General features: G+C 63.6%; 56 protein-coding genes (2 of these 56 cut by a window edge). 21 read left to right on the forward strand and 35 right to left on the reverse strand.

The genetic code is table 11. From position 1 onward, the window contains the following. Positions 1-1500, forward strand: the 3' portion of a protein-coding gene (locus IVB45_RS25925) for a molybdopterin cofactor-binding domain-containing protein (RefSeq protein ID WP_247356563.1). Its footprint begins 636 nt before the window's first position; the window shows 1500 of its 2136 coding nt (coding positions 637-2136); its start codon lies beyond the left edge, outside the window; the stop codon is at positions 1498-1500. Further along, complete coding sequence (locus tag IVB45_RS25930) at positions 1497-2195, forward strand: substrate-binding domain-containing protein (RefSeq protein ID WP_247356561.1); 699 nt, start codon at positions 1497-1499, stop codon at positions 2193-2195. The genes IVB45_RS25925 and IVB45_RS25930 overlap by 4 nt, the downstream gene beginning before the upstream one ends. Before the next feature lie 9 nt (positions 2196-2204). Here the strand turns inward: IVB45_RS25930 and IVB45_RS25935 are convergent, their stop codons facing one another. The 4 genes from IVB45_RS25935 to IVB45_RS25950 form a co-directional block, all read right to left on the reverse strand. Beyond that, entirely contained in the window at positions 2205-3011 is an 807-nt protein-coding gene (locus IVB45_RS25935) for an SDR family oxidoreductase (RefSeq protein ID WP_247356560.1), read from the reverse strand. A gap of 24 nt (positions 3012-3035) precedes the next feature. Then, positions 3036-4328 carry a TRAP transporter large permease gene (locus IVB45_RS25940; protein WP_247356559.1) on the reverse strand — a complete coding sequence of 431 codons (1293 nt, stop codon included), beginning with the start codon at positions 4326-4328 and terminating at the stop codon, positions 3036-3038. Further along, positions 4319-4867 carry a TRAP transporter small permease gene (locus IVB45_RS25945; RefSeq protein ID WP_027566714.1) on the reverse strand — a complete coding sequence of 183 codons (549 nt, stop codon included), beginning with the start codon at positions 4865-4867 and terminating at the stop codon, positions 4319-4321. The genes IVB45_RS25940 and IVB45_RS25945 overlap by 10 nt, the downstream gene beginning before the upstream one ends. Positions 4868-4952: 85 nt before the next feature. Then, complete coding sequence (locus tag IVB45_RS25950) at positions 4953-5924, reverse strand: TRAP transporter substrate-binding protein (RefSeq protein WP_247356558.1); 972 nt, start codon at positions 5922-5924, stop codon at positions 4953-4955. Between the two features lie 322 nt (positions 5925-6246). On the opposite strand from IVB45_RS25950, the gene IVB45_RS25955 reads away from it, so the two are divergent. After that, positions 6247-7023 (forward strand): cyclase family protein, encoded by a 777-nt coding sequence (locus tag IVB45_RS25955; protein WP_247290372.1) that lies wholly within the window; start codon positions 6247-6249, stop codon positions 7021-7023. Here IVB45_RS25955 and IVB45_RS25960 read toward each other — a convergent pair. Together IVB45_RS25960 and IVB45_RS25965 are read right to left on the reverse strand one after the other, a co-directional pair. Then, positions 7020-7748 (reverse strand): Crp/Fnr family transcriptional regulator, encoded by a 729-nt coding sequence (locus IVB45_RS25960; RefSeq protein ID WP_027566711.1) that lies wholly within the window; start codon positions 7746-7748, stop codon positions 7020-7022. The two genes, IVB45_RS25955 and IVB45_RS25960, sit on opposite strands and share 4 nt — an antisense overlap. Before the next feature lie 495 nt (positions 7749-8243). Beyond that, positions 8244-8954 carry a helix-turn-helix domain-containing protein gene (locus IVB45_RS25965; protein ID WP_247356557.1) on the reverse strand — a complete coding sequence of 237 codons (711 nt, stop codon included), beginning with the start codon at positions 8952-8954 and terminating at the stop codon, positions 8244-8246. A gap of 148 nt (positions 8955-9102) precedes the next feature. Between IVB45_RS25965 and IVB45_RS25970 the strand changes: the two genes are divergently transcribed. Continuing rightward, entirely contained in the window at positions 9103-9420 is a 318-nt protein-coding gene (locus tag IVB45_RS25970) for a cytochrome c (protein ID WP_247356556.1), read from the forward strand. A 6-nt stretch (positions 9421-9426) separates the two neighbouring features. Here IVB45_RS25970 and IVB45_RS25975 read toward each other — a convergent pair whose 3' ends face one another. From IVB45_RS25975 to IVB45_RS25985, 3 genes are read right to left on the reverse strand one after another with little or no spacing between them, the layout of a single operon-like run. After that, on the reverse strand, positions 9427-10530 hold the full coding sequence (locus IVB45_RS25975; RefSeq protein WP_247356555.1) for an MlaD family protein: 1104 nt from the start codon (positions 10528-10530) through the stop codon (positions 9427-9429). A 3-nt stretch (positions 10531-10533) separates the two neighbouring features. Next, complete coding sequence (locus tag IVB45_RS25980; protein ID WP_027519252.1) at positions 10534-11301, reverse strand: ABC transporter ATP-binding protein; 768 nt, start codon at positions 11299-11301, stop codon at positions 10534-10536. Positions 11302-11303: 2 nt separating this feature from the next. Continuing rightward, a complete protein-coding gene (locus IVB45_RS25985) occupies positions 11304-12440 on the reverse strand; it encodes an ABC transporter permease (protein WP_247356554.1) in 1137 nt (378 codons plus the stop codon). Positions 12441-12615: 175 nt separating this feature from the next. Here IVB45_RS25985 and IVB45_RS25990 point away from each other — a divergent pair, with 175 nt between their 5' ends. Both IVB45_RS25990 and IVB45_RS25995 read left to right on the forward strand, forming a co-directional pair. Next, positions 12616-12891, forward strand: coding sequence for a hypothetical protein (locus tag IVB45_RS25990; protein ID WP_247356552.1), 276 nt, complete (start codon positions 12616-12618; stop codon positions 12889-12891). Then, positions 12892-13380, forward strand: a complete 489-nt coding sequence (locus IVB45_RS25995) for a phage holin family protein (protein ID WP_247356550.1) — start codon at positions 12892-12894, stop codon at positions 13378-13380. A 7-nt stretch (positions 13381-13387) separates the two neighbouring features. Here the strand turns inward: IVB45_RS25995 and IVB45_RS26000 are convergent, their stop codons facing one another. Then, entirely contained in the window at positions 13388-16081 is a 2694-nt protein-coding gene (locus IVB45_RS26000; protein WP_247356671.1) for a bifunctional acetate--CoA ligase family protein/GNAT family N-acetyltransferase, read from the reverse strand. 70 nt (positions 16082-16151) lie between these two features. Further along, positions 16152-16982 carry a universal stress protein gene (locus IVB45_RS26005; protein WP_247356548.1) on the reverse strand — a complete coding sequence of 277 codons (831 nt, stop codon included), beginning with the start codon at positions 16980-16982 and terminating at the stop codon, positions 16152-16154. A gap of 192 nt (positions 16983-17174) precedes the next feature. On the opposite strand from IVB45_RS26005, the gene IVB45_RS26010 reads away from it, so the two are divergent. Both IVB45_RS26010 and IVB45_RS26015 read left to right on the forward strand, forming a co-directional pair. Beyond that, positions 17175-18707, forward strand: coding sequence for a bifunctional aminoglycoside phosphotransferase/ATP-binding protein (locus IVB45_RS26010; protein ID WP_247356545.1), 1533 nt, complete (start codon positions 17175-17177; stop codon positions 18705-18707). Positions 18708-18719: 12 nt separating this feature from the next. Beyond that, positions 18720-19691, forward strand: coding sequence for a CHAD domain-containing protein (locus IVB45_RS26015; protein ID WP_247356543.1), 972 nt, complete (start codon positions 18720-18722; stop codon positions 19689-19691). Here the strand turns inward: IVB45_RS26015 and IVB45_RS26020 are convergent. Continuing rightward, on the reverse strand, positions 19688-21535 hold the full coding sequence (locus IVB45_RS26020; protein WP_247356540.1) for an alpha/beta fold hydrolase: 1848 nt from the start codon (positions 21533-21535) through the stop codon (positions 19688-19690). The genes IVB45_RS26015 and IVB45_RS26020 overlap by 4 nt on opposite strands. Before the next feature lie 190 nt (positions 21536-21725). On the opposite strand from IVB45_RS26020, the gene IVB45_RS26025 reads away from it, so the two are divergent. After that, positions 21726-22454, forward strand: a complete 729-nt coding sequence (locus IVB45_RS26025) for a CBS domain-containing protein (RefSeq protein WP_247356538.1) — start codon at positions 21726-21728, stop codon at positions 22452-22454. 32 nt (positions 22455-22486) lie between these two features. Here IVB45_RS26025 and IVB45_RS26030 read toward each other — a convergent pair whose 3' ends face one another. From IVB45_RS26030 to IVB45_RS26045, 4 genes are all read right to left on the reverse strand, one after another. Then, on the reverse strand, positions 22487-22945 hold the full coding sequence (locus IVB45_RS26030) for a RidA family protein (protein WP_247356536.1): 459 nt from the start codon (positions 22943-22945) through the stop codon (positions 22487-22489). A gap of 21 nt (positions 22946-22966) precedes the next feature. Further along, entirely contained in the window at positions 22967-24658 is a 1692-nt protein-coding gene (locus IVB45_RS26035; RefSeq protein WP_247356535.1) for a benzoate-CoA ligase family protein, read from the reverse strand. A 146-nt stretch (positions 24659-24804) separates the two neighbouring features. Continuing rightward, on the reverse strand, positions 24805-25296 hold the full coding sequence (locus IVB45_RS26040; RefSeq protein ID WP_027566696.1) for a MarR family transcriptional regulator: 492 nt from the start codon (positions 25294-25296) through the stop codon (positions 24805-24807). 14 nt (positions 25297-25310) lie between these two features. Further along, entirely contained in the window at positions 25311-25508 is a 198-nt protein-coding gene (locus IVB45_RS26045) for a hypothetical protein (protein ID WP_247356533.1), read from the reverse strand. Between the two features lie 64 nt (positions 25509-25572). Between IVB45_RS26045 and IVB45_RS26050 the strand changes: the two genes are divergently transcribed. Both IVB45_RS26050 and IVB45_RS26055 read left to right on the forward strand, forming a co-directional pair. Beyond that, complete coding sequence (locus tag IVB45_RS26050) at positions 25573-26748, forward strand: ABC transporter substrate-binding protein (protein ID WP_247356531.1); 1176 nt, start codon at positions 25573-25575, stop codon at positions 26746-26748. A gap of 29 nt (positions 26749-26777) precedes the next feature. Then, positions 26778-27233 (forward strand): cupin domain-containing protein, encoded by a 456-nt coding sequence (locus tag IVB45_RS26055; protein WP_027566694.1) that lies wholly within the window; start codon positions 26778-26780, stop codon positions 27231-27233. Positions 27234-27242: 9 nt separating this feature from the next. Here IVB45_RS26055 and IVB45_RS26060 read toward each other — a convergent pair whose 3' ends face one another. The 4 genes from IVB45_RS26060 to IVB45_RS26075 form a co-directional block, all read right to left on the reverse strand. Then, the gene (locus IVB45_RS26060; RefSeq protein ID WP_027566693.1) at positions 27243-28493 is read right to left on the reverse strand and encodes a flavin-dependent oxidoreductase; all 1251 of its coding nucleotides are present in this window, start codon (positions 28491-28493) and stop codon (positions 27243-27245) included. A gap of 55 nt (positions 28494-28548) precedes the next feature. Further along, positions 28549-30900, reverse strand: a complete 2352-nt coding sequence (locus IVB45_RS26065; protein WP_247356529.1) for a bifunctional salicylyl-CoA 5-hydroxylase/oxidoreductase — start codon at positions 30898-30900, stop codon at positions 28549-28551. Positions 30901-30994: 94 nt separating this feature from the next. Beyond that, positions 30995-31831 (reverse strand): enoyl-CoA hydratase family protein, encoded by an 837-nt coding sequence (locus tag IVB45_RS26070; protein ID WP_247356670.1) that lies wholly within the window; start codon positions 31829-31831, stop codon positions 30995-30997. 43 nt (positions 31832-31874) lie between these two features. Then, complete coding sequence (locus tag IVB45_RS26075; protein ID WP_247356527.1) at positions 31875-32636, reverse strand: SDR family oxidoreductase; 762 nt, start codon at positions 32634-32636, stop codon at positions 31875-31877. A 215-nt stretch (positions 32637-32851) separates the two neighbouring features. On the opposite strand from IVB45_RS26075, the gene IVB45_RS26080 reads away from it, so the two are divergent. From IVB45_RS26080 to IVB45_RS26100, 5 genes are read left to right on the forward strand one after another with little or no spacing between them, the layout of a single operon-like run. Next, positions 32852-33649 carry an alpha/beta hydrolase gene (locus tag IVB45_RS26080; protein WP_247356525.1) on the forward strand — a complete coding sequence of 266 codons (798 nt, stop codon included), beginning with the start codon at positions 32852-32854 and terminating at the stop codon, positions 33647-33649. Between the two features lie 12 nt (positions 33650-33661). Next, entirely contained in the window at positions 33662-34951 is a 1290-nt protein-coding gene (locus tag IVB45_RS26085) for an acyl-CoA dehydrogenase family protein (protein ID WP_247356522.1), read from the forward strand. 2 nt (positions 34952-34953) lie between these two features. Further along, the gene (locus IVB45_RS26090; RefSeq protein ID WP_247356521.1) at positions 34954-36477 is read left to right on the forward strand and encodes a long-chain fatty acid--CoA ligase; all 1524 of its coding nucleotides are present in this window, start codon (positions 34954-34956) and stop codon (positions 36475-36477) included. Continuing rightward, positions 36474-37562 (forward strand): NAD/NADP-dependent octopine/nopaline dehydrogenase family protein, encoded by a 1089-nt coding sequence (locus IVB45_RS26095; RefSeq protein ID WP_247356520.1) that lies wholly within the window; start codon positions 36474-36476, stop codon positions 37560-37562. Before IVB45_RS26090 ends, IVB45_RS26095 begins: the two co-directional genes overlap by 4 nt. 3 nt (positions 37563-37565) lie before the next feature. Then, on the forward strand, positions 37566-38558 hold the full coding sequence (locus IVB45_RS26100) for a 3-hydroxybutyryl-CoA dehydrogenase (RefSeq protein WP_247356519.1): 993 nt from the start codon (positions 37566-37568) through the stop codon (positions 38556-38558). Here the strand turns inward: IVB45_RS26100 and IVB45_RS26105 are convergent. The 6 genes from IVB45_RS26105 to IVB45_RS26130 form a co-directional block, all read right to left on the reverse strand. Beyond that, positions 38555-39601, reverse strand: a complete 1047-nt coding sequence (locus IVB45_RS26105; protein ID WP_247356518.1) for a peptidase M29 — start codon at positions 39599-39601, stop codon at positions 38555-38557. The two genes, IVB45_RS26100 and IVB45_RS26105, sit on opposite strands and share 4 nt — an antisense overlap. A 35-nt stretch (positions 39602-39636) precedes the next feature. Further along, positions 39637-40404: an ABC transporter permease subunit gene (locus IVB45_RS26110; protein WP_027519277.1), complete on the reverse strand. Its 768-nt coding sequence runs from the start codon at positions 40402-40404 to the stop codon at positions 39637-39639. After that, a complete protein-coding gene (locus IVB45_RS26115) occupies positions 40401-41186 on the reverse strand; it encodes an ABC transporter permease (protein ID WP_027566683.1) in 786 nt (261 codons plus the stop codon). The genes IVB45_RS26110 and IVB45_RS26115 overlap by 4 nt, the downstream gene beginning before the upstream one ends. Beyond that, entirely contained in the window at positions 41183-42028 is an 846-nt protein-coding gene (locus IVB45_RS26120; RefSeq protein WP_247356517.1) for an ABC transporter ATP-binding protein, read from the reverse strand. The genes IVB45_RS26115 and IVB45_RS26120 overlap by 4 nt, the downstream gene beginning before the upstream one ends. A 121-nt stretch (positions 42029-42149) precedes the next feature. Next, entirely contained in the window at positions 42150-43844 is a 1695-nt protein-coding gene (ilvD, locus tag IVB45_RS26125; RefSeq protein WP_247356516.1) for a dihydroxy-acid dehydratase, read from the reverse strand. Positions 43845-43921: 77 nt separating this feature from the next. After that, positions 43922-44899, reverse strand: a complete 978-nt coding sequence (locus IVB45_RS26130; protein ID WP_247356515.1) for an ABC transporter substrate-binding protein — start codon at positions 44897-44899, stop codon at positions 43922-43924. A gap of 109 nt (positions 44900-45008) precedes the next feature. On the opposite strand from IVB45_RS26130, the gene IVB45_RS26135 reads away from it, so the two are divergent. Further along, positions 45009-45992 (forward strand): NAD(P)-dependent oxidoreductase, encoded by a 984-nt coding sequence (locus tag IVB45_RS26135; RefSeq protein ID WP_346016173.1) that lies wholly within the window; start codon positions 45009-45011, stop codon positions 45990-45992. Between the two features lie 25 nt (positions 45993-46017). Here the strand turns inward: IVB45_RS26135 and IVB45_RS26140 are convergent, their stop codons facing one another. The 7 genes from IVB45_RS26140 to IVB45_RS26170 form a co-directional block, all read right to left on the reverse strand. Further along, the gene (locus IVB45_RS26140; RefSeq protein WP_247356512.1) at positions 46018-46563 is read right to left on the reverse strand and encodes a flavin reductase family protein; all 546 of its coding nucleotides are present in this window, start codon (positions 46561-46563) and stop codon (positions 46018-46020) included. 9 nt (positions 46564-46572) lie between these two features. Further along, positions 46573-47802, reverse strand: coding sequence for an acyl-CoA dehydrogenase family protein (locus tag IVB45_RS26145; protein WP_247356511.1), 1230 nt, complete (start codon positions 47800-47802; stop codon positions 46573-46575). A gap of 105 nt (positions 47803-47907) precedes the next feature. Further along, positions 47908-49176, reverse strand: a complete 1269-nt coding sequence (locus tag IVB45_RS26150) for a CoA transferase (protein WP_247356668.1) — start codon at positions 49174-49176, stop codon at positions 47908-47910. 237 nt (positions 49177-49413) lie between these two features. Then, positions 49414-49842 (reverse strand): GNAT family N-acetyltransferase, encoded by a 429-nt coding sequence (locus tag IVB45_RS26155; RefSeq protein WP_247356510.1) that lies wholly within the window; start codon positions 49840-49842, stop codon positions 49414-49416. A gap of 92 nt (positions 49843-49934) precedes the next feature. Further along, positions 49935-50330 (reverse strand): hypothetical protein, encoded by a 396-nt coding sequence (locus tag IVB45_RS26160; protein WP_247356509.1) that lies wholly within the window; start codon positions 50328-50330, stop codon positions 49935-49937. A gap of 578 nt (positions 50331-50908) precedes the next feature. Then, entirely contained in the window at positions 50909-51445 is a 537-nt protein-coding gene (locus IVB45_RS26165; RefSeq protein ID WP_247356508.1) for a hypothetical protein, read from the reverse strand. 123 nt (positions 51446-51568) lie between these two features. Then, on the reverse strand, positions 51569-51913 hold the full coding sequence (locus IVB45_RS26170) for a hypothetical protein (RefSeq protein WP_247356507.1): 345 nt from the start codon (positions 51911-51913) through the stop codon (positions 51569-51571). A gap of 60 nt (positions 51914-51973) precedes the next feature. On the opposite strand from IVB45_RS26170, the gene IVB45_RS26175 reads away from it, so the two are divergent. Beyond that, positions 51974-52156, forward strand: coding sequence for a hypothetical protein (locus IVB45_RS26175; protein WP_247356506.1), 183 nt, complete (start codon positions 51974-51976; stop codon positions 52154-52156). A 147-nt stretch (positions 52157-52303) separates the two neighbouring features. Here IVB45_RS26175 and IVB45_RS26180 read toward each other — a convergent pair whose 3' ends face one another. Then, complete coding sequence (locus tag IVB45_RS26180; protein ID WP_247356505.1) at positions 52304-53590, reverse strand: phage terminase large subunit; 1287 nt, start codon at positions 53588-53590, stop codon at positions 52304-52306. Positions 53591-53693: 103 nt separating this feature from the next. Then, positions 53694-54026 carry a hypothetical protein gene (locus IVB45_RS26185; RefSeq protein ID WP_247356665.1) on the reverse strand — a complete coding sequence of 111 codons (333 nt, stop codon included), beginning with the start codon at positions 54024-54026 and terminating at the stop codon, positions 53694-53696. A gap of 456 nt (positions 54027-54482) precedes the next feature. Between IVB45_RS26185 and IVB45_RS26190 the strand changes: the two genes are divergently transcribed. The 3 genes from IVB45_RS26190 to IVB45_RS26200 all read left to right on the forward strand — a co-directional run. Further along, positions 54483-54683 (forward strand): hypothetical protein, encoded by a 201-nt coding sequence (locus IVB45_RS26190; RefSeq protein WP_247356504.1) that lies wholly within the window; start codon positions 54483-54485, stop codon positions 54681-54683. A 107-nt stretch (positions 54684-54790) separates the two neighbouring features. Beyond that, a complete protein-coding gene (locus IVB45_RS26195; protein WP_247356501.1) occupies positions 54791-55135 on the forward strand; it encodes a response regulator in 345 nt (114 codons plus the stop codon). A 261-nt stretch (positions 55136-55396) separates the two neighbouring features. Continuing rightward, positions 55397-56805, forward strand: partial view of an FAD-dependent monooxygenase gene (locus tag IVB45_RS26200; protein WP_247356499.1) — the 5' portion only. It continues 118 nt past the right edge of the window; 1409 of the gene's 1527 nt are visible here — the first part of the coding sequence; it begins with the start codon at positions 55397-55399; the stop codon falls past the right edge of the window.

Raw genomic sequence — 56805 nt, forward strand, 5'->3', positions numbered from 1 at the left:
ACCGCGACGCGAACCGTTCCCGGCCTCGTCGCGATCGTCCGCGACGGCGGCTTTGCCGGCGTGGTTGCCGACGGCGAGGCAGCGGCGGAGGCCGCGCTGAAAGCCTTGCGCAAGGGGGCGACATGGTCGGCCGGTGAGCCGCTACCCGATGAAGCTGATCTCGCCGGACTCCTGAAGAGCCAGCCGGTCGAGACCACTGTCATCGACACCAGGACCTCTGCAGCAACGATAAAGAAAGCTGCTCGCACCCTCCGCCGGCAATACACCCGTCCCTACATCGCGCATGCCTCGATCGCGCCGTCCTGTGCGATGGCACAATGGAGTGGCGATCGCGTCCATGTCTGGACGCACAGCCAGGGCGTCTATCTGCTGCGCGCCGACCTCGCGATCGTGCTCAAGCTGCCGATCGAGAGCATCGTCGTCGAGCACATGGAGGGCGCTGGCTGCTACGGACACAATGCCGCCGATGACGTCGCGCTCGATGCCGTGCTGCTGGCGAAAGCGGCCGGCGGCCGTCCGGTGCGGGTGCAATGGTCGCGCCACGACGAGATGGCCCACGCGCCGTTCGGCGCGGCGATGGCGATCGAGATCGAAGCCGACCTCGATGGGGACAACGAGATCGTCGGTTGGCGCCATGCGATCTGGAGCAACGGCCACGCAGCGCGGCCAGGGCGCGCGGCACAGCCCGCGCTGCTTGCCGCAACCGAGATTACGAACCCCTACCCGCGCATGATCTCGACCAATCCGCCCGCGGCCAATGGCGGCGGCGGCGACCGCAACTCCGTTCCGCTCTACGACCTCGCGGCCTGGACGGTCACGAGCCACCGGCTGCTGACCATGCCGGTGCGGACCTCGGCGCTGCGGACGCTTGGCGGACAAGGCAATGTGTTCGCCATCGAGTCCCTGCTCGACGAGATCGCCGCCCTCCGCGGCGAAGACCCGATCGCGTTCCGCCTGCGCCATCTGCGCGACGAACGGGCAAAGGAGGTCATTCGCGCGGTGGCACGACGCGCGCAATGGAAACCGCAAAAGAAGTCCGGCATCGGTCACGGCGTCGGCTTCGCCCGCTACAAGAACACCGGGGCCTATTGCGCCGCGATTGCGGAGATCGAGGGCACTGACAACATCCGCGTCAAGCGGCTGACGCTTGCGGTCGATGTCGGCGAGGCCATCAACCCGGACGGCGTCATCAACCAGATCGAGGGCGGCGCGATCCAGGCGACAAGCTGGGTCCTGAAGGAACGCGTCCGCTTCGGCCGCACGCGCATCACATCGACGTCCTGGACCGACTATCCGATCCTCACCTTCAGCGAGGTGCCGATGGTGGATGTCGAGATCGTCCAGCGGCCGGAGATCGAGCCGGTCGGCGCCGGCGAGGCCGCCCACGGCCCGGTGACGGCGGCGATCGCGAATGCCGTTTACGATTGCCTCGGCGTGCGCGTGCGCGACCTGCCGATCACCCGCGACAAGATCATTGCAGCCATGGAGCAGGCGTCGTGACGACAGTGAGCATTTTGAGTGGAGGCGCGGCGCAAGGCCTGGTGCGCGGCCTCGGCGATCCCTTCAAGACGCAGACCGGCTTCGGCATCGACGGCGAGTTCGGCGCGGTCGGCGTCATGGCGAACAAGCTGCGGGCGGGAACGGCGGCCGATCTCGTCATCCTGACGCAAGCGCTGCTTGCAAAGCTTGCCGAAGAGACGCTCGTCATCCCAGCCTCGATCTCGGATGTCGGGCGGGTCGAGACCGCGCTGGCGGTCCGCAGCCGCGATCCCAAGGTGACCGTGAAGACCGAGGCCGATTTGCGCGAGGTACTGCGCAGCGCCGACGCGATCTACGTGCCGGACACGAAAGCCTCGACGGCGGGACAGCACGTCGCAAAGGTGCTGGATCAACTCGGCATCGCCTACGAGGTCGCTTCGCGCCTCAAGATCTTTCCCAACGGCGCGACCGCGATGCGGGAGCTTGCGGCGTCCACCGCGGCGCATCCGATCGGCTGTACACAGGCCACCGAGATCATCGCGACCGACGGCATCGCGCTGTCAGGAGCGCTGCCGCCGGGCTGCGAGCTCGTGACGATGTACACGGCCGGCGTGACCACGCGGGCCGTACATCCACAAGAGGCGGCCGCGCTGATCGCGTTGCTGACCAGCGCAGACCGCAGGGATCTGCGCCAGCGCGCCGGCTTTGCAGGCTAGATAATCGCCCTATGTGTGCAACTGGGTGAGACCGGTCGGCGGACCGTCGACGGCGGTCCAGCCACCATCGACAAACAATGTGCTGCCGCTGACATAGCTCGCGGCGTCCGAGGCGAGATAGGCGACGGCTGTCGCGACCTCGTCGGCGCTGCTCCAGCGGTTGAACACGGTATGGCCGGCGTAGAGATTGTAGATGTCGGGACGCTGCTTGAACGGGCCGGTCAGCGCGGTCTCGGCGATGCTCGGCGCGATCGCGTTGACGCGCACGCCGGAGCGTCCAACCTCCGAAGCAAAGCCCTTCACCAGCAGGCCGATGGCGGCCTTGGTCGAGCCGTAGACGCCAAGGCCCGGCTCGATAGTCACCGCCCGCACCGAGGAGCAGGCAATGATGCTGCCGTTCTTCTGCTCGACCATGATGCGGCCGAAGGCCTGGAAGAACCAGACCGTGCCCTTGATGTTGAGGTTGAGGACGCGGTCGAGATCCTCCTCGGTGTAGTCGAGGATGGTCTTGCGGATGTTGAGCCCGGGCGTCGTCACCGCGATGTCGAGCCGCGAAAATTTCTGCATCACGGTCTTGGCCAGTGCGTTGACGTCCGCAGCGCTCGCCGCGTCACACGCAGCCGCCTCCGCCCAGCCGCCGTTCTCACGAATGGCGGCGGCGGTTGCTTCAGCGCCTTCAATCGCACGATCGGCGCAGACGACACGGGCGCCGAGCCCGGCCAGCGCCTCGGCCGACGACTTGCCGATTCCGGAGGCGGCGCCCAGCACCACGGCCGTCTTGCCGGTGAGATCGAAGAGCTTGCGATAGTCAGTCACGGATAGATTCTCCCTGCGTTGCTGCTAGCCCTTGTAGCCCATCAGCAGACGGGGCAGCCACAGCGAGAAGGCGGGGACGTAGGTCACGAACATCAGAGCTGCGATCAGGGCGGCGTAGAACGGCAGGATAGTGCGCATCACCGCGCCCACCGAGATGCCGCCGATGGCGCAGCCCACGAACTGCGTCGTCCCGACCGGCGGGGTGTTCAGCCCGAGCGCGCAGTTGATCAGCATCAGCATGCCGAACTGCACCGGATCCATGCCCGCCTTCATCGCGATCGGCAGGAAGATGGGCGTGCAGATCAGGATGGTCGCGGCCATGTCCATGAACGTGCCGAGCACGAACAGAATGACGTTGATGAGCAGGAAGATGACCCAGGGCTGGTTCGAGACCCTGCTCATCATCTCGCCGGCGAAGTCGGCCACCTCGTAAAGCCCCATTAAATACTGGAACATAGTGGAGACGCCGATCAGCAGCAGCACCACCCCCGTGGTCTTCACCGCCTTGGCCGCCGCGCGCAGGAAGTTCGGCAAGGTCATCGTGCGGTAGATGAAGAACGTCAGCAGGATCGTGTAGGTGACCGCGACGGCCGCGGATTCGGTCGCCGTGAACACGCCCGACAGGATGCCCGCCAGGATGATGCCGACGATCAGAAGGCCGGGCAGAGCGGCCGCGAACGAGCGAAAAACCGCGGGCCAGCCCGGGAACTTGCCGGCCGGATAGCCGCGCTTCACCGCGACCGCGTAAGCGGCGACCAGCATGCATACCATCAGCACCAGCGCCGGCAGGAGGCCGGCGGCGATCAGCGCGCCGATCGAGACCTTACCGCCGGCGGCGAGCGCATAGATGATCATGTTGTGACTGGTCGGCATCAGTGCTCCGACCAGCGAAGCATGGGTCGTGACGTTGACGGCGTAGTCGGTGTCGAACCCTTCTTTCTTCATCATGGGGATCATCACCGCCCCCATCGCCGACACGTCGGCCACGGGCGAGCCGGACACGCCGCCGAACAGCGTGCAGGCGACCACGTTCGACATGCCGAGCCCGCCGCGGATGTGTCCGACGAGATTCTTGGCGAGCTGCACGATCTTGTCGGCGACGCCGCCATGCAGCATCAGCTCACCGCTGAAGACGAAGAACGGGATGGCGAGGAAGGAGAAGATGTTCATCCCCGACATCATCTGCTGGAAGATGACCGCGACCGGGAGGCCCTCGTAGAGGATGGTGCAAATCGCCGAGAGGCCGATCGCGAAGGCGACGGGGACGCCGAGGACCAGGAAGCCGAAGAAAGTGGCGCCGAGAATGATCAGTTCCATGAGGGGACGACCTCTTCGCCGCGCAGGAGAGCGATGATGTGCTCGATTGAAAAGGAGACGATCAGGACGCCGGAGGCGATCAGCGGTACGTAGCGGATGACTTCGGGCAGCCCGAGATTGGGGATCTTCACGGTTCCGACCGACGCCCCGAGGATCCAGCCGTTATAGGCCATCGCGACGCCGAACCCGGCGACCAGGACGTGGATGACAAGCTCGATCTTCTCCCGCGCATGATCCGGCAGCATCACCAGCAAACTGTCCATGCCGATATGTCCGGCATCGCGCACACCGACCGCGGCGCCGATCAACGTGACATACAGGATCAGAACCAAGGCAAGGTTCTCCGTCCAGGTCGGGCTGGAATTGAGCACGTAGCGTCCGAACACCTGGTAGAAGACGATGGTGACGATGACGAGCAGTCCGGTCACCGACAGATACATCCCCAGCCGAGCGACGGGAGCATTGATCCGGGACAGCAAACCGGTGGACGGGCGTCCGGCTACGTCCAGTTCGTGGTCTGCGACGTGAGGGTCTGTCATCCAAGTCTCCTTGCAAGTCTCCTTGCGCGCCTCCAACGCGTCGGTCCGGCGTCGCCAGTCGGCGCGCCGGACCGACGCTATGGACTTACTTCGTGTCCTGGATACGCTTGACGAGGCCCTTCAGCTTCTCGTCACCGGCGAACTTGTCGTACACCGGCTTCATCGCGTCGACGAATTCCGCCTTGTTGGCGATCGTCACGACCTGAACACCGGCCGCTTCGACGGTCTTGCGGGACGCCTGCTCACGCTCGTCCCAGAGCTTGCGCATGACGGGGACCGATTCCTTCGCCGCCTTGCGGACCATCCCCTGGTCCTCCTTGCTCAGCGTGTCCCAGACCGTCTTCGACATCACGAGAACTTCGGGCGCCAGGGAGTGCTCGGTGACGTTGTAGAACTTGGCGGCCTCGAAATGGCGCGAGGACTCGTAAGACGGCCAGTTGTTCTCGGCAGCGTCCACCAGACCGGTCTTGAGAGCGGTATAGACCTCGCCGTAGGGCATCGGCGTCGGATTGGCCCCGAGGCTCTGGATCATGCCGACCCACAGATCGGATTGCTGGACGCGAATTTTCAGACCCTTGACGTCCGCAAGCGACTTGATCGGTGCCTTGACGGTGTAAATGGACCGCGCGCCGCTGTCGTAATAGGCGAGGCCGATCAGGCCTGCGGGCGCCATCGCCGCCAGGATCTCGTCGCCGATCGGCCCGTCAAGGACGGTACGCATGTGCTGCGTGTCCCGGAAGATGAAGGGCAGGCACAACGCGATCGTTTCCGGCACGAAGTTGTTCAAGGGCGATGCGTTGATCCGCATCATGTCGAGTGCGCCGATCTTGAGCTGCTCGATGGTGTCCTTCTCGGAGCCCAGCGCACCGTTGGGGAACACCTTCACGCCGAGCTTGCCGCCGCTCGCCGCTGCGAGCTGCTTGCCCATGAACTTGACGGCCTCGACGGTCGGATAATCGGCGGGATGGATGTCGGCGGAACGGAAATCGCGTGCGGTCGCCAAAGGGGCTGAGACCGCCAGCAGAGCGGCTGCGATGACGCCGGTAAGTATCTTCATCTGAGCTTCCTCCTGAGTTGATTATGTCGTTGGGCAGAGCTGCGGGCCGCCTTGGGTCGCTCCACTTCCGGTGTGAAGTCAAGCGCCATTGTCGTCCCTAGGGCGCGCGGCATTCTCTGTCCAAGCTAAATCCGGCATCGATCAATGCTAGAGTTGCATCGATGGATCAAGCCGGCTTTGGGCAGACAACCGGCCCATCGTCCAGTTTTTCCGAAATCATCTGGTCGTCCGGCGCGGGAAGCGTTCGTGGGCGTTGCTTGACGACGCCGGTGCGGCCCCCTCAAGATGCTGCGAAACAAAACGACCATCCCGAGGAATGCCCATGCCGCGGAAGCTGATCGACATCTCCGTGCCGCTCAGAAACGACGTGACGGCCGATCCGCCGGGCAATCACCCGGCAATCCAGTACATCGATCACCAGCAGGGCCTGCCGCGGATGCTGCAGTTCTTCGAGGGCCTCACGGCGCAGGACCTGCCGGACGGCCAGGGCTGGGCCGTCGAGCAGGTCTCGCTGTCGACCCATAACGGCACGCATCTGGATGCGCCCTGGCACTTCCATCCAACCATGAATCGCGGCGAGCGGTCATGGACGATCGACGAGGTGCCGCTGGAGTGGTGCTTTCAGCCCGGCGTGAAGCTCGACTTCCGTCATCTCCCCGACGGCTACGTGGCGAGCGCCGACGACGTCGAGAAGGAGTTGAGGCGGATCGGGCATGCGCTGTCGCCGCTGGAGATCGTCGTCGTCAACACCGGCGCCGGCGCCAGGTTCGGCCAAGCCGATTATGTCAGCTCGGGCTGCGGCATGGGCTATGAGGCCACCATGTATTTGCTCGAACGCGGCGTGCGGCTGACCGGCACCGACGGCTGGAGCTGGGACGCGCCGTTCGTCCATACCGCGAAGAAATATGCCGAAACGAAAGACGCCGGCCTGATCTGGGAGGGCCACAAGGCGGGGCGGCACATCGGCTATTGCCATCTCGAGAAGCTGCACAATCTCGACCAGCTGCCTTCGACCGGGTTCACCGTCTCGTGCTTTCCGGTGAAGATCGAGCGGGCCTCCGCAGGCTGGACCCGCGCCGTCGCGATCATCGACAGCTAGCTGTCGAGCCCGCTCTCGGCGAGTTCGCGCAAGGCATCCATATCGAGCACGACGATGGCGCCGTGCTCGAGGCGAACCCAGTTGCGGCCCGCCCAGGCGCGCAATTGCTTGTTGATGCTCTCGCGCGTCATCCCCACCATCTCGCTGATCTCCTGCTGCGTGATGACGAGCGTGCCGCTGCCGGAGTCGAACTTGCGCTCTTCGGTGAGCCCGAGCAGCGCGCTCGCAAGCCGGCCCGGCAGATTTTGCAGGATCACCTGCTCGACCTGCTGGCTGGTCCAGCGCAGGCGCGCGCAGAGCAGCTCGATGAATTTCATTGCGAGCGCCGGCTGGCTCTTCACGAACGGCAGGAAGTCCCGGCGATCGATGATGTAGAGCTCGCAATTGGTGTTGGCGGTCGCATCGGCCGACCTGGGGGCGCCGTCGAGCACCGCGATTTCGCCGAAGATCTCTCCGGGACCGATCAGATTGAGAATGGCGTTACGGCCATCGGGCGACGAAGAGGAGATCTTCACCGTCCCCGTGATCACCGCAAACAGGTTGTTGCCGGGATCGCCCTTGGCGGCGATCGTCGCGCCGCGCTTCACCGTGGTGTGCTTGGCGTAACGGCAGAGCTGATCCAGCGCCTCCGGCCCCAGATCCGCAAAGATCGGGTGCTTGCGCAGGACCGATAATTTATTTCCCGCCGCTTGTCGGGGGTCGTCGCCGGTCTTGTCCTGAGGCACGCCACTGGGCTCCTAAGACTGCGAGGCACTGGGGTCCCTGCGTAGTCAGTGTAGCCCAGTTTTTCAACCGGAAAGCATGCTCCCTATTTGAGGCAAACGCGGCGAAAATATGCCGCGGTCAGGCGTGAAGCCGGCAGCCGAAGGATGAGCCAATGCGTCCTAGGCGATGCAGAGTTGCAGGCGCCGCACGCCGCCTTGCGTTGAGGCGCTGCCAACCCTCCCGCACTCGCACGGCATAGCCCGCGCCGCGGGCGCAAATGCGACCGTGATCTCAGGAGCTTCGACGCTTGACGTCTGACTTGAGCGGGCCCGCACTGGTTTGCCGGTCTGCCCAGGCCAGTGCCCCGGCGAATGTGACAAAGATTGCTACGACAATGATGCTCATAAGCAACGCGTCAGCCGGCATGATGCCCTCCCCTGTGGTTTCAGGCATTATTCGGGGCACGCGGCCGAATGCATTGATCCCGATCAAAATCGAGCCGCGCTGCGTCGGAATCAGGCTGCGGCCAAGGCCTCGACCTTCGCCGGATCGAGCAGGCTGATCCCGCCGTGAATGATCTCGATCACGCCGTGGCGCTCCAGCTTGGTGAACGTGCGGCTGACGGTCTCGATGGTCAGGCCGAGGTAGTCGGCGATGTCCTGGCGGCTCATCGGAAGCGGGACCGTGTCCGATGCCCCCTTCAGCGAGACCAGCCGCTCGCGCCAGCCGAGCAGAAAGGCCGCAACCTTTTCGTCCGCCGAACGGCGGCCGAGCAGGACCATGTGGTCCCGGGCCTGGTTCAGCTCGCGAATCGCCAGCTCGTTGATCCGCCTGAGGAGGTGCAGCCGGTCCTCGATGAAACGGCCGAAGGGTGCCTTCGCGAACTGGCATACGGTCACCGCGCCGATCGCATCGGCCGAAAAATTGTGCCTGCCCGAAATATTCATCCCCAGGAAATCGCCGGGCAAGGCAAAGCCCACGATCTGCCGGCGGCCGTCGGGGAGCAGCTTGTACAGCCGCATGACGCCCTCGAAGAGATTGTAGAACGAGGTCGTGATGTCCTCCTCGGAGAACACAGTCTCGCCCGAGGAAAAATGGACGCCCCGGCCGAGATGCTCGAATTCCCGAAGCTCGACCGCATCCAGCGACGAACAAACCGCTGATGCGCGGACGGCGCAATCGCTGCAGAGCTGCCAGTTCGGCTCAATCGTGACTACGGGCTTCATCGACCGCTCCAAGCGCCGGCTGCCCATCAGGCCCACTCCGTCGCGCGGATGCATTTTACTGCACTGCGCCAAAGCCGGTTGACCCAGATCAATTTTGGAGGGAATCCCCGCCCTATTCTTCTCCCGGATTTAAACGGGGTCACTTTACATGCTGCAAGGCACGCTGCGTCACGGGTTGGTCGGGTTGCTTCTGATGACGCCTGCCCTGGCGGCCCCGACCGCCGAACAACGCGGCAAGGCCTTTGCGCGCGCCAATTGCGCGCGCTGCCACGCGATCGACCGTGCGTCGAACAGTCCGCTCAAGATCGCACCGCCGCTGCGAGCCCTGCACCAGCGCTATCCCATCGAGAGCCTTGGGGAGGCGCTGGCCGAGGGCATCAACACCGGCCACGCCGACATGCCGGCCTTCGAGCTCAGTCCGGACCAGATCCACGATCTCCTGTCCTACCTCAAGACCCTGGAATAGCCGCCCTCACACCGCCTGCACGGTCCAGCCGATCAGCTCCTTCGCGATGCGCGTGAAGGCCGTATCGAACGCTGCGACCGCCGCGGCCGGTTCGACCTTGTCGAGCTTTTCGCTGGTCTCGATGAGACGCGAGGCGACCACCTTGCCGTTCTTGTCGACGATCCGGGCCGACAGGCCGATCTCGACCCGTGTCTCTCCCTCGGTGGCAATGCGGAAGCGCCTGATGTCGATCAGCAGCTGATAGTCCGCCTGCCCGAGATCGGCCGTGCGCAACGGCGCATGGGCGATGTCGTAGTTCTCGAAACTGTCGATCAGCCGCGCCTGCACCAGCTTGGGAATGCTGTCGGCCCAGAGGAAATCGGCAAAACCCGGATTGTCGCCGCCAGGCGCAAACAGCATGCGCTGGGTCTGGAGCATGGCGACCGCTGTCGGCTCGGGGATGGCCAGTGACGCCGCGAGCGTCTTGCCGGCCGGACCGAGGTTCTGCGGCGTGCGCAGGTCATAGGTGACTTTCTGCGCCGGCGTTCCGCCGCCGGTCATCTTCTCCAGGCCCGCCAAAATGCCGTCGATCTTGCCGGTGTTGCGCGCAAGCCCGTCCGAGAAGGTCTTGAGATTGGCGATGGTGTCCTTCAGCGGGCCCGAATTGTCCTCCAGCACGGTATCGACCCGCCGCAGTGCATCCCGTGCGGCCTGCGTCATGCTCTGGCCCGCACCCGCCTCGGCAATCAGGGTCGGGGGCTCGCCGGATTTGGCGACGATGATGCCTCCCTCAAGCGTCACCACCGGCACGCCGGTCAGCCCTTGGAAATCGAGCCCGACCCTGCTGTCGGCGCGCACAGGCGTGGTTGAAGCAACCGATATCGTCGCATTGACGAAGCGTGGATTGTCCGGCGCAAGCCCGAGCTGGGTGACCTCGCCGACGCGGATGCCGTTGAACAGCACACCGGCGCCGACCAGAAGACCGGGCACCGGGCCCTGGAATTGCACGTGATAGCTGGTGCGCGGCCCGATGCCGCCGGTGTTGTTCAGCCAATAGACGAAGCCGAACACCGCGAGAATCGCCGCCAGGACGAAACTGCCGATCAGCACGTAGGGAGCGCGGGTTTCCATGTCTCATCTCATCTCGTGTTGCAGCATCTGCGAGCGTTTGCCGTGGAAATAGGCCCGCACCCAGGGATGCTCGGATTGCAGCAGTTCGCGCATCGGACCGATCGCCACGATCTTGCCGTCGGCGAGAGCGGCGACGCGATCACAGACCGTGGTGAGGCTCGCCAGATCATGGGTGACCATGAACACGGTGAGGCCGAGGGTCTTTTGCAGGGTCCCGATCAGCGCGTCGAAATCGCCCGCCGCGATCGGATCGAGACCTGATGTCGGCTCATCCAGGAACAGGATCGGCGGATCAAGTGCGAGCGCGCGCGCCAGCGCCACGCGCTTGGTCATGCCGCCGGACAGCTCCGCCGGATATTTATCGGCGTCCTGCGCCCGCAGCCCGACCATTTCGAGCTTGGCGATCGCGATCTCGTCCATCAGCTCCTGCGACAGGACGAGATTTTCACGGAGCGGAAACTGGATGTTCTGCCGGACCGTCAGCGAGGAGAACAGCGCGCCCTGCTGGAACAGGATGCCCCATGTCGTGGCGGCGCCTTCGGTACGGCCGCCGATCGGCCGTCCCGTAACCTCGATGGTCCCGCCTTGGCGCGGGATGAGGCCGATGATGGTTCGCATCAACACCGACTTGCCACCACCGGACGCCCCCACGAGCCCGAGTATCTCACCCCGGCGCACGTCGAGGGACAGATGATCGAGCACGGTCTGCCGGCCGAAGCCGACCACGAGGTCGCGGACGCGGATCGCGAACTGCTCTTGCGATTCGCCCATGATCACATTCCGATCGAGGCGAAGAAGATCGCGAACAGGCCGTCGAGCACGATCACCAGGAAGATCGACTTGACCACCGACGTCGTGGTCTGTCGTCCCAGCGACTCGGCGCTGCCCTTCACGCGCAAGCCCTCGCTGCAGGCGACTACTCCGATCACCAGCGCCATGAACGGCGCCTTCAGGATGCCCACCTCGAAATGGGTGACCGAGATCGCTTCGTGCAGCCGCGCGATGTAGATCGCCGGCGCCATGCCGCCATAGAACTGCGCGACCAGGCCGCCGCCATAGAGTGCGGCGATCGATCCGATGAAAGCAAGGATCGGCAGCGCAATCACCAGGGCCGCAACCCGCGGCAGGATCAGGACGTGGACGGGATCGAGGCCCATGGTCGACAGCGCGTCGACCTCCTCGCGCATCTTCATCGAGCCGAGCTCGGCGGTGTAGGCGCTTCCCGAGCGGCCAGCGACCATGATGGCGACGATCAGCACGCCGAGCTCGCGCAGCACCAAAATGCCGACCATGTCGACGGTGTAGGACTCCGCGCCGAACCTGCGGAAATGGAAAAAGCCCTGCTGGGCGATGATGGCGCCGATCAGGAAGGTGATCAGCACGACGATGGGGATGGCCTGCCAGCCGATGCGGTAGAGCTGATAGATCAGCGATGTCAGTCGCAGCGAGCGCGGCCGGCGCAGCACGCCGATCAGGGCCATGAACAGCGCGCCCAGCATTTGAAGAAAGATCGTGATGTCTTCGCGCGCGCCGACCGTGGACTTGCCGAGATCGTTCAGCCTGAGCAGAACAGGGTCGGGTGCAGGCGCCGGCGGCGGGGTGTGGCGGTTGACCTGACGCACCTCGTCCATCAGGCCACTGAAATGGTCGGCGACACCGATAAACTCGGCCGACCTGCCGGATGATGAAGCCCTGCGCGACAGCTTCTCCAGGATCCAGGCGCCGAGCGTGTCGAGCGCGCTGACGCCCGACATGTCCAGGGTCACGGCTCTGGATTGATCGACATCAGCCCCGACCGACCGGGACAATGTCTCCAGCATCGACACGTTCGCAGCAATCCACGGCCCTTCCGGGCACAATTTCAGCTCTTCGCCGGAGGGCGTTGCCAGCAACAGCGGTTCGGAGTTCACGCTTCCACCTCATCGGGACAACCGGGTCCCCATTCAGCCGGTCATTCTAGGCCAGCATGTGGCAGCCGGTTTGACCTGTCTCAAGACCACGACGCGTCTGCCTTCTTGACGCAAATCAAGCCCGGTCGGGCCGGTGAGTCCTAGGTTTGTTTCCATTAACGGGGAAATCAGATCCATGTTCGACAGCGACAGGATGAGCGAAGAACTGCGCACGCTGAAGCTTGACGTCACACGCTTGCTGAGCACGGCCGGCGAGGAGATGTTCGACAGTTCGAAAGACCGCGCGGAGGCGCTTGCCGATCAGATCAGGGCCGCGCTCGCCGAGCTCGGCGAGACCGTCGACGAGGAGCAGCAGCAGCTTCAGGGCCTCATTGCGGACCGCCCGATCACATCATTGGCCTCGGCCTTCGCGCTCGGCGTGGTCGTCCGCTTCATGCTGCGGAGGCACTAGGTGAACACCGAAAATGTCGTCAAACATCTGCGTGTGCTCTGGCGTACCGACAGGATCATCGCGGACATCAGGCTGCGCCACCTGCTGATCGGCCTAGGCCTGCGCGCCTTTGCGGCGCTGATCGCCGCGTTCGGGCTCCTGATGCTGGAGCTGTCCGCCTATTTCGCACTGGTGCAGATCTGGAGTGCCATTGGCGCGGCGGCCATCCTCGGCGCCGTCAATTTTGCCATCGCCGCAATTCTCTTTGTGATTGCCGGCCGGCCTCCTGCAGGCCGCGACATCGAACTCGCCAACGAGATTCACGGCGCATCCATCGAAGCACTTCAGCTCGAGGCACGCACATTCCAGGCCCAGGTGTCGGCGGCCGTGCACCATCCGCTCGGCACGATCGTGCCCGTGCTGGTGCCGCTGATTGCGGTTCTGGTCAAGACTTTGCGGAGACCGGCCAAGGACTCCGCCGCGGCAAATCCGGCCGAAGCGCGCTCATAGCAGGCGCTCAAAGTTTCAGCCTGACGTCGCAAATATCCGGCTCGGTCGGATCCGGCTTCACCTCGAAGCCGAGCTGCCGGCACATTTCGAGCATCGTGGTGTTCTCCCTGAGAACATCACCGGAGATCGCTTTGAGCCCCTCCGATCTCGCGTAGTCGATGATCAGCTGCATCAGGGCCCATCCCAGCCCCTTGCCCTTGAGATCGGACCGCAGCAGGATCGCATATTCACCGCTCTCGTAGATCGAGTCCGAATGGAGTCGGACCACGCCGACCATCTCGCCGGTCGCCTCGTCGAACGCGATAAAGGCCATCGCGCGGGCGTAGTCGAGCTGGGTCAGGCGCGCGATGAACTCGTGTGTGAACTCCTTCATCGGCGCGAAGAAACGCAGGCGAAGGTCGTGCGCCGTGACATGACGCAGAAATGCGTGGATGGTCGGCTCGTCCTCCGGACGCAGCGGCCGTGCGAAGATCCGCCAGCCCTCTTTGAGCTTGAGGCGGCGCTCCCATTGCGACGGATAGGCCCGAACGGCGAAATTGGCGGCGCCGGAGCCGGCAAACTTCCGTTGCGGTGGCCCGACCGCGACGCGAGCGTCGACCGCGGTCACGCCGGTTTCGTCCGCCAGCAGCGGATTGATGTCGAATTCACGGATCCCGGGAATGTCGGCGGCCATCTGCGCCAGCTTGACCAGGACCATGGCGACCGCGTCGGGCTTCACCGCCGGCACGTCCCGGTAAGCGCGAAGCAGCCGTGACACGCGCGTGCGGTCGATCAGGTCGCGGGCCAGCTGCAGATCGAGCGGCGGCAACGCAAGCGCCTTGTCGTTGATGATCTCGACCGCGGTCCCGCCGCGGCCGAACACGACGACGGTGCCGAAGGTCGGATCGTCGGCGAGGCCCAAGATCAACTCGCGCGCCTTCGCCTTCACGACCATCGCCTGCACGATGACGCCCTCAATGCGGGCTTGCGGACGCAGCTTGCTTGCCCGGGCGAGAATGTCGATGGCGGCGGCGCGCACCGCCTCGATCGTCGTCAGATTGAGCACGACGCCGCCGACATCGGATTTGTGGACGATGTCGCGCGACATGATCTTCAGCACGACCGTGGCGCCTTGCGCAAGGATGTCTTTCGCGTAGGCCACCGCCTGCTCGACATCGGCCGCGGCGTATGTGGGCACCAGCGCGATATCGTACGCTTCGAGCAGGTGCTTGATCTCGACGGGCTCGAGCCATTGGCGGCCGTCTGCGATGGCAGCAGCTACGATCTGCTTCGCAGCCCGTGCGTCCGGCACGAAAGTCTCGGGCATCGCCGGTGGAACCTGGCTCAGCTCCTCCACGACTTCGCGGTGCCTCACGAGGTACATGAAGCCGCGCACGGCGTCATCCTCGGTGGGATAGTTCGGGATGCCCGCGCCGGACAGTGTTTCGATGATGTTCTGGTCTGCTCCGATCCACGAGGCGAGCACGGGCTTGGCCCAACCGCGGTGCTTCTCGCGATATGCCTTGACCCGTTCGGTCACCATCGTTGCGATATCGGCAGCCGAGGCGATCGCGGTCTGCACGTTGAGAACGAGGACCGCATCGTTGTCGGGATCGGCGAGCAACACCTCGAGCGCCGCCGCATAGCGCGACGCATCGGCGTCGCCCACGATGTCGACGGGATTTGCGCCGGACCAGGTCGGCGGCAGCGCGTCATCGAGTTTCTTGCGGGCGTCGGCCGAGATGGTCGCCGGAATGCCGCCGAGCTCGACCAATCGGTCAATGGCGAGGACGCCGATGCCGCCGCCATTGGTCAAGATGGCGAGGCGCTTTCCCGCCGGCGACTCGACGCGGCCGAGCGTCTCGGCGCAATCGAACAGCTCGCGCAGATCGGAGACCCGCAGGACGCCCGCGCGCCGGAACGCCGCGTCATAGACGGCGTCGGCGCCGGCGAGTGCACCGGTATGGGTGGCGGCCGCCTTCGCGCCCTGCGCCATTCGGCCGGACTTCACCACCACGACCGGCTTCACACGCGCCGCGGCCCGCGCGGCCGACATGAACTTGCGCGCGTCCTTGATGGCTTCGATGTAGAGCAGAATCGCGCGGGTCTTGTGATCCATCGCGAAATGGTCGAGCAGATCGGCAACATCGACGTCGATTTGATCGCCGATCGAGACGATGCCGGAGAAGCCGACGCCGCGCTGCGCGGCCCAATCGACCATACCGGCCGCGATCGCGCCTGATTGCGAGATCAGCGCGAGATTCCCCGGCCCCGGCATGTGCGCGGCAAAACTGGCATTGAGGCTCACGCCGGGCATCATGATGCCCAGGCAGTTCGGCCCGATCAGCCGCATGCCGTATTTGCGGGCCGCAGCGATGGCGGCTTCCTGCAGGGACCCCGGTCCGTGACCGAGCCCGGCCGAGACGATCAGGGCGCCCGCCGAGCCGCGTCGCGCAGCTTGATCGACGATGCCGGGAACCGCGCGCGCCGGCGCGGTGATGATCACGAGCTCGGGTACGAACGGCAATTTGTCGAGGCTGTCCACGGCCGCGACGCCGCCGATCTCGGCATGGCGCGGATTGACGAGGCCGAACTGTCCCGAGAATCCAGCCTTCTGAATGTTCTCCAGAACGGCGCGTCCAACGGACACCGGGCGGGCGCTCGCACCGACGAGCGCGACCGAACGCGGCGACAGCAGGTTCTTCAGACGATAGGTTGACATGAAAGCAAATGCGCCCGGTCGGTGGCGGTTCCGATGGTTGACGATCAAGCCCGATAAACTGGCGACCCGCCTAGTACGAGAGCATAACCCAGCACGGTGGCTCGCCAATGACGGTCTTTGTCACACCGCCCCAAACGATCTCGTTCAGGCGCGAATGATGGTAGGCGCCCATCACGATTGCATCGATGGCATGGGAATTCGCCCAGCTTCCGAGCACCTTGCCAATCGAGCTGCCGTTGCCCGTCGCGGTTTCGAACGAGGCGTAGACCCCATGTTCCCTCAAATGATCGACCAGAGCCGTCCCGGATTGCACGATCGCGTCTGACTTGTCGTCCGCCACGGTCACGACGCGGACCAGGGCTGCTGCCTGAAGGATAGGCAGCGCGTCGCCGACGGCACGCGCCGCACGCGCGGAGTGATCCCAGGCGATCATGACGTTCTCGAATTCCGGTCGCAGTTCGTCCACATGCTGCTCCGGGCAAAGCAGCACTGGCCGCCCGGATTCGAACAGGAGCGTCTCGATGATGTGCTCGGTTCGGCTGTCGTGCTGCTTCACGGGGAGCAGCGTGAGATCGCTGAAGCGTCCGTGCTCGGCCAGGACTGAGGCGATCTGGTCTGCCGGCACCTTGGCCGACCGGCTTTGAGCGCGGATGCCGGTGCGGGAGGTTGCGCGGGTGAACGCATCCAGGAGATGCTGACTGTCGCCCGCCCCAAGCGAGCCGTTTGCCTCGGCCGCATCGGGGAGCATCACCTTCGGCCGCACGAAGACATCCTCCTCGAGTGCAAGCGCGGTGATCCTGGCGCCGAGGTCGGCGGCAACGGCCACGCATTTCTCGATCGCAGCAAGGGCCGGGCCGCGTGGCTGGCCTACGAGCGGCAGAAAGACGTCCTTGATCGGCATCGGGATTCTCCTCAGGCGTCAGAATAGGCTGGCTTTGGTCGGGACGCTTGATCCTCGTCAAGCCGGGAACTTCGACCGGCCGGAAGGAGACAGGCGTTGACCGAAGTCAAGGACTGGCCGCGATCTGCTTCTATGGATTACCCTGATCGCGGGGCGAGCCGCCTTCCGACGCATCTGGACGTACCAGCTGGAATGACAGACGATTCTGCGACCCAGGACCGGATCTTTGCGGCGCTCGCCAATTCCGCGGATCATCCAAACGTGAGGCGGATCGATACGCACGCCGCTTCAGTCTTCCTCGAAGGTAGACGCGCCCTGAAAATCAAGCGCGCCGTGAAATTTCCATTCCTCGATTATTCGACGCTCGAGAAGCGCAAGGCGGCGTGTGAGAAGGAGATCAGGATCAACCGGGCGCTGGCGCCGCAGATCTATCACCGCGTCGTGGCGATCACGGAACAGTCCGATGGATCGGTGAAGGTCGACGGAAGCGGCCGGCCGATCGAGTATGCGGTCGAGATGTTGCGCTTCGACGAAAGCCGCACGCTGGATCATCTGGCCAAGGCCGGAGCGCTGGATGACACTTTTGCTTCGGCTGTCGCCGACGCGATCGCCGCTTCGCATGCGCAGGCTGTTCGCGCCGACGGCAGCCCATGGGTTTCCTCCTTCCCCGGCCTGATCGATGGCAACAGCAATGGCCTGCGGGCCGGCAATCATTTCGAAGGCGAAGAGATCGCGGAACTCGGCAGAGACTCGCACGCAATGTTCCTCCGCCTCCGGCCCTTGCTCGAAGAGCGCGGCCGTCAAGGCTTCGTCCGCCGCTGCCATGGCGACCTGCATCTTGCGAACATCGTGTCGATCGACGAGAAGCCGGTGCTGTTCGACGCCATCGAATTCGATGCGCAGATGGCAACCACCGACGTGCTCTACGATCTCGCATTCGGATTGATGGACCTGTTGCACCACGGTCAGGCACGCGCGGCCAACATCGTGCTGAACCGTTATCTCGCCGCGACTCCGGTCGAAAATCTCGACGCGCTCTCCGCACTGCCACTGTTCATGTCCATCCGGGCGGCGATCCGCGCCCAGGTCGCGCTGGCACGGCTGAAGCCGCCGCATTCCGATGATCCCAGCATTCTCGACGGGGCGCGGCGCTATTTTGGCTTAGCCCGCGCGCTGATCCAGCCGCCGGCTCCCCGGCTAATTGCAGTCGGCGGATTGTCAGGCACCGGAAAGACGATCTTGGCACGCACGCTCGCGCCGGAGGTTACGCCGCAGCTGGGCGCAGTCGTGCTGCGCAGCGACCTGGTCCGCAAGCAGATGTTCGGGGTCGAGGACACGGACCGGCTGCCGGCATCCGCATACACGCCGGAGGTTACCGCCCGCGTTTACGACATGTTGGCTGAGTATGCCGGGCGGGTGCTGGCGCAAGGCCATTCAGCGATCATCGACGGCGTGTTCGCCCGCGAGGACGAACGAGACGCGGTCGCGGCGCTGGAGCGCGAGCGCAACGTGCCGCTGAGCGGCCTGTTTCTGGTTGCCGACCTCGCGACCCGGCAGGCGCGGATCGGAGGCCGCCGGGGCGACGCATCCGACGCCACGCAAGAGGTTGCCGCGCTGCAAGAGCACTATAATATCGGCCATGTCGGTTGGGCGACCATCGATGCATCCGGGACGCAAGAGCAGACGCTCCAGAACTGCCGGGACGCGATCGCCGAGATCAAGTAAGGCAATCTGCAAATGGCGCGACCCAGCACGAGTTCGACGGCCGCGCGCGTCAAGCCTGCGGCAAGGCGCAATGCCCTGCCCGGCCGCCTCAGCCCCGGCATAGTCTGCGACACCGCCTTCCGGATCATCGCCCGCCGTCACCTCGCCGCCTTTCTCGCCCAGCATGACGGCACCTGCCGCGGCGATCCCGAGGCACTGCACCAGATCCGGATTGCACTGACGCATCTGCGCACCGCGATCCGCTTCTTCTCGCCGATGGTCGATGACGCCCTTCGGCCGGAGGTCTGGACCGAACTGAAATGGCTGAACAGCCAGCTCGGCATGGTGCGGGACCTCGACGTAGCAATCGAGCGGGTCATCGCCGAGAGTGGAGGCGAGTTGACGGTGATTGCCGAGCTCCAGCATTGGGACGAAAAGCGCGCCGAGAGCCATCGCCAGTTGGCGCGCGCGCTGCAATCCGCGCGGTATCGCCGTCTCGTCGAGCAGACGTCAGCCTGGATCGAGAGCGGCCCCTGGTCGACCCGGCGCAGCAAGGAAGCTATCAGGCTACGCCGCTGCACGCTCGCCGACCACGCAACAGCGAAACTCACGCAATGGGAAAAGACGCTGCTCAAGACAGCGCGCAAGCTCCGCAAGCTTGATGTCGAGAAACGGCACAAGCTGCGGCTTCTCAACAAGCGGCTGACCTATTCGATCGAGTCGCTCGAGGACCTGTTCGCCGACGAGTCGCTGACCAAGCAGAAGTCGATCCTCAAGCAATTGCGCAAGGCGCAAAAGTCCCTCGGACAACTGAACGACGATGCGCGAGGTCAGGCCCTAGCGGCGTCGTTGAACGAGGCCGTCCCCGAGGCGGGCATTCGCTTCCTCAATCGCAAGCGCGAAAAGAAACTGTTGCGGATCGCTTCGGACGCCTACCGGAAACTCGACAACGCCAAGCCGTTCCGCTCCGCCGACCTTGCGCCGAATGCGGGGTCTGAGGATTAGGTGTGGACGTAGTCTCCCGGCCCGTCGGGCAGACCGTCAAGGTCTCCGCCTCCGATTTGCGGCGGATCGCAGGGCGTCCCGGAGTGTGCGGCCAGCCACTCGGCCCATTCCGGCCACCACGATCCCTCGACTTGCGGTGCCAGCTTCAGCCATTCGTCCGGGCCGACATAGCGCGCATCGGCGGCCTTGATCAGTACCTGATAGCTGTGGCCGGGCTCGTCCGGCGGCGCGACGACGCCGGCATTGTGGCCGCCGCTGGTCAACACAAAGGTCACGTCGGCATCGACCTGATAGTGGATCTTGTAGACCGATCGCCACGGCGCCACGTGATCGGCGAGCGTGCCGACCACGAACATCGGCGCATGGATATCGGAAAGCGAGACGCTCTTGTCCTCGACACGATAGCGGCCCTCGGCGAGATCGTTGCCCAGGAATAGCTTTCGCAGATACTCCGAATGCATGCGATAAGGCAGCCGCGTGGCGTCGGCGTTCCAGGCCATCAGGTCGCTCGGTGGCGCGCCCTCGCCCATCAGATAGTCGTGCGACAGCCGCGACCAGATCAGTTCGTTGGAGCGCAACAACTGGAACGCGCCGGCCATCTGCGTCGTGTCCAGATAGCCCCGCTGCCACATCAGGTCCTCGAGAAAGGCGACCTGGCTCTCGTTGACGAAAAGCGTCAGCTCGCCGGCCTCGGTGAAATCCGTCTGTGCGGCAAGCAGGGTGGTCGTGCACAGTCGCTTGTCGCCATCGCGTGCCATCGCAGCCGCAGCGATCGACAGCAATGTGCCACCCAGGCAGTAGCCGAGCGCATGGGTCTTCCGGCCCGGCAGGATCCGGCCGATCATGTCCAACGCCGCCATGACACCCAGCTTGCGATAGTCGTCGAAGGCAACATCCCGGTCTTTGGCATCCGGATTTCGCCAGGAAATCGCGAATACGGTGAAGCCCTGGCCGGTCAGATACCTCACCAGAGAATTCTGCGGCGACAGATCGAGGATGTAGTACTTCATGATCCAGGCGGGCACGATCAGGATTGGCTCGGGTCGCACTTGAGCCGTCGTCGGATGGTACTGGATCAGCTCGATCAACGCATTGCGATAAACGACCTTGCCCGGCGAAGCCGCGACCGTCTTGCCGACGATGAACTGTTCGTCGCCCGCTGGCCTTGCGGCGGAGAGCAGGCGCATCAGGTCGCTGCACCAGTTCTGCCAGCCGAATACGAAATTCTCCCCGCCGCTCCGGAACGCCTTCTCCAGCACTTGCGGATTGGTCGCCGCGAAATTCGACGGCGCCAGCATGTCGAGCATCTGACGCATCGAGAATTCGACGATGGCTTCATTTGCCTGCGACACGCCGCGTACGCCGGTCGTGGCATCGTGCCACCAGCGCTCTCTGAGCAGGAACGCCTGCGCAAGCAGATTGAACGGTGCGGCTTCCCACTGCGGCCCCCTGAAGCGACGATCCCGTCCCTGCGATGCAATCACGGACCACGGCTTTTGCGACGTCGCATGCGCGGCGGCTTCCAGGAACTGGCCCATGTCGCGAAGGACATTGCGCGACATCTCCACCTGACGCTGCGGCGCGGCAGCCAGATGAGAGTTCCAATCGAGCCAGGCGAGCAACAAGGCCAGCGGCGAAATCCCGCCCGTCAACCGCGCCAGCATCGCATGAAACGCGCGATCGAGAGGGTATGGCTCCGATACAGGCAGGGGATCGGCGGCGACGGGCATTCCAGCCAGCGTTTCGGGGCCGGTCGTAGAGGCTTCTGGCTCAACGACAGGATTGACGGAGAGAGCCTGCGCGGCCGGCCCTTCGGACCTTGGAAATATCTGCACGACGCTCATGGCTGAATGTTCCTGCCGGCTTCTTGGCTGCGTGGCAGCAGGATATGGCGAGGCTTGGGATGCGCGTTGAGCTGCATCAAGTCCGGGCATCGGAAAGAGCCCCGCTTCACCCCTTGACCTGCGTCAAGCCGCAGCACGACGCGAGAGCTAGGTTTTGCGCATCGACCTCGACAATCCAGCGGAGTCTGCCATGCGCGCCCATCAGATCATGACCCGGTCGGTCATCTCGGTTACGCCCGACACCAGCATCGTCGAGGCGGCAAACATCATGCTGAAGCGGCATGTCAGCGGTCTCACGGTCGTGGACAATGCCGGCAAGCTGGTCGGCGTGGTCTCGGAAGGCGACTTCATCCGCCGCAGCGAAATCGGCACGGGACGCAAGCGCGGGCGCTGGCTGCGGTTCATTCTCGGATCCGGCAAATCGGCCAGCGACTTCGTCCACGAGCACGGTCGCAAGGTCACGGAGGTGATGACCTCTTCACCGGTGACCATCACCGAGGATACGGCGCTTGCCGAGATCGTCGATCTCATGGAGCGGAACAACGTGAAGCGTCTCCCGGTAATCCGCGGCGACAAAATCGTCGGCATCGTGTCGCGCGCGAACCTGCTCCAGGCGGTGGCGGACCTCGCCCGAGACGTACCCGACCCGACCGCGGACGACGATCACATTCGCAGCCGCATCATCGATACCATGGAGAAGAACGACTGGTGCCCGTTCGGGCTGAACGTCATCGTCCGCGACGGCATCGTTCATCTCAGCGGCGTCATCACCGAGGAGCGCGTGCGACAGGCCGCGATCGTCGCAGCGGAGAACGTCAACGGCGTGAAGAAGGTGCACGACCATCTCTGCTGGGTCGACACCATGTCAGGAATATACCTGAACTCGCCCGAAGACGATGACCTCGCCAAGGCGAGCTGACCAAGGCAAGCTGACCGCGCACCGATCGCAGTTCAGCGCGGAATGACGGCGGTGGCTTCGATTTCGACGCGCGCCGTCTTCTCGACGAGGCGGACGACCTGAACCAGCGCCATCGCCGGGTAGTGCGCGCCGAAGATGGTGCGGTAGGCCTTGCCGAGCTCTTTCAGGTTCGTCAGGTACTCGTCCATGTCGACGACGTACCAGGTCAGGCGCACCAGATGCTCGGGCTGCGCGCCGGCCTCCGCGAGGATCGCGGCGATGTTGCCTAGGGTTTGGCGCACCTGCGCGACAAAACCCTCCGCGAGACGCTCCTCGGCATCCCAGCCGATGACACCGCCAGTGACGACGATGCGTCCCTCGGCGGCCATGCCGTTGGCATAGCCTTTCGGCACCGGCCAACCGGACGGTTGGAGCACCTGCGCCCTGGCGCGGGTTTCGTCCACAGGTGCTGTCGGCAGCACCGCAAGCTGCGGGCTTTTCGGCGTCGTCACGGACAATTCTCTATCCTTCTCTCATTCCGCCGCGACGCCGGAGGACGTCACCGCGGTCTGCGCCAGTTGCCGCAGGGCAAAGCGCTTTAACTTGCCGGTCTCGGTCTTCGGTAGTTGCGTCACGAACTCGATCGCGCGCGGATATTTGTACGGCGCGATCTCGCGTTTGACATGCTCCTGCAACGCAGCCACGAGCTCGGCATCCGGCGTTACGCCCGGCGCGGCAACGACATAGGCCTTCACGATCATGCCGCGCGCCTCGTCCGGCGCGCCGACGACCCCGCACTCCAGGACGGAGGGATGTGTAAGCAGCGCCGCCTCGACGTCCGTGCCTGCGATGTTGTAGCCGGCCGACACGATCATGTCGTCCGAGCGCGATTGGTACCAGAAATAGCCCTCGCTATCCATCAGATAGGTATCGCCCGTGATGTTCCAGCCGTTCTGGACGTATTTGCGCTGCCGCTCGTCGGCGAGATAGCGGCAACCTGTCGGCCCGCGTACCGCGAGCCTTCCCATCGTGCCCGGCGGAACGTCATTGCCAGAATCATCGACGATCTTCGCTTCATACCCCGGCACCGGCTTGCCCGTCGCACCGGGGCGGATCTCGTCCTCGGTCGCGCTGATGAAGATGTGCAGCAGCTCGGTCGAGCCGATGCCGTCCATCAGCTTGATGCCGGTCGCCTTCAGCCAGGCATCGAATGTCGGCTTGGGCAGCGTCTCTCCGGCGGACACGCATTTGCGAAGCGAGGAAATATCGCGGCCCGGAAGCTTGCCGATCATCGCCCGGTACGCGGTCGGCGCGGTGAAACAGACCGTGGTCTTGTACTGCTCGATCGCATTCAGAATGTCGTCGGGCGCCGTCTTCTCAAGAACGACGAACGAGGCGCCGATGTGCATTGGAAACAGCACGCCGCCGAAGCCAAACGTGAAGGCGAGCGGTGCCGAGCCGACGAAGCGATCCTTCTGCTCCGCGCGCAGGATGTTGCGCGCATAGCCATCGCAGACCGCCAGCATGTCACGGTGGAAATGCATGGTGCCCTTGGGATCGCCGGTCGTGCCCGACGTGAACGCAATCAGGCAGACGTCGTCGGAGGCGGTATCGACAGCCCTGAACTCCGGACTTGCATCCTCCATCAGCGCTTCGAGCGAGTCGCTGCCGCCATTGCCCCAATAGACCACGCGCTCGAGGCCGGGGGCTGCGGCTTTCGCCTTCTCCATTTCGTCGGCGAGCTTGCCGTCGCAGAGCGCGAGCGTGATCTCGGCCTTCTGGATCGGATAGGACAGCTCCTTGGCACGCAACAGTGGCATCGTCGCGACGACGATGCCACCGGCCTTGATCACTGCCAGATAGGTCGCGACCATCATCGGATTGTTGGCCGAACGCAGCAGCACGCGTCCGCCGGTGACGAGACCAAGCTTGCCGACCAGCACATTGGCGATGCGGTTCACGACCGTTTGCAGCTCACGATAGGTGTAGCTGACGGCGGGGCTGATCACGCAAGGAGCGTCGCCATGTCCCTGCTCGACCCAGCGGTCGAGGAAATAGCTGACGCAGTTGAGGCGGGGCGGATACTGCAGTTCCGGTCGCGTGAAGATGAATTCCGGCCAGAGCTCGGCTGGCGGAAGATGCTGCCGCGCGAACGTATCGACATGGGCTGTCGCGGCGTTATCGTCACGCGAGCCCGAGACTTGAACCTTGGCGGCGTTGGCCATCGCACGCTCCTTTCAGCATGGAAAGCACCCGGCAGCACTCACTCGGAAACATTTTAGGCTTAAAGCAATTTCGTGCAATAGCGGATTTTGGGCATCCCGTGCTTTTTCCGGCGGCAAATGGGATTGGTGGGCGCGTCAGCCGCGCACTAGGCCCGGCGGCGACCGGCCGATTTCTGCGCCGATGCCTTGGTCTTGGCGAGCAGCCGCATCAATTCGCGCACATCCTTCGGCGTCAGGTCGGCGAAAAGATCGGCGATCCAGGTCTCGTGTTCCGCGGCCATTCTGCGAAACTCGGCGCGACCGAGTTTGGTCAGCCGGATCACCTGGACGCGGCGGTCGGTCTCCGACGTGCGGCGGTCGAGATGACCGGATTCCACGAGGCGCTCGACGAGACCGGTGACGTTGCCGTTCGACACCATCATGCGCTTGGAGACGTCGGACAGCGTCATGCCGTCGGGTGCCTTGTCGAGCTGCGCCATCAGGTCGAAACGGGGCAATGTGACGTCGAAGCGCTGCCGCAACCGGCCACGGACCTCGCCCTCGATCAGCGTAGTGCAGGTCAAGAGGCGCAGCCACAGCCGAAGCTCTTCGGCGTGATCCTCCGGAGTTTCGACGGCCTTGGTCTCGGAATCGAGCATGTTGATGCAGTCACTCACGGCCTAGCATTGGCGCCCGGCACGAATTCCAACATTTTGAGCTTCAAATAAATCGAAGCCGGCTGCAAGCCTAAAGCCGCAACAATCGATCGCATCCCGATTTCTTTAGGCTTCAAATAATTGGCGCGCCGCTTGCATGCGCCGCTGTCCGCAGATGACGACGCTTTGAGCTCGCTTGCCGCGGCAGCAATCATCGGCATAAACTTGGATTGGAGTAGCGGCTTGCAGCGCAAGTCCTGTTGTCACGGGGGACAGATCATGAAGACGCAAATGACGTTGGCCGCAGCCGCCTTGCTGCTTGGCACCGCGGTGAGTCCTTCCCTCGCCCAGGAGAGAATCAAGCTGGGTGTGATCGTGACCCTGTCGGGACCCGCCGCCGCGCTCGGCCAACAGGTTCGCGACGGCTTTGCGCTCGGAATGAAGGATCTCGGCGGCAAGATGGGCGGCCGCGATGTCGAGGTCGTCGTGGTCGACGACGAATTGAAGCCGGACGCAGCAGTTACCAAGGTCAAGGGCCTTCTGGAGCGCGACAAGGTCGACTTCGTGGTCGGCCCGATCTTCTCCAACATCCTCCAGGCGATCCACCGGCCGGTCACGGAATCGAAAACCTTCCTGATCAGCCCCAATGCCGGCCCGTCCACTTTTGCCGGCAAGGATTGCAACCCGTTCTTCTATGTGACCTCGTATCAGAACGATCAGGTGCACGAAATCCTCGGCAAGGTCGCGCAGGATCGCGGATACAAGCGCATGTATCTGATGGTGCCGAATTATCAGGCCGGCAAGGACTCGGTGGCGGGCTTCAAGCTCGACTACAAGGGCGAGATCATCGAAGAATCCTACATGCCGCTCAACACGCTGGACTTCCAGCCGGAGCTTTCCAAGATTTCATCGCAGAAGCCCGATGCGCTCTTCACGTTCATGCCCGGCGGCCTCGGGGTCAATCTCGTCAAGCAATACCGGCAGGCTGGCCTCGCCGACAGCATTCCGGTGCTCTCGGCTTTCACGGTAGATGAATCGACGCTGCCGGCGCAGCAGGACGCGGCGGTCGGCATGTTCGGCGGCGCGAACTGGGCGCCCAATCTCGATAATCCCCAGAACAAGAAGTTCGTCGCCGCCTACGAGGCCGCCTATAACGGCGTGCCCGGCACCTACGCCTTCCAGGCGTATGATGCCGCGATGCTGATCGACAGCGCCGTCAAGGCCGTGAAGGGCGACCTCTCCAACAAGGACGCGGTCGCGGCCGCTCTGAAAAAGGCCGACTTCACCTCGCTGCGCGGCCCCTTCAAGTTCAACACCAACGGTTATCCGATCCAGGATTTCTACCTGACCAAGGTCGCCAAGCGCGCGGACGGCAAGTTCCAGACCGAGATCGTCCAGAAAGTCTTTGAGAATTACGGCGACCGCTACGCCAAGGACTGCAAGGCGGCGAACTAAGCCGCACGTCGCGTCGAGGGAGGATCACGATGAAAAGCGAAATCACCGGCATCACACGGGCCAATGAGGGGATCCAGGGCATCTCCTGGAACATCCTCGGCCAGACCTATGTGCCGAAGAGCAACACGGAGCACAGCTTCTCCTGGCATGCGACGCTGCCGCCGGGCACGTTCGTGCCGCCGCACATTCATCCGGACCAGGATGAATATCTCTACATGCTGGAGGGCAAGCTCGATTTCATGCTCGGCAATTCCGAGTCGCAGGCGACCGCGGGCGACCTGATCCGGCTCGGCATGGGCGTGCCGCATGGCATCTTCAACAAATCGGATCAGACCGCGAAGGTGTTGTTCTGGGTGTCACCGACCCGCAAGCTGTTCGACCTGTTCTGGGGCCTTCACAACATGAAGGAACAGAAGCCCGAGGACGTGGTGGCGATGGCCGCCGAGTTCAACATCCACTTCCTGCCGCCGCCTCCCGGCGGCTAGCAGCGCATCTTAAGCCCGCACCGCCGCAAGTCCCGGCACTGCGGCGAAGCCGGCCTTGGTGGCATAGCCGCGCACGATCGCCTCGCGCTGGGAATAGCTCAGCACGTTGTCGACATTGTCGAAACCATCAGGCGCGAGCTGCTCGACGGCGTCGATGACGCCCTCGGGGCCGCCGCGCCGGTTGGAGCGGACGATGTCCGCGGTCATGGGCAGGCGCTTCTTCTCGTATTCAAGCAGCGCCTGGCGCGGATGCTCGGCGCGCACCAGCGCGTCGGCGAGGCAGCGCGCATCGAGGATGGCCTGCGAGGCACCATTGGAGCCAACCGGATACATCGGATGCGCGGCATCGCCGAGCAGCGTCACTCTGCCGGACGACCAATAGGGCAACGGATCGCGGTCGCAGGTCGGATATTCGTAGAACTCGGGCGTGGCCGAGATCAGGCTCTTCACGTCGACGTAAGGCACCGAAAAGCGCGCCACATGCGGCATCAGCTCCTCGCGACGGCCCGGCCGCGACCAGTCTTCCTTCCGCGGCGGCGGCGCGTTGCCCTCGCCGACCCTCACCAGCACCGCCCAATTGGTGAGACGGCTCGCCGGGCTCGATCCCTCCGCGATGGGATAGATCACCACCTTGGCGTTGAGCCCGCCGGCGACGATCATCGACTTGCCGGTAAGGAATAGCGGCCAATCCCGCGCACCGCGCCACAGCATCAGGCCGTTCCAGCACGGCGGCCCCTCGCTCGGGAACAGCGTGTCACGGACCCGCGAATGGATGCCGTCGGCACCAATCAGGATGTCGCCGCGTGCGGTATGGATGTGCGCGCCTGAGCGGTCGAAGAAGTACGCGGTGACGCCGCCCTCGTCCTGCGTGAAGGCACCGAGGCGGCAGCCGGTGTGGATGGCCTCCGGCCCGAGCCGCTCCTCGACGGCCCGATGGATGACGCCTTGAAGGCGGCCGCGGTGGATCGAGAATTGCGGCACATCGTGGCCGGCGTCGATGCCGCGCGCCTCGCGCCAGACTTCCTGGCCGTGACGGTTAAGGTAATAGAGCTGGTCGGTGCGGATCGCGACATCGTCAAGCTGCTGCAGCAGACCGAGGCCTGCCAGCTCACGCATGGCATGGGGCAGCGTGTTGATGCCGACGCCAAGCTCGCGGATGGTGTCGGACTGCTCGAAGATCTCGCAAGCGAGGCCCCGCGAGCGCAGCATCAATGCGGTGGTGAGACCACCGATACCGCCGCCGACGATAATCGCCTTCATCGCCCTCACTCCACTCGGTACACACCAGGCAATGCGGCCAAAGTCGCACGGGCGGTCACTCGGCCGCAAGCGGCTTTGTCGCCTCCGCCTTGAGCTCGGCCCGGGTCTTGGGCTTAGCCTTAATTCTCAGCTCCTCGAGATCCTGCCGGTCGCGCACGCTGTTGCGGAAAATCTGATCTTTTCCGGGAAGATATTGCGGCGGGCAGAACGCGTCGTCCGCCCCGTACCAGGCTGCCGCCCTCATGGTGAAGGAGGGATCGACCAGATGCGGCCGCCCGAGCGCGACGAGGTCAGCCCGGCCGGCAGCCAGGATGGTGTTGGCCTGGTCCGCCGTCGTGATGTTGCCGACGCACATCGTGGCCACGCGCGCCTCATTGCGGACCTGGTCGGAGAACGGGGTCTGGAACATGCGGCCATAGATCGGCTGCGCATCGCGCACGGTCTGCCCGGTCGAGACGTCGACGAGATCGACGCCCGCCTCGGCAAAAGCCCGCGCGATCGCCACTGCGTCGTCGCCGCCGATGCCACCCTCGGCCCAGTCGGTCGCGGAAATGCGCACAGACATCGGCTTGTGCGACGGCCATATGGCCCGCAGCGCCTCGAAGATTTCGAGCGGGAAGCGCAGGCGGTTTTCGAGCGAGCCGCCATACTCATCCGTGCGGGTGTTCGTCAGCGGCGAGATGAAGCTCGCAAGCAGATAGCCGTGGGCGCAGTGCAGTTCGAGCATGTCGAAGCCGCAACGCTCGCCGCGCTCGGCCGCTGCAACGAAAGCGTCCTTCACTGCATTCATGCCGACGCGATCGAGCTCCCGCGGAACCTGGCTGTCGGGAAAATAGGGCAGCGGCGATGCCGAACACACCTTCCAACCGCCCTCCTCGAGCGGACGGTCCATGCCGTCCCACATCAGCTTGGTCGCGCCCTTGCGCCCGGCGTGCCCCAGTTGCAGGCAGATTTTTGCGGCCGAATTGGCATGGACGAAATCAACGATGCGTTGCCAGGAGGCCTCCTGCTCGTCATTCCACAGACCGGCGCAACCGGGCGTGATGCGGGCGTCGCGGGCAACGCAGGTCATCTCCGTGAAGATCAGGCCGGCGCCGCCGATCGCGCGCGATCCGTAATGCACCAGATGGAAATCGGTCGGCACGCCCTCCTTCGCCGAATACATGCACATCGGCGACACCACGGCGCGATTGGCGATCTCCATCTCACGCAGCCGGAAGGGCTGGAACAGCGGCACCATCGGCTTCTCGGTGTCGACTTCGAAACCGCTGTCACGAACACGCTTGGCAAACGATCTTTCGACCTCCGCCACGAAGTCAGGAGCGCGAAGCTTCAGATTATCGTAGGTGATCGCCTTCGAGCGCGTCATCACGCCGAAGGCAAACTGCACGGGATCGAAATCCCAGAAGCGGTCGACATGCTCGAACCAGACCAGCGAGACGTCCGCGGCGTGCTGCGTCTTCTCGACCTCCTCACGCCGCCCGTGCTCATAGACGTCCAGCGCCGCCTTGATGCTGGGCGCCTTCTCCATCGCCTCTGCCAGCGCAATCGCATCTTCCATCGCGAGCTTGGTGCCCGAGCCGATCGAGAAATGCGCGCTCGCCTTGGCGTCGCCGAGCAGAACCATGTTGCCCTTGACCCAGCGCTTGCTGCGGATCATCGGGAAGTTGCGCCACGTCGAACGATTGGTGAGCAATTGATGCCCATCGAGGAACCAGCCGAAGATCTCGGCCATTCGCGCAGCCGACTGGGTCTCGTTCAGCCCCGTCAGCCCGGCGCGTTCGAACGTCTCCGGATCGGTCTCGAAAATCCAGGTCGAGTGCCCGGCTTCATATTGATAGGCATGGGCGATGAACGGTCCCCACTCCGTCTCCTGGAAGATGAAGGTGAAGGCATCCAGCGGCCTGGTCGAACCCATCCAGGCGAACTTGTTGGCACGGAGATCGACTTCCGGCGCGAAATGATCGACATATTTGTCGCGGAAGCGGCTGTTGATGCCGTCTGCGACCAGGATGAGATCGGCGTCAGCGAAGCGGGATTCGTCCTCGACATCCGCCTCGAAGTTCAGGATGACGCCCAGTTCTCGCGCGCGCGCCTGCAGGATCAGGAGCAGCTTCTGCCGCGAGCAGCCACAAAAGCCGTTGCCGCCGACCCGATGGACCGTTCCGCGGAAGTGCACCGCGATGTCGTCCCAGTAGGCGAATTCCTGGGTGATGCGGCGATAGCTCGGGAGGTCGTGCTTCTCGAAATTATCTAGGGTGGCGTCCGAGAACACCACGCCGAAGCCGAAGGTGTCGTCGGCGCGGTTGCGCTCGTACACCGCGATCTCGGCGCTCGGCCGCTGCTTCTTCAGCAGGATTGCAGCGTAGAGACCCGCAGGTCCGCCACCGATGATCGCGACTTTCATGGGAGCCTCGCCAATTCAACCCGGCGAAACTATTTTAAGCCTAAAATAATCTCGCGCAAGTCCCCATTGCGGCAGGCTGCCGGCAAAGGCCGGCCTAGTCGCCCCTGAAGACCGGCTTGACCTTGTTGGCAAAGGCCTCGAAGGCCCGTTCGAAATCGGCGGTTGTCATGCACAGCGCTTGAGCAACGGCCTCCGCCTCGATCGCCTCCTCCACCGACATCGCCCATTCCATGGCCAGCATCCGCTTGGTCATGGTGTTGGCGAAGGTCGGTCCCTCAGCAATCTGCTTGGCCAGTAGCTGTGCCTGGGGCAGCACCTGCTCCGACGTGACGATACGGCTGAAGAAGCCCCAGCGCTCGCCCTCCTCCGCGGTCATGAACCGGCCGGTGTAGAGCAACTCGGAAGCGCGGGACTGTCCGATGATCCGCGGCAGGATCGCGCAGGCGCCCATGTCACAACCGGCAAGGCCCACCTTGTTGAAGAGGAAGGCAACCTTGGCCCCGCTCGCAGCAAGCCGCATGTCCGACGCCATGGCGATGATCGCGCCCGCGCCGGCGCAAATGCCTTCAACCGCGGCAACAATCGGCTGCGGACAGGCCCGCATCGCCTTGACGAGGTCACCGGTCATCCGCGTAAACGCCGTCAGCCCCTTGGTGTCCATTTTCACGAGCGGCCCGATGATCTCGAACACGTCGCCGCCGGACGAAAAATTGGCACCAGCGCCGGTCACGACGATGGACTTGACCGTATCGTCGAACGCGCAGGCGCGAAAGAAATCGGTGAGTTCGCGATAGCTCTCGAAGGTCAACGGATTCTTCCGTTCCGGACGATTGAGCGTGACTGTCGCAACACCATCGACCACGGCCAGCAGGAAGTGCTGCGGCGAATAGTCCGCAAGCGGTAAGGTCACAGGATTGGCTGGTCTGCTCATACGATCTCCTTGGCTTTCTTGTTCCGTGCCGGTGCCATGCGCGCTAAATCTCACCACCGGCAACAGCGATCGCCTGCCCGGTGATTGCGCCGGCGCCCTCGCCGCACAGCCAGAGCACGGTATCCGCGACCTGCTGAGGAGAGATCAATCGCCCTTGCGGATTATGTTTCGCGAGCTCGGCGATGGCCTGCTCGCGGCTGCGCCCCGTCTTTTTCATGATGTTCTCGATGCTGCCGGCAACCAGATCGGTGTCGGTGAAACCGGGACACACTGCGTTGATGGTCACATTGCTGCCAGCCATCTCGAGTGCGAGGGACCGCACGAGACCGACCACAGCGTGCTTGGCCGCGGTGTAGGCGCTGACATAGGCATAGCCCTTGAGCCCCGCCGTCGACGCGATCGCGACGATACGGCCATAGGGACGATCCTTCATCCCGGGCAGCACAGCGCTGACAGCATGGACCACGCCCTTGAAATTGACGTCCATCATGCGCGCGAACAGTGCGCTGTCGGATTTGGCGAACGGCGCGGACTCGGCACTTCCCGCGTTGGCGATCAGGATATCGATCGGCTGCCGTGCACCCGCTTGAGCGATGGCGACTTTCATTGAAGTTTCGTCCGAGACGTCGGCGACGGCCGCAAAATGCGCGGCGCCTGCGCTGACGGCCTCTTCAAGCGTCGCAGCGTTCCGCCCAAGGACGGTCACCGTGGCACCGGCCTCGACGAGCGCTGCTGCGATGGCGCGACCGATACCGCGACCGCCACCGGTCACCAGCGCGTGCGGCGAATGCGGTAATCCGGACATGCGCTGGCTTCCTTGCATTCTGCTGATCGCTCTCTCGATATATTTTAACCTTCAAACTTTTGCAAACAAAGCCCGACTTGGCCTCGCAAACAGCCGCACGCCAAAGACCGGCCTGAAAATTGCTTTAGGTATAAAGTTATCTCTTCCCATCCCTCACAGGCCTGTTAGCATCGAAGGGCCAAGCAAAAGGATGTCGCGTGTCGCAGCCTGCGCCAATGATAACAAAGGACGGCCGCTTCGCCTATGAAGCAGCGGGCGATCCGGGCGGGACACCTCTGATTTTCCTGCATGGCATCGGCGGTGCGGCACGGGCCTGGCGGCAGCAGCTTGCGACATTCGGCGACCGCTTCCACGCGATTGCATGGGACATGCCGGGCTATGGCGGCTCGGCGCCGCTCGCCAGCGTCAGCATCGCTGCCCTGGCGGATGCGCTTCAGCGATTCATCGAGCAGCTTGGGGCGAGCAGGCCGATTCTGGTCGGCCATTCCATCGGCGGCATGATCGTCCAGAAATGGCTGGTGCAATCCCCAAAACTGGCGCGCGCGGTCGTGCTGGCGCAGACCAGCCCGGCGTTCGGCAAGGCCGACGGCGATTGGCAGAAATCGTTTATCGCCGCCCGGCTCGGGCCGCTCGATCGCGGCGAAACGATGAAGTCGCTGGCTCCCTCTCTGGTGAAGGAGCTGGTGGGCGACGATCCTGATCCCAGGGGAATGGAGCTTGCACGCGAGTGCATGGCAAGTGTGCCCGAGGCGAGCTATCGCGCCATGTTGCTGGCCTTGATCGGCTTCGACCAACGCAGCACCCTCAAGGATATTTCCATCCCGACGCTGCTGCTGTCCGGCTCCAAGGACAACAACGCGCCAGCCCCAATGATGGCGAAGACGGCGACCTACATTCCTTCCGCGGAATATGTCGAGCTCGACGCTGTCGGCCATCTCGCCAACCTCGAACGCCCCGATGCCTTTAACGAGGCGCTCGGCCGATTCCTGAATTCCGTCGCGACGAAAACGTAGGATGACTGCGCAATGACCATGCAAGTCAGCAAGACCATCGGCGCGAGTGACAAGGTCGCGCTGGATGCGCCGATCTTCGATCCCGTCGCATTCCGACTGAGCGACGAGCAGGCCGGCATTATCGCGCGGGCGCGCGAGATCGGCCAGAGCGTGTTCGCCGGCCGCGCCGCGACTTACGACCGCGAGGCGATCTTCCCGTCTGAGAATTATCGCGACCTGCATCGCGTCGGCCTGCTCGGTATTGCCGTACCCAAGAAGCATGGCGGGCTCGGCGCGAATTATCAAACCTACGCACTGGCGGCAGCCGAAATCGGCCGCTATTGCGGCGCGACTGCGCTCACCTGGAACATGCATGTCTGCTCGACGCTGTGGTCGGGTCCGCTCGCCGACGATCTCGACATGGATGCTGAAACCCGCGCCGAGCACGAGCAGCGGCGTGCAGTCCACTACAAGCGCATCGTCGAGCATGGCGCGATCTATTCGCAGCCTTTTTCGGAAGGCGGTGCAGCTGCGGCAGGCGGTGTTGCTTTCGGCACGGAAGCGCGGCCGGTCGAGGGCGGCTGGATCGTCAACGGCAAGAAGATCTTTGCATCACTCTCCGGCCATGCGGACTATTACGGCGTTCTCTGCACGGAGATCGAGGAAGGCGAGAAGGCTTCGCGCCGCAATACGCTTTACCTCGCCATCCCCTCAAAATCGGAAGGCGTCTCGGTCGTCGGCGACTGGGACCCGCTCGGCATGCGCGGAACAGTCTCGCGCACGCTGCTGTTCAAGGAGGTGTTCGTGCCGGCAGATTCGGCGCTGATGCCGCGCGGCGTCTATTTCCAGGCCGCGATGCGCTGGCCGCACATGTTCCTGACGCTGTCGCCAACCTATATGGGCCTTGCGCAAGCCGCCTATGACTTCACTGTGCGGTATCTGCGCGGCGAAGTACCGGGCATGCCGCCGGTCAAGCGCAGGATGTATCCGACCAAGCAAATTGCGGTCGCGCAGATGCAGATCAAGCTCGAGCAGATCAAGGCGATCTGGTTCCAGGCCGTCACCGATGCGCGCGCCAATCCGAGCAAGGAGCAGGTGCTTCGCGCTTATGCCGCACAATATTCGGTGATGGAGGGTGCCAATGAGCTCGCCGCGCTCGCGATCCGCACCTGCGGCGGACAGGCCATGCTGCGCTCGCTGCCGCTGGAGCGCATCTATCGCGATAGCCGCTGCGGCTCGCTGATGTTGCCCTGGACAGCCGAGCTCTGCCTCGACCGGATCGGGCGCGAGGCGCTGTACGAGGCCGGCGAAACGGACGACTAACGGTGGATCTCTGCAGTCTGATCGATCGCAACGCGGCGTTCGCGCCAGACAAGACGGCCATCGCCTTCGAGGGCGAACGGTTGAGCTATGCGGCATTCGCTGCACGCATCGAGCGGACGGCGGCGACGTTGAAGCAGGAGCTCGGCGTCGGCCGGGGCGACCGCGTTGCGATCCTCAGCCTGAACCGGCCGGACTATCTGGTTCTGCTCTATGCCTGCGCGCGGCTCGGCGCGATGCTGGTGCCCCTGAACTGGCGGCTCGCTGTCGCCGAGCAGCTCTTCATCCTCAACGATGCCGGCGCCAAGGTCCTGGTGCTCGAGCAGGCATTTGAGGGGGTCCTTGCCGAGCTTGAGGGGACCGCAATCGTCGGGCTCGATTTCGAGCCGGCCCGCAGCATGACGTTCGAAAACCTGTTGGCTCGAAGCCGCGGCACCGGCCGCAACCCGCACACTGATCTCTCCTGTCCGCTCCTCATTGTCTACACATCGGGAACGACCGGACGACCCAAAGGCGCAGTGCTGCGCCAGGAGGCGTTGTTCTGGAACGGCGTCATGAGCCAGCACATGCACAACATGACGTCCGATGACCATGTGCTGACGCTGCTACCGTTCTTCCACGTCGGTGGCCTCAACATCCAGACCACGGCGGCGCTCCAGCTGGGCGCGACGGTCACGGTTCACGCACGCTTCACGCCGGACACCGCGCTTGCAGCCATCGAACGGGAACGGCCGACCTTGACCGTGATGGTGCCGGCGATCATCCAGGCGGTGAGCGAGCATCCCGCCTGGCCCACGTCCGACCTTTCGTCACTCAAAGCCGTCGCGACCGGCTCGACCATCGTGCCGCCGCATCTGATCGACCGCTTCGTGGCGCGCGGCGTACCCGTGCTTCAGGTCTACGGCTCGACGGAAACTTGTCCCATCGCAGTCTACACCCGGCTTGGTGGCGATCTTTCGCGCGCGGGATCGACCGGACTTGCCGGCCTGTGCTGCGAAGCGAAAGTGATCGATCACGCCGGCAACGAGGTGCCGACGGGAGCGCCGGGGGAGATCGCAGTGCGCGGCCCCAACGTGTTCTTCGAATATTGGGGCAATGCGGACGCAACGCGCGATGCGCTACACGACGGCTGGTATCGTACCGGCGATATCGGCCTGTGCGACGCGGACGGCTATTTCTGGGTGCGCGACCGCAAGAAGAACATGATCATTTCCGGCGGCGAGAACATCTATCCGGCGGAGGTCGAACGCGTCCTGCTGGAACATCCCGATGTCAGCGAATGCGCCGTGATCGGCCGGCCCGATCCACGCTGGGACGAGGTGCCCATCGCCTACGTGATCCCGCGATCCGGCTGTCGGCTCGAAGCAGACGCGTTGAAAGCGCATCTTCAAGCCCAACTCGCCCGCTACAAGGTTCCGCGCGACATCGTTTTCGTCACCGACCTGCCGCGCACAGCGCTGGGCAAGGTCCAGCATTTCCTGCTGAAGCAGCTTGATGCGCAATCGCGCGCGCAAGGAGAAGCATCTTGAAGATTGCGGTTCTGGGTGGGGGAAACGGCTCTTTCGCGGCCGCGGGCGATTTTGCGCTGTCGGGACATGAGGTCCGGCTCTGGCGCCGCGACGCGGATCAGGTCGCAGCCCATCGCGCCGCCGGCTCGCGCATCCTGGTGAAGGATCATGACGGCCGTCACGACGTCAAGCTCGCGCTGGTCACCGCTGCCATCGCCGAAGCCGTCAACGGCGCAGAGCTGATCCTGTGCCCCGCCCCCGCCTTCGCGCAGTCTGATATTGCGCGCCTGCTTGCTCCACATCTGCAGGATGGACAGGTCGTGTTTCTGCCGCCGGCCACGTTCGGTTCGATGATCTTCGCCCAGGCTGCGCGGGATGCCGGCAACCCCGCCAACGCGTGCTTTGCCGAAACCGGGACCTTGCCCTGGCTGGCCCGCAAGCACGGCCCGTTCGAGGTCGCGATCACCATCCGCGCCAAGCGACTGCCGGTCGGCGTTTTCCCGCTCGATCAGGCGCCGCGTGCGCTTGCGGTGATTGGACAGGCTTTCGCCAACGCAATCGAGCCGTGCGGCGATGCTCTCTCCGGTGCGCTGATGAATGCAGGCCCGATTATCCATCCGCCGCTGATCGTGATGAATGCAGGCCCGATCGAGCATTTCGAAAAGTGGGACATCCACAAGGAAGGAACGCAAGCCGCGATTCGCCGTGTCACCGACGCGCTCGATGCCGAACGGATTGCCGTGCGTGAGGCGCTCGGATATGGCGCACCGCATTTTCCGCTCGCCCATCACTATGCCAAGGAAGGCGAGATCTGGATGTATGGCCGCGGCTCGCACGACCGGCTGACCGATTCCGGCGACTGGCGCGAGCGGATCGTGCTGACCGAGCACCGCTACATGAGAGAAGATTTGCGGCTTGGGCTATCGCTGCTGGTCTCTGTCGCCGGCCTGGCGGGCGTGGCTACGCCGCTGGCCAAAGGATTTCTGGCCATCGGTGGCGCAATCTGCGGTGAGGATTTCACGCAAGGCGGCCGAACCCTCGAGAAGCTGGGCCTCGGCAATCTCGACAAGGCCGCTTTGCAGACGCTTCTTCGCAAGGGATTTTGACCGATGACCAGCCGAGCCACAATCGCCTGTCTCGGGGCCGGCCGGATGGGCCGCGGCATCGCCGTCGCGTTCGCCTACGCGGGGCATATGGTCACGATGATCGACATCAAGGCCCGTTCAGCCGAAGATTTCGCCAGGCTGGAGGCAGATGCGCTCGGCGAAGTCAGGAAGACCTTTGCCAGCCTGGCGAAGCTGGGGCTACTGACCGAGGCGGATGTCGATCCGCTGATCGCGCGGGTCTCGGTGGTGCCGGCCAGCCAGAGCGATGCGGCACTGTCCGATGCGGGAATAATCTTCGAAGGGGTCCCCGAGATCGTCGAGCTCAAGCGAAATGTGCTGGGGGCGGCCTCAAAACAAGTCGGCCCCGATACGATCATCGCATCGACGACGTCGACCATCCTTGTCGACGATCTCTCTGGCGCGATCGTGAATCCTCGCCGCTTCCTCAATGTGCACTGGCTCAATCCGGCCTATCTGATCCCGCTGGTCGAGGTTTCGCCAGGCAAGGCCACCGATCCAGGCATCGTCGAGGAGGTCAAGGCGCTACTCGAAGGCATCGGCAAGGTGCCGGTGGTCTGCGCGGCGACGCCCGGCTTCATCGTTCCGCGCATCCAGGCGCTGGCGATGAACGAGGCCGCGCGCATGGTCGAGGAAGGCGTCGCCAGCGCCGAGGAGATCGACAAGGCGATCCGCTACGGCTTCGGCTTCCGCTACGCCGTGCTTGGGCTGCTCGAATTCATCGATTGGGGCGGCGGCGACATCCTCTACTACGCCAGTCGTTATCTCGAGGGCGCACTCGGCAGCGACCGCTATCGCGCGCCGGAGGTCATTTCACGGAACATGCAGGAGGGCCGGATCGGCCTGCGAACGGGCGCAGGCTTTCTCGATTACTCAGGTATGGACATCGACGCCTATCGGGCAAAACGGCTTCAGGCCATGGTCGACCTGCTCCGTCACTTTGACCTGGCTCGCCCGCCGGTGCTCGATCGGAACTAGCCGAACACGTCCTGCAGCACCCCTTCACTCACCACGGCGGCACCATCGAGCTCGATCGTCGTCCCCATCATCGGCAGATCGAAATGGCCCGCCGTGTAACGGCCCGCGAATTCGTTGGCACCGGTCGAGAACAGGAAGTTGCCGGAGACGGCACGAATTTCCGTGCCGTTGGTGTCGCGCTGGTCATACATCGACAGCGCCTCGTAGCGCGCGCGGGGATTCATGCCGAAGCCGACATGCGACACCGCATAGGCTTCTCGATCGCCCCAGGCCTCAAGATAGGCACGCATCATTGCGGCATCCGTGCCCTCGCCTTCCAGCTCGACGACATAATCGTCCTTCAGTGTCATCTTCACCGGCGACGTCAGGTACCGCTTGAAAGTCAGGTTGATGTCGCCTGGCGCCATCACCAGCGTGCCATTGATCGTTCCGCTCTTGGGGAAGCTGACGACGATCCCGCCGGGCCAATGCGCCAGTGTACCGGGCTTGTCCGTCCACCCCCACACGCCGACCGTGGATGCGCCGACCATATCGACGTCGAGCGCAGTGCCGGCCTTCGACGTCACCCGCATCCGCTTGGTCCCGCGCAGCATCTTCGCCGCCGCGCGAACGCGCTTCTCGAGCGCGGAATCCGGCACCATCCGCTCCAGCGCTTCGGGATGCTCGTTGGAGATCACCAGGATGCGCGCGCCGGCTTTGAGGATCTCGGGTGTCTCCACCGCATGCATCAAGCCCTCTATGGTGCAATCCACCACAAAGCCGGCTTGTTGAAGCGCGGTAATGACCGGGCCGAGCCGCTGGATCGCCTCGCTCGCCCCTGTCGAGCGAACCGGAACGATATTCCGGTTACGCGGGGTCGGCATGACCACGTGAAACGGTCGGGCGCCCATCCGCAACAGCGCGAGCTCCGCCAGATGAACGTTCAACGCACGTGACTGGGTTTCCGAGAGGATCGCCGCGGTATCGCCGGCCTTGACGGCGCATCGCTCAAAAATCTCGCAAAATGCGTCGATCCATTTTGCCTCAATGCGATCAGCCAGCATGTCTACTCCCGTCTTTCTGTTTCTTCTTCGTCAGTTCATGCTTCGGGGAAACCCCGCAGCAGATACGCGCGCACTGCCCCCAGCAGACCATTGAGGATCAGGCCCAGCAGCGAGATCGTGATCAGCGGCACGAACATGTCGACGGCCTGAAAGGTCCGGGCCGCCGTGACGAGCACATGTCCGAGCCCGTCGCTCGACGTGATCATCTCCGCCAGAAACACCACGATGCAGGAAATGACAAGGCCGATCCGGCAACCGGTCAGGATCGACGGCATCGCGGCCGGCAGCACCACCTTGAACAGGATCTCATAGCGCGGCGTTCCCGCCGCCATGGCCGACCAGATCAGCTTCTGCTCCACCGTCGACGCGCCGTAATAGGTAGACAACAGAATGGGAAAGAGTGCATCCGCCGCCACCAGCGTGATCTTCGATCCGTGACCGAAGCCGAGCAGCAGCAGCAATGCTGGATAGAGCGCGACCTTTGGCAAGGGTGCAAGCACGCGAACGATCGGCCGAACCACGGCGTTGATAGCCGGATTGGCGGCAGCGGCGATGCCGATGCTGACACCGAGCACGACCGCAATCGCGAAGCCGGCAAACAGCCGGATCAGAGTCGCCGCGATCTCCTGCTGAAACGTCCAGGTCAGGAGTTGCTGAAGCAGCCTGCTGAATACGTATCCCGGCGGCGGGAGCAAGACAGCAGGCGCAAAGCCAAACGATACAAGGCCTTGCCACAGCGCGATCACCAGCACGATCGGCGCAAGCCCGAGAATGATGCTGGTGGAGCGAAGCTGCGGCATCATGAGAAGCTCAGCGGCATGTCGAACTGCGGTTCAGACCAGCGCACCAGCCTTGCGCGGACCCGCTCGAAGATCGCATCCAGGCATATTCCCATCGCGCCGACGATGATGATCATCGCAAAGACGGTGTCGTATTGGCCCATGTCGAGAGCGTTGAACAAGATGTTGCCGGCGCCGGACTGACGGGCGATCATCTCGCTGGTGATCATCGTGATCAGCGCCAGCACGAGTCCGGTGCGGCAACCGGTCAGAATTTCCGGCAGCGCCGCCGGCAGTACGATCCGGACCAGCCGTTGCGCAGGCGAAAGCCCCATCGCGGCACCCGACCATAGCATCTTCTCTTCCACCGCCTTGGCGCCCTCGAAGCTGTGATAGATCACGGGCAAGCTGACGCCGAGGAAGATCACCAGCGTCTTCGTGATGTCGCCGACGCCGAGCCACAGCATGATGATCGGCATCAAGGCGGCCTTCGGCACCGGGTAGATTACCATCAGGAGCGGATTGAAGAAGGCCGCGACGGCCCGGCTGCGGCCCATCAACAGGCCGAGCGGAATCGAAACCGATACCGCTATGCCAAACCCGACCGCCATGCGGCGGAGCGAGGCCAGGATGTTGATCAGCGATTCCTTGTCCCCGAGAATGTCCGGGATTGCACGAATTGCTTCGATCGCCGTCGGAAAGCTGTCATTCTTCAACGCGAGGGACGCCGCCTGCCAGATCGCGAGCAATCCGATGCAGGCAAGCACCGGGGCAGCCCGTCTCGCCAAAGCGGCGGGCGATATCATGACGGAGACCCGACAGGGTCGGTCTCGTCGAACATCCGCTCGATATCGACCACGTATTTCTGGTAGCGTGGATCGAGCAGCAGATCGCTGCGGCGGCGCGGCCGCGGCAGATCGATGTCGATGACCTCGCGGATGCGGCCGGGGGACTTCGACATCATCACGACCTTGTCTGAGAGGAAAACCGCTTCGTCCACCGAATGAGTGACGAACAGCACCGTCTTGCGATCACGCTCCCAGATATTCAACAGATCGTTCTGCAGCCGCGTTCTCGTGTGAGCATCGAGCGCGCCGAACGGCTCGTCCATCAACAGAACCTCAGGATGGTAAGCCAGCGTTCGAGCCAGCGCTACGCGCTGCTTCATGCCGCCGGACAGCTCCTTGGGATAGAAGTTCTCATAGCCCTTGAGCCCGACCATTTCGATCAAGGCCCGGCTCTGTGCTTCCGCCTCGGCGGTGCGCACGCCCTGCTGGCGAGGGCCATACATCACATTGCCCAGTACGGTCTTCCACGGAAACAATGCGAATTCCTGAAACACCGGGCCGCGATCCGGCCCTGGACCCGTGATCGTCCGTCCCTTGATCTTCGCTGAACCGCTGGTCGGGCTGACGAAGCCGCCGACGACGTAAAGCAGTGTCGACTTGCCGCAGCCGGACGGACCAAGGATGGAGACGAAGGCTCCTTCGTCGATCGCCAGCGAGATGTCCGATAGCGCTACATGATCCTTGCGCGCCGAGGTCTGAAATACCTGCGAGACGCTCTCGATCTCGATGATTGCAGAAGCCGGTTTTTGCGGCGTCACCGGTCTCACCCATTCGCTCGATCTCGAAGGCACTACCTTCATCCCGTCTCACTTCGTTCGCGCGACCCCTGCGCAACAGGCTTGCTGAACATCCTTCGTCAGCGACGCGAGCTTAGCAAGAAACTTGCCAGACGTTTGGCTGTTTTCGGGCAAGTGCGCCGCGTCATCCGAACCAGGGCCATTCCGCGGGCCCCTCATGCGTCACGGCTCCGCCCGGTGCCTGGCCAACCAATCGGGCATATTTCGCCAGCGCGCCGGCACGGTGACGAGGCGGACGCGGCTTCCAATCGTGCCGGCGAGCAGCGAGTTCCTGCTCGTCGACCAGCATATCCATCCGCCGCTTCGCAGCATCGATCCGGATCCTGTCGCCATCGCGAACCAGCGCCAGCGGACCGCCGACGAAGGCCTCGGGAGACACATAGCCGATGCACATTCCGCGCGTGGCGCCAGAGAAGCGTCCATCCGTGATCAGGGCCACCTTCTCGCCCATGCCCTGTCCATAGATCAGCGCCGTGACGCCGAGCATCTCGCGCATGCCGGGGCCGCCCACCGGCCCCTCGTTTCGGATCACGAGAACCTCGCCCGCCTGATAGGTGCGATCACGAACCGCAGCGACGCAGGCCTCCTCGTCTTCGAAAACGCGCGCCACGCCTTCAAAGAACTGACTCTTCAGGCCCGCGACCTTGATGACCGCGCCGTCGGGACAGAGGTTTCCCTTCAGCACAGCGACGCCGCCATCTGGCATGATCGGGGCGCGAGCCGCGTAAACGACCTCGCCGTCAGGTGCATTGGCGGCGCCGTATTCTTCGGCAAGTGTACGGCCCGTGACAGACAAGCAGCTGCCATCAATATGCCCGCTCTGGATCAGCTCCCGGATCACCACGGCGGCACCGCCGATATCGTAGACATCCTTCGCCGTATATTTGCCTCCAGGCCGCAGGTTTCCAATCAGCGGCGTCCTGGCAAAAACCTCGCCGACATCGTCGATCGTGAATGCGATCCCGGCCTCGTTTGCGATCGCCGGCAGATGTAGCGCAGCATTGGTCGAACCGCCCGTGGCGGCCACGATCGCCGCACCGTTTTCCAGGGATTTCCGCGTCACGACGTCGCGCGGCAACGGCCCGCCGCGCTCCAGCATCTCCATGACGAGGCGCCCGGCCCGCCTGGATATCTGCGCGCGTTCGGCATAGACACCCGGCACCATCGACACGTTGGGAATGGTGAGGCCCATCGCCTCCGACACCATCCCCATGGTGTTGGCAGTGAATTGGCCGGCGCACGCGCCGATGGTCGGCAGGCACGCCCGCTCGATGCGCTCGAGCGTGGCACTGTCGATCTCTCCGGTCATGAAGCTGCCGACAGCCTCATAGGAGTCGAGCACGGTGAGGGTCCGCCCGTCCATACGGCCCGGCAGCGCGCTGCCGCCATAGATGAAAATGGACGGGACGTTGCACCGGACCATGCCCATCATCACGCCGGGAAGCGTCTTGTCGCATCCGCCATATCCGATCAGCGCATCGTAGGCGAGACCATGGACGACGGCTTCGATCGAGTCGGCAATCAGCTCCCGCGAAAACAGCGAGAACTTCATCCCCTCGTGATTCATGCTGATACCATCGGAAACCGACACGGTCGAAAACTCGCGCGGCGTGCCGCCGGCCTCCTCAATTCCGGTCTTGGCCGCCGCGACCTGAAAGTCGTGCGTCATGTTGCAGGGTGTCTGTTCGCCCTTCATGCTGACGACGCCGACCATCGGCTTGGCAATCGCAGCGTCGTCGAGCCCCATGGCGCGCATGAATGCGCGGTGCGGGGCCCGGTCGAGACCATCCGTCGTGATCCGAGATCGGAGCTTCTTCATACGTGCATCTTCTTCATGCAACGTCCCGGATCATCCTGGACGCCACACCTTCTCGCTCGGTTCGTTCGCCCGATCGCCTATTGCAGTGGAGCGACAATCGTCGAATGCTTGAATTGCGCGACATCCAATTTCGGCAGCATCCCTGTCTCCGCGTAGATGTCCAGCATCTTCTGGATCGCCGGGAAATTCGGCGCCGCACCCGGATCGCGGCCAAAATCATTGTCCTTGAGCAGATAGGTCTCGAGAACCGGAATAGGTGCCTTCAGGACTTCGTTGACGACCTTCAACGTCTCTTCGCGGTTCGCCAGCGCTTTCTTCATGCCGGAGGTAATGTCACGCACGTAAGCCTTGACCAATTCCGGGTTCTTGTCGACGAAATCGGCACGGCAGGCTTCCAGGATGTGCACGATGTTCGGCATCGCCTGCGACAGCGAGAACAGTTTCCGCGTGCCGCCCTTTGCCTCCGCGCGCGCGGCAAACGGCTGGTTCATGTTGACCGCATCGACGCGGCCCTGCCGCAACGCATCTTCGGAGACGGCAAAGCCGACCTCGACCAGCTTGATGTCCTTGGCCGGATCGATGCCGTTCTGCTTTAGCAACAGATTGAACGGGCCTTGCGTGCCGCCGCCGATTACGGAAATTCCGACCGTCTTGCCTTTGAGATCGGCGATCGTCTTGATCGGGGAGTCGTCCATGACAGCCCAGTAGACGGAGAAACCGCCGGCCTTCTCGAAGACGTGCTGCGCCACGATGTAGGCCTTGAGGTTGCCGCCAACCACGCCGTTGGCGAGCGACAGCGGCGCCTGCGTCGCGCAATCCAGCGCGCCGGCCGCCAAGGCCTGCGTCATCGGAGCGGTGCCCTGAAACTGGGTCCATTCGATGTTGTAGGCCTTGCCGATGTTGGGAAACTCAGCCGGGCGGCGCATCATCCAGTATTTGGATTCCTCGGCTGGAATCGTCCAGCCGACGCGAATTGTCTGCTGCGCCCATGATGGGCCCGCGCTCACGGCCGCTGCCGCCCCCAAAGCCAGGATCCACTTCGAAACGGTTCGCATCGTGCCCACTCCGCTGCCCAGGCGCCGACCCGCGCCATCCAACCCGACCGCGGCAAATGTTTCATGGTTCAAACAATCAAGCAAGCCATGCAGGCCGGGCGGTTTCGTCGTGGGATACGCCCTATATGGTAGTGCAGCGTCGCACAGCAGCAGATGGAGGCAACCTATGGCTGAGGCAAGCAAGACAAACCCGCAAGCCGTCGAGCGGCTCGGCTATCTCGGCCTTGGACTGATGGGGACACCGATGAGCCGGCGCCTGCTCAACGCCGGCCATCAGGTCACTGTCTGGAACCGTTCGGAAGGGAAGATGGCCGCGCTCGTCGAAGCCGGTGCCAGGCGCGCAGCCAGCCCACGCGACTTGATGGAGAGCTCGGACATCGTCTTCATGTGCGTGACGGATGCGGCTGCCGTGGAAGAGGTGATCTTCGGGCCCACGAGCATCTCAACAGCGCCCGGCGCGGGTAAGCTCGTGGTCGACTTCTCGTCGATCCATCCTGATGCCGCACGGGACCTTGCAACACGATTGTTAGCTGCGAACGGCGCGGGCTGGATCGATGCGCCGGTGTCCGGTGGCACCAAGGGCGCCGAGGAAGGCACGCTTGCCATCATGGCCGGCGGAAAAGCAGGCGATATCGAGCGGGTCCGCCCCTACGTACTGGCCATGGCACGAAGGTTCACCCACATGGGCCCGACCGGCGCCGGCCAGACCACAAAGCTATGCAATCAGGTGATCGTCGGATGCGCGATGGCTGTTCTTGCGGAGGCAACACGCCTTGCCGTGAACGCCGGAATCGATGCCAACCGGTTGCCCGAAGCACTCGCCGGCGGCTTCGCGGACTCCATTCCGTTACAGCTGTTCGTGCCGCGAATGGTCCAGGGCATTCACTCACCGCCGCTTGGTCAAATCGCTACAATGCTCAAGGACCTCGATACCGTCGCCGATGTCGCGCAGACGACGTCGACCCCGGTGCCCATGGCCTCGCTCGCCGGACAACTTTTCAGGCTCGCCAAGGCCGCGCGAGGCGCGGATGCGGATGCGCTCGAAATCTACAAGCTTTCGGCAGGGAGCGCTGAATCATCGAGCGCGAACTGAAGCACGCTTGCTGTGACTGCTTGCGCTAGCTGTCGGCGAGAAATCGGCCGAACGCGCCGCGCGCGAAGAGCAGCGGCTCCTTCGCATTGTAAGTATAGGCCTCGACCGCACCGAGAAAGATCACGTGGTCGCCGCCGTAATAGCGATTGACCGAGCGGCATTGAAAATTGGCGACGCTCTCGGCGAGCACCGGCGCGTTGCCGAGGCCCGGCGTCCAGTCGACACCGGTGAACTTGTCATCAGACGACTTGGCGAATTTGCTCGCAAGCGCCTGTTGCGAAACGCCAAGAACGTTGACCGTGAAATGACTGGCGTTCTGGAAGATGGTCAGACTAGAGGAATAGACGACGAGACTCCAAAGAACCAGCGGCGGATTCAGCGAGACCGAGGCAAACGAATTGCACGTCAGGCCATAGGGCTTGCCGTCAGGCGCAGCGGCTGTGATGATCGTCACCCCCGTGGCGTAGGTGCCTAGCGCACTGCGGAAATCACGGGGATCGATCGGCGAGTTGTCGCTCGCGAGTTCGTTGGCCGGATCGGGAACGGCCGGCTGCTTCGGCAGATCATTCATCGGCCGGCCTCACAGCGTGAGATTCTCGGACGGCAGGCCCAACGCCACGCGTCCATAGTTGGTCCCGGCTGCGTCGAAATTGAACGCAAGATGCGAATTGATCGCGTGCGCATCGCGGAATTGCCGCTGCAACGCGCCCGTCGTGAACAGGCCCCGTGCTCCGCTCGCAGCAAACAGCATCGACACCGCATCCGTGCAGAAGTTTACTGAAAAGGCGCCGTCGCGCCGATATCTGGTCTTGGTCGCCATATCGGCGATATGACCCCGCCTTGCATCCTCCATGGCATTCAGACAGGCCGAGCGCATGATCAGGCGTGCGGCGTCGATCTTCGCCGAGGCCTCGGCGATCTTGATCTGGGTGCTTTGAAAGTCGCTCAGCCTGGCGTGGTTGTAGGTGGAAATGCGATGACGGACGACCTCCGCATAATCGTCGAGACACGCCTGCGCGTTCCCCAGCGCGACGCCGGAGAGGACGTAGGGAAACAGCGAGAACACCGGGAGCGCATACAGCGGGTTGGGATTGAGCTTGCTTCCCGGCGTCGGACCCCCGTCAAGATCGCCGACTGCAACCGTCATGTCCTCGCGCACGAAAGCGTCCCTGACCTCCACGTCGCAAGACCCCGTCCCGCGCAGCCCCGCGACATTCCAGGTGTCGAGGACCTTGTAGTCGGCTTTCGGCAGCAGAAATATCCGATACTCGATGCCGTCCGCCTCGTCGTCGGAGTAGACGACGCTTGCAAGCATGTTCCATGCGCAGGAGGCAACGCCCGAGGAGAACGGCCAGCTGCCATGGAGACGGTATCCGCCCTCCACTCTCGTGGCACGTCCGGCAGGAAAAATGAACGAGGACGCGATCAGTGCGTCCGGATCAAGGCCCCAGACCAGATCCTGCGCCGCCGGCTCGAACATGCCGAGCATCCAGTGATGGCTCGCCAGATTGGCCAGATTCCACGCCACCGACGCGTCCGCCTGTCCGAGCAAATCCGCGCAGTCGATCAAGGCGACATAATCGAGTTCTGCGCCGCCAATGCGCTTGGGCTGAAGCATCCGGAACAGGCCCGCGTCGTGCAGATCCTTCTCCGTTTCGGGCGGCAAATGCCGCAACTCCTCCGTCCGCGCCGCCCGCTCTCGCAGCCGTGGGATGAGCGCGCGCGCCTTCGCGACCATTGCCGCATGGGCAGGTTCATCGAATTGCGCCCCTGCGGGCCGGCCCACGCTCGGCTCTTGACCAGGCGCCATTCGTATCCCTCGCTTTATGCATTTATGCGGCTGGAACATCGCCAAATCAAGCGGATGCAGCGCTAGGGCGCGATTTGCACGTCCCAAGGGAACGACCGCTTGGGTTCAGACCTGCTCCGATGGCTTGCCCGATCCAAAAGCCCCCTTTTGGTTGAACTCCGAGATCCGACGCTCGTCGTAACCGAGCGTATCACGCAAGACCTGCTCGGTGTGCTCGCCCAGCAATGGAGCAGCCACAGGATCAATCGGGCCGGTCAAGCTCATGGCAATCGGCGGCTCGATGTTAGGGACCCACTCTGCCGTACGATGCGGAATCCGGTTCAAGCGATGGCGCGCTCGCGCCTCCGGTGCATTGAACCCCTCCTCGACCGTCCGCAGATAGCCGACCGGGATATTGGCCAGCTTCATCTTGGTCATCCAGTTCTCGAGAGTATCGCTCGCGAAAACCTCCGCAATGGCTGCCCGCAGAAGCTCCTTGTTCTCGGAACGCGCCTTACGCGAGGCAAACTGCGGATCGGTGATCAGTTCCGGCCGGTTCAGCACCTCGACCACCAGCCGACGATAGAGCCGATCGTTCGCGCAGGCCATGTAAAGCGCCCCATCGGAGGCCTCGTACACGCCGACGGTAGGAGAGCCACTCGGCGAATTACCAAACCGGCCGGGATTTTCGCCGTTGATCAGATAGGCCATGCCATAGAAGCCGGTCATGCCCATCGCGACGTCGAACAGGGCGACCTCGACATGCTGGCCTCGACCGAGCCGATCGCGCGCCAGCAGCGCCATCAGGATGGCGTTGCAGGCAGACATCCCCGTCGCCATGTCTACGATCGGCGGGCCGGTGCGAACCGCCGGGCCATCAGCAAATCCGTTGAGCGACATGAAGCCGCTTTCCGCCTGCGTGATCGGATCAAAGCCGGGACGCGAGGCAAACGGTCCGGTGCGCCCGTAGGCGGAGATCGAGCAATAGACCAACCGCGGATTGAGCGGCGCAACAGTTTCATAGTCGAGGCCAAATTTCTTCATGACCCCGCTGGAGAAGTTCTCGACGACCACGTCGGCCTTGCGAATCAAATCCAGCGCGATCTCACGAGCCTCCGGCACGGTAAGGTCGAGCGTGATGCCACGCTTGTTGCGATTGAGGCTGAGATAGGCAGCACTCTCTCCACCGATCTCGGCGTGTTCATACGCACGCGTGTCATCGCCTCCGTCTGGATTCTCGATCTTGATGACGTGCGCGCCGAAATCAGCAAGCGTCTGCGTACAGGCCGGGCCGGCAACCACACGCGTGAAATCGACGACCAGCAGACCGTCGAGCGCGCTAGGCGCCCCCGTCGCGCGCGACGAACGTTCCGGCAATTGAGGCTTGGTGGGCATCGACGGCGCTCCCTTACATCGGCTTATGGTTGCCGAATTTCCCGCAGGAGCAAACTTAAAGCCCGGCACCGCTGACTTCGCAAGTCCTTCGCCCGCATCGCTTCAATACGCAAAAAGGGCCCGGCAGCTGTCAAGCTGCCGGGCCCTTGGACGTTCCGTGTTGCGCTTCATCTCGCGCGAACCATTTTCCGTAGCGGGAATCGCGTTCCGCACCACGGGAAACCTGGCTCCATTCGCTCAGCGAAGCCGCTTTCGCCAGTAAAGCGTATGCGCCCAGGCCCAGGGCACTTGGGGTTCGAAGAGCCGATAGCCTGCCCGAATGAAATTATTGGCAGACACCGGATTGTCGGTCGTATCCGAGACGATGCTGTCCCATCCAGTACGCCGTGCCCTTGCCTCGATCACCCGCATCATCCTGCACTGGCGGTCACGTCCCCGGTGCCGCTGCAACACACCGACCCTGGAGAAATAACCGCCATTTCGAATGTGCGTTGACGGCACGACACCGGCAAAAGCTACTGCCTCATCGCCGTGATAGGCAAGCCACCACGCCCCCAACTCGAATCGTGGCAAGGCAGCCGCATCGAAGAACGTCGACTGATGCAGATCCGCCAATGTGTCGGCGATGTCGTCATCGGATGCATCGACAATGCGAATTCTGTACATGGGATGATCCATTGGGGTGGAGTGCAGTAACATCGTGCCGATTGAGGCTCACTTGCCCAGCACGACCTTGACACCTAGCCAGACCGCGCCCATCAGCCCGGTGGCGACAGCAGCGCATCCTTGATAAAAGAATAGAGCACCATGAAGCCGCCGTTCTGCTGCATGAAGACGTGGTTGACGTAGTCCGTCTCCTGCTGCGCGGCGGCGACGTCCTCCGGACCGACCGGCTCGAAGCGCACGACTTCGTCGGAGCCTGCAAAGATGTCCATCAACGACGGCATCAGGCCTTCGACGGTGTCGGCGACGTCGGTCGACACCGCACGCGAGCGGCCGTCCTGCGCCGGCATGTCCTTGCGCATGTCGCCGAGGTAATAGTCCATCGCGTCGGCCCGCTCCTCGGCGAGCCGCGCCGCCGACATAGCAGCGAGTGCGTTGGCTTTCTGGGAGGCGAGCATCGCCTTTACTTCGGAGATCGACATTTTCGACATGAAATACCTTTCGGCCAGAGCTCGTTCACCGCGCTGTTCGGTGGACCGGCTTCATCAGCGTGGCATTATGAAGGGCTGGACCCAGCGGGCAAACCAGGCATCGTCATCGCCCTGCCATCATTTCCTCGGTCATCCGTGCCCCAGATCGGCGGCGGGATCGAATGGCTCGGCTCTCCCGCGAACGCGCCGATTGGCCGGTTGCTTGGGGCGCCCCGATCATCAGAACGCGTGCCCCACTGACCGAATCGCTCGTTCAATCCCGGGGACGGCAGATACGGCACAGGCGAAGCACCCGACCTGAACACGTCCGTTCCGGAGGGAGCATCCTGCCGGGTCAAGCGGCGAACATCGCGGCGAGAGACAGCGGACGCATCACCGGTGGATTTCTCGGACGCGTTCGGCGCAGGCGCGCTGCCGCCCGGAGACGTAATCCAATTGCCAAACCGACCGGCAAACGTCGCGCCTTGATCCGCCCCCGCAGCTTCAGCATCGGCTGGGTACGGCGGCTCACCCGCCGCTGGACGGGAGCCTCCTTGTCCGGACAACGGGCGTCGCACGCGCTCCGAGGGCGTGTCATATCATCCGCCGACGAACGCATAGTCGCGCTGGATGCCGCGCAGCGTGTCGGGAATAGGAAGCCGGTGCTGGCTCATGACTTTCGCCTTCGGATCCCGCGCAAGTGTATCCGCGATATCAGAGAGATATTCATCATCAACCCGCGGAAGCGCATAGAGTCCCGCATTCACGCCGGCGGCCTGCATGATGCGGTCAACGATCGTCGTACAAACGCGAGGATCGCGCTTCATGGCATTGTACCAGAGTCTCTCGCGCCCAATGAGACTGATCTCGGCGTGCGCGGACCTGGCCTGTTCCTCGGTGATCGGCACGGTGTAGGTCCGGTGATCGTCGCCGAACACGTTGGAAAAGTCCGAAGGCAGCGCTGTCGATCCCGTAGGTACGGTATGGACGTCAAATTTGCCTGGGCTGATCGGCGCATTGTGCCAACGCGGACCGAAGCCCGCATAGGTCTGCCCCGACGGATCAGTCAGAGTGACGGCCGCGTGTCCGACGCCATAGGGATTAAGTTGAACCGTAAGTGCGTGTCGACCCGGCATTGATCACTCCTGAACTTCGTGCCTCCATTGCGAAACATCGGCACGTTGGGACTTTGACGGACGTCGTATTCATTGCAAGCCGCCCAGACGAGGCAACCGTCTCGCAATCGACGCTCGCACGACCTATCGATCGTCCCCACGGACTCGATCGAACCACCAATGGTCGATGCGGTTCAGCGTCGGCGCGACCCCGAGGACAGCCTTCTCAAGGATCCATCCGAACAAATAGGCGGCCGCCAAACTCAGCAGATACACCCCGACTTGAACGAAGAAATAGCCGTTGAGCAGCAGCCACTCCATCGTGGCTCCTGGCATGGCTCCCACGACGAGCCAGCCGGGAAGAGCGCTGAGCGCCATGAACAATCCGCTCGTCTTACTGTCGCGCGCGAGATAGGCGGCTGCCAGCATGAACACAACATAAGACGCGTAGAAGCCAACGCAGATCAGGCCGCCCCTATTGAACCTCACGTCCCTCTCCTCCCGTCATCCGGCATCGTGTTCGAACCTATATGCGCGCCGGAAGGCGATGTGGACGGCGAAGACAGCCGCAAGCAATACGATCGCGCAAATTCCAAATCCGATCCAAGCCGCAGCGGCTTGCCGCAGCTCGATCCGGCCTGTCGCATCGCGACGCTACCACGGCCACTGCAATGGCTGCGGCGTTGCACTGAATGGTTCGACATAGATCCGGCCGAAGGAAAGGAATGGTAGGACGGCTCGCCACCGCGTATCCGATCAGGTCGACCAGTATTCTCAACGTCGACATCGCAAATCTCACGCAGCGGTAGACATTACACCTCCTAGAACATAACACGAACACGTGTCAACCGCAGGTTTCACCGCGGCCCATTGTCTCACTCACACCCACCCCTGCTCGGCATAGCGGATCGGCCGGTTGAACGCGGCTGCCCTGCCTGGCTGCTCATGGCAGATCGCCATCAATCCCAGCGCATCGGCGGCGTGGCTTGACCAGTCGTGCTCGGGGCCGAGCCCGATGTTGCGCGCCTCGTCCTTGCGCTCATGATAAAAGCCGAGCGCCTCGCGGCCAGGCTCCGTTGTGTCCTTGTTGAACCAAAGCTGCGGACCAAGTCGCCGCAATGCCTCGATCCGCATCATCGCGGCGCCCGGCCCCTGGTTCTTCACCGGAGGCTCGACCGTGAATCCGGCCTCGCGCAGATGATCCTCGTAGCGCTTGCCGGTGATGTTGTTGGCGGCGATGCCGTCATGCGGCAGGTAAAGAATGGCCTGGTCATAGCCGCGCGAGCGCAGCCAGTTGACGTGAAACGCCAGCACCTGGCCGACGCTCTCGTAATAATCCAGGACGCGAATTTCAGTGCCGACCCACTGCACGATCCAGATCGCGAAGGCATCCGCCGCGGCGCCAGCGCCGCCGATGTCGATGAAGGCGCGCAGTGGCAACAGCGGATCCGCCGCAACCTTTCCGATCCGTCCCTGCGCGCGCGCTTCCGACAGCAACGAAGCGAAATAGGCGCCTTCGAAGGCGCGCGCATATTCGCCCTCCCAGATGTGATCGTAGCGCTCCGGATAGAGCTTTCGATCGAGCAACCGTTCCTCCGTGAGCACGTCCGGAAACCAGGGATTGTCGCGCCAGTTCGCCTTGACGACGACAGCTCCCTCGGGCCGCCGCCCGCGCAAGAAATCGTCGATCGCATCGCTCTTGCGGCGCGGATTCCAGCTCGCCCACAGCTCGGAGTCTTTTGCGCGGATCGTCGGCCGCAGCAACGCAAGGCTACGCGCGCTCAACGACTGAGCCTCGTCGATCCAGGCGATGCGAAATCCTTCCAATGATTTGATCGAGTCGGCTGTGTGATCCTGAAGCCCCCGAAAGATGATCAACCCGTCGCCAGGCGTTTCGATTTTATCGCTGAAGAACTTGAAGCCGTGGCCGAGACCAAGACTTGCGATCTTGCCCTCGATCAGCCGCTTGGAAGATTGCGCCAGCGTCCGCTGCGCTTCGCGGATGCAGACCGCGAGCGTGCCGCGCTCGGCCTGACAGGTCTCGACAAGAAGCTCGCCGAAGAAATGCGATTTGCCCGAGCCGCGTCCACCATAAACGCCCTTGTAGCGCGCGGGTTGCAGCAGTGGCTCGAAGACCTTGGCCGTCGGAATTTTCAGGATGGACAATGGATGCGCTCGCTCGCACTACGACAGGCCGGCACGCCTCCGCCACATCGCGGCCCAGTCCTCGTTGCTCGGAGTGTCGGAACCGAATTCCAGATCGATCTTTTCACGGCTTAGGCGTCATCCCAGCATCCGCATCGCGCAGGCTTGCCGGATACACGATGATGCGCTCGATCCGGTGAATCAATTCCAGCACGCGATCCTCCCCGTTCTCGATCGGCTGCGCCGCCTTGCCCCAGCCGCGATCGAGGATTGCATTGGCGGCGGAGACACGGGCGGCCGGCGTTGCATCGTCGCTGCGCATGATGCCGACCAGCACCCTGAGCGCGGTTCTGGTGTGACTCCGTGCCAGCGAGCGGATTTCGGTCAGGCTGTGCGCGCTGGACGTCTTCCGTCGCGCAGGCGCGCGGACCGGCTCGCTCACGAGCGCAATTTCCATGTCCTCGCTCAAGACAACGTCTCCCACAGCGCGATTACAACCAGGCCCGCGAGTGCGAGCGATATCAGATAGGCTGTCATGACTTCTCCACAAAAAGAAATGCGCGGCAGATCGCGAGACGAAGCGCGATCGTTTCGGGCGCGAACCCTATCTCCGTTCCCGGAGGCCGCAGCGGCGCGAGCACTGGCCCAGCGCCGCGGGCCGGCACGTTCGCGCGTGCACGGCCAGCAATGGTACGGACGACGGCGCGCCGATCGGCGCTCCAGGTTTGACGAGTGCGTGGCCGCAATGCGCCGCCGCCGTCCGATCTCGATCGAGACGAAAAAACCCGCGGCGGATGCGTTCCGCGCGGGTCAACCAAACTCGTCTCGATGATGGCATTATGCCGGTGTTTTGCCCGACGTGTCAAACGAACGAATTCGCTCAAGCTGCGTTAGGCGATCAGGAGGCCGGCAGATGACGCTCAAGACTCCATCACAAGACACATCGCGAAATCTTACAGGACCAAAGCCGCGCATCGACAAGGCGCGCGAGACGCAAGAGACCGTCGTTGAAGACCCCGGCGACACGGACAACAACGACCGCGATCTCGTGCATGGCGAGGGCGGCACCATCGACCTCCCCACCGGCCCCGGCGATTTGTCGAAGGACGATTAGGCCGCTCCGCAGGCGGCGCGACGTGTGAAACATCGCTCATTCGACCACGCCGTGCGGAACTTACACCAAGGCGGGCGCGTTTATTCCTTCAGGAGGAACATTCTGCGATGAGCCACACCGTACTGGTTGTTGACGACGATCCCGGCGTGCTCGATGTCCTTGTGGGCATGCTGGAAGATCTCGGCTGCGGCGTCATCAGCGCCAATAGCGGCCCGGATGCGCTCGACCGGCTCAGGCAGAACCAGGACATCTCCATCCTCATCACCGACATCAACATGCCCGGCATGGACGGTCACGAACTCGCCGAGCTGGCCAGACGACGCCGCCCGGAGCTGAAGATCCTGCAACTGTCGGGACGTGAACCCCGGCGCGACGGCCTTCCCATGATCAGAAAGCCGTTCTCGTTCGAGGAACTCGCCAGCACCATGCAGCGGACTGTCGGCATCTGCTGAAGGTCGCAAGCCCGAAACGCCGGACAGCGCAAAAATCCAAAACAAAACCCGCGGCGGATCGCCTCCGCGCGGGTTGAACCAAACTCTTTTCGATGATGGCATTATGCCGGTGTTTTGCCCGACGTGTCAACGCGCCGAATGCGGACAAAGGATTTCCCTCTCCCCACTCAGATATGTGGTGTGCAACGGGCTTGCTTCAAGCCCCCGACCCTGCCGTAGAACCCTCGACCCGAACACCATCCAAACCCGAGGGGTCATCACATGCCTGTACTGCTTCCGACGTCCCGGACGCGCGGCCACAGCAAAGCCACCGGCGCCCACCACGCAAACGACCACGCCGTGGTGATCGCCGGCGCTGGCCCGACCGGCCTGATGCTGGCCGCGGAGCTCGCGCTCGCACAGGTCGACGTCACCGTGGTCGAACGGCGCGCCGACCAGGCGATCGCCGAGACCCGCGCCGGCGGCTTGCACGCGCGCAGCATCGAGATCCTCGACCAGCGCGGCATCGCGGATCGTTTCCTGCGCGAAGGACAAATCACCCAGCTCGCAGGCTTCGCCTGGACCAGGCTCGACATCAGCGATCTCCCGACCCGGCACGCTTACGGGCTCGCACTGCGGCAGAGCCACATCGAGCGCATCCTGGCCGACTGGGTCGGCGAGCTCGCGGTGCCGATCCATCGAAACCGCGAGGTGACGGGTTTTGCGCAGGACGAGGCCGGCATCGACGTGACGCTGTCCGGCGGCGAGACCTTGCGCGCGAATTATCTGGTCGGCTGTGACGGCGGCCGCAGCCTGGTGCGCAAGGCCGCCGGCATCGACTTCGCAGGCTCCGAGCCAACGCTGAGCAACCTCATGGCCGAAGTCGAGATGCGAGACGAGCCCGCATGGGGCCTGCGCCACGACGCGCTCGGCTTTCACGGCCTCAGCAAGACCGAGAGCGGACGCGTGCTGGCGGTCGTGACGGAAGCGACGCTCGATCGCACCGGCGCGCCCGGTCCGCGCGATCTCAGCGACGCCCTCGTCGCCGTCTACGGCACCGATTTCGGCCTGCAGAACCCGTCCTGGATCTCCCGCTTCACCGATGCGGCACGGCAGGCCGTGTCCTATCGCAAGCGTCGCGTGCTGCTCGCCGGCGATGCCGCGCATATCCATCACTCCGTCGGCGGCCAGGGCCTCAACATCGGCGTGCAGGACGCCGTCAATCTCGGCTGGAAGCTCGCGCAAGTGGTCAAGGGCCTGTCGCCCGACAGCCTGCTCGACAGCTACCACGCCGAGCGCCATCCCCTCGCCGCGCGGACCTTGCGCAACACCAAGGCGCAAATCGCCCTGCTCCGCCGCGGCGAGGACGGCCTCAAGGCCGCGCGCGAAATCGTGTCCGAACTGCTCGCCATGGACGCGCCGCGCCAGCGTTTTGGCGCGATGATGAGCGGGCTCGACGTGCACTATGATCTCGGCGAAGGACACGCGCTGCTCGGGCGGCGCATGCCCGATCTCGATCTGACGGTGGACGGGCGTCCGCTGCGACTGTTCACGCTGCTGCACCGCGCGTGCGGCGTGCTGCTCGATTTTGTCAAGACAGGCGGCTTCGACATCGCGCCCTGGACCGATCGCATCGACCACATCGAGGCCGAATACGACGGCCCGTGGCAGCTTCCGGCGATCGGACAAGT

Source organism: Bradyrhizobium sp. 4 (assembly GCF_023100905.1).
Taxonomy (GTDB): Bacteria; Pseudomonadota; Alphaproteobacteria; order Rhizobiales; family Xanthobacteraceae; genus Bradyrhizobium.

Bases quoted from the DNA above. Each gene is read 5' to 3' on its own strand.
- IVB45_RS25940 (WP_247356559.1), bottom strand. From the start codon at position 4,328: ATGGAACTGATCATTCTCGGCGCCACTTTCTTCGGCTTCCTGGTCCTC.
- IVB45_RS25945 (WP_027566714.1), bottom strand. From the start codon at position 4,867: ATGACAGACCCTCACGTCGCAGACCACGAACTGGACGTAGCCGGACGC.
- IVB45_RS25950 (WP_247356558.1), bottom strand. From the start codon at position 5,924: ATGAAGATACTTACCGGCGTCATCGCAGCCGCTCTGCTGGCGGTCTCA.
- IVB45_RS25955 (WP_247290372.1), top strand. From the start codon at position 6,247: ATGCCGCGGAAGCTGATCGACATCTCCGTGCCGCTCAGAAACGACGTG.
- IVB45_RS25965 (WP_247356557.1), bottom strand. From the start codon at position 8,954: ATGAAGCCCGTAGTCACGATTGAGCCGAACTGGCAGCTCTGCAGCGAT.
- IVB45_RS25970 (WP_247356556.1), top strand. From the start codon at position 9,103: ATGCTGCAAGGCACGCTGCGTCACGGGTTGGTCGGGTTGCTTCTGATG.
- IVB45_RS25975 (WP_247356555.1), bottom strand. From the start codon at position 10,530: ATGGAAACCCGCGCTCCCTACGTGCTGATCGGCAGTTTCGTCCTGGCG.
- IVB45_RS25980 (WP_027519252.1), bottom strand. From the start codon at position 11,301: ATGGGCGAATCGCAAGAGCAGTTCGCGATCCGCGTCCGCGACCTCGTG.
- IVB45_RS25990 (WP_247356552.1), top strand. From the start codon at position 12,616: ATGTTCGACAGCGACAGGATGAGCGAAGAACTGCGCACGCTGAAGCTT.
- IVB45_RS26000 (WP_247356671.1), bottom strand. From the start codon at position 16,081: ATGTCAACCTATCGTCTGAAGAACCTGCTGTCGCCGCGTTCGGTCGCG.
- IVB45_RS26005 (WP_247356548.1), bottom strand. From the start codon at position 16,982: ATGCCGATCAAGGACGTCTTTCTGCCGCTCGTAGGCCAGCCACGCGGC.
- IVB45_RS26010 (WP_247356545.1), top strand. From the start codon at position 17,175: ATGACAGACGATTCTGCGACCCAGGACCGGATCTTTGCGGCGCTCGCC.
- IVB45_RS26015 (WP_247356543.1), top strand. From the start codon at position 18,720: ATGGCGCGACCCAGCACGAGTTCGACGGCCGCGCGCGTCAAGCCTGCG.
- IVB45_RS26020 (WP_247356540.1), bottom strand. From the start codon at position 21,535: ATGAGCGTCGTGCAGATATTTCCAAGGTCCGAAGGGCCGGCCGCGCAG.
- IVB45_RS26025 (WP_247356538.1), top strand. From the start codon at position 21,726: ATGCGCGCCCATCAGATCATGACCCGGTCGGTCATCTCGGTTACGCCC.
- IVB45_RS26035 (WP_247356535.1), bottom strand. From the start codon at position 24,658: ATGGCCAACGCCGCCAAGGTTCAAGTCTCGGGCTCGCGTGACGATAAC.
- IVB45_RS26040 (WP_027566696.1), bottom strand. From the start codon at position 25,296: ATGCTCGATTCCGAGACCAAGGCCGTCGAAACTCCGGAGGATCACGCC.
- IVB45_RS26045 (WP_247356533.1), bottom strand. From the start codon at position 25,508: ATGATTGCTGCCGCGGCAAGCGAGCTCAAAGCGTCGTCATCTGCGGAC.
- IVB45_RS26050 (WP_247356531.1), top strand. From the start codon at position 25,573: ATGAAGACGCAAATGACGTTGGCCGCAGCCGCCTTGCTGCTTGGCACC.
- IVB45_RS26055 (WP_027566694.1), top strand. From the start codon at position 26,778: ATGAAAAGCGAAATCACCGGCATCACACGGGCCAATGAGGGGATCCAG.
- IVB45_RS26060 (WP_027566693.1), bottom strand. From the start codon at position 28,493: ATGAAGGCGATTATCGTCGGCGGCGGTATCGGTGGTCTCACCACCGCA.
- IVB45_RS26065 (WP_247356529.1), bottom strand. From the start codon at position 30,900: ATGAAAGTCGCGATCATCGGTGGCGGACCTGCGGGTCTCTACGCTGCA.
- IVB45_RS26070 (WP_247356670.1), bottom strand. From the start codon at position 31,831: ATGAGCAGACCAGCCAATCCTGTGACCTTACCGCTTGCGGACTATTCG.
- IVB45_RS26075 (WP_247356527.1), bottom strand. From the start codon at position 32,636: ATGTCCGGATTACCGCATTCGCCGCACGCGCTGGTGACCGGTGGCGGT.
- IVB45_RS26080 (WP_247356525.1), top strand. From the start codon at position 32,852: ATGATAACAAAGGACGGCCGCTTCGCCTATGAAGCAGCGGGCGATCCG.
- IVB45_RS26085 (WP_247356522.1), top strand. From the start codon at position 33,662: ATGACCATGCAAGTCAGCAAGACCATCGGCGCGAGTGACAAGGTCGCG.
- IVB45_RS26100 (WP_247356519.1), top strand. From the start codon at position 37,566: ATGACCAGCCGAGCCACAATCGCCTGTCTCGGGGCCGGCCGGATGGGC.
- IVB45_RS26105 (WP_247356518.1), bottom strand. From the start codon at position 39,601: ATGCTGGCTGATCGCATTGAGGCAAAATGGATCGACGCATTTTGCGAG.
- IVB45_RS26110 (WP_027519277.1), bottom strand. From the start codon at position 40,404: ATGATGCCGCAGCTTCGCTCCACCAGCATCATTCTCGGGCTTGCGCCG.
- IVB45_RS26115 (WP_027566683.1), bottom strand. From the start codon at position 41,186: ATGATATCGCCCGCCGCTTTGGCGAGACGGGCTGCCCCGGTGCTTGCC.
- IVB45_RS26120 (WP_247356517.1), bottom strand. From the start codon at position 42,028: ATGAAGGTAGTGCCTTCGAGATCGAGCGAATGGGTGAGACCGGTGACG.
- ilvD (WP_247356516.1), bottom strand. From the start codon at position 43,844: ATGAAGAAGCTCCGATCTCGGATCACGACGGATGGTCTCGACCGGGCC.
- IVB45_RS26130 (WP_247356515.1), bottom strand. From the start codon at position 44,899: ATGCGAACCGTTTCGAAGTGGATCCTGGCTTTGGGGGCGGCAGCGGCC.
- IVB45_RS26140 (WP_247356512.1), bottom strand. From the start codon at position 46,563: ATGAATGATCTGCCGAAGCAGCCGGCCGTTCCCGATCCGGCCAACGAA.
- IVB45_RS26145 (WP_247356511.1), bottom strand. From the start codon at position 47,802: ATGGCGCCTGGTCAAGAGCCGAGCGTGGGCCGGCCCGCAGGGGCGCAA.
- IVB45_RS26150 (WP_247356668.1), bottom strand. From the start codon at position 49,176: ATGCCCACCAAGCCTCAATTGCCGGAACGTTCGTCGCGCGCGACGGGG.
- IVB45_RS26155 (WP_247356510.1), bottom strand. From the start codon at position 49,842: ATGTACAGAATTCGCATTGTCGATGCATCCGATGACGACATCGCCGAC.
- IVB45_RS26160 (WP_247356509.1), bottom strand. From the start codon at position 50,330: ATGTCGAAAATGTCGATCTCCGAAGTAAAGGCGATGCTCGCCTCCCAG.
- IVB45_RS26165 (WP_247356508.1), bottom strand. From the start codon at position 51,445: ATGCCGGGTCGACACGCACTTACGGTTCAACTTAATCCCTATGGCGTC.
- IVB45_RS26185 (WP_247356665.1), bottom strand. From the start codon at position 54,026: ATGGAAATTGCGCTCGTGAGCGAGCCGGTCCGCGCGCCTGCGCGACGG.
- IVB45_RS26190 (WP_247356504.1), top strand. From the start codon at position 54,483: ATGACGCTCAAGACTCCATCACAAGACACATCGCGAAATCTTACAGGA.
- IVB45_RS26195 (WP_247356501.1), top strand. From the start codon at position 54,791: ATGAGCCACACCGTACTGGTTGTTGACGACGATCCCGGCGTGCTCGAT.